The organism is Brevundimonas sp. DW-iso22 (assembly GCF_058725425.1).
This window is the reverse complement of record NZ_JBZXEB010000002.1, coordinates 336,532-392,914: the sequence shown is the minus strand read 5'-3', so window position 1 is coordinate 392,914 and position 56,383 is coordinate 336,532. Positions and strand designations below refer to the sequence as shown.

The window sequence follows — 56,383 nt, the reverse complement described above, 5'->3', positions numbered from 1 at the left end:
ATTGCCTGGAGGCCGGCGGCGACCGGCTGATGGCCGAATATGTCGCCCGCATCGAGGCCCTGCCGTTCGGCAGCGACGAACGTACCGCCATGGAAGAGGCCTTCTATGCCGCCCAGCGCCCGCTGTCCTACGACAGTGGTGGCCGGATCACCCTGCCCGAAGGTCTGTGCCAGGAGGCCGGACTGGGCGAGGACGTCGTCATCGCCGGCATGGGTCCGCGTTTTCAGATCTGGGATCGCAAGGCGTGGAACGCCCGCCGCGCCGCCAGCCGCGCCCTGGCCCGCAAGGTCATGAACGGCGAAACGACCCGCGCCGCAGGGGAGGGGGCATGACGTCCGCGCCCCACGCTCCGGTCCTGCTGGACGAAGTGATCCAGGCCCTGGCTCCGCAGGCCGGCGATGTGATCATCGATGCGACCTTCGGGGCGGGTGGCTATACCCGCGCCATTCTGGCGACCGGTGCGACCGTGATCGCCCTGGACCGCGACCCCACGGTGCAGCCGCATGCCGATGCTGTGGCCAACGACTATCCCGGCAAGTTCCAGCTGGTCCGCACGCCGTTTTCCGGCCTGGCGGAGGCCTTCGCCGGGACTGGCGAGGCGCGGCTGGACGGGGTGGTGTTCGATATCGGCGTCTCGTCTATGCAGCTGGATCAGGCCGAGCGCGGCTTTTCCTTCATGCGCGACGGGCCGCTGGACATGCGGATGTCCGATGAAGGTGAGACGGCCGCCGACATCGTCAACACCTGGGACCATGGGCCGATGGCCCATATCTTCAAACTGTATGGCGACGAGCGCCAGTCGGGCCGGGTCGCCACCGCCATCCTGCGTCGCCGGGTCGAGAAGCCGTTCGAGCGCACGCTCGATCTGGCCGCCGTGGTCGAAAAAGCCCTGGGCGGTCGTCGCGGGGCCGCCATCCATCCTGCCACTCGCGTGTTTCAAGCCTTGCGGATCGCGGTCAATGACGAGCTGGGGGAGCTGCGCGCCGGGCTGGAGGCGGCGGAGGCGACGCTGGCCCCCGGTGGCCGTCTGGCCGTCGTGACCTTCCATTCGCTGGAGGACCGCATCGTAAAGGCCTTCCTGACCGAGCGGACCGGTAATGCGCCGGGTGGATCGCGTCATGCGCCGGTGGCCATCGACACCCGCAAGCCCAGCTTCACCCTGGCGTTCAAAGGCGCGCGCGAGGCGGGCGAGGCCGAGCTGGCGATCAATCCGCGGGCCCGGTCGGCCAAGCTGCGGGCCGCGGTGCGGACCGACGCCCAGCCGTGGGGCCCCATCGGCGGAAGGGTTGCTGCATGACCGTTCCCGCCGTCGTCCAACGCGTCTTTGCCTGGAAGGTCCGCGGCATCCGCTGGGTCGAGATCATCGGCGTCATGCTGGTCGCCCTGATGGTCCTGTCCGTCTATGTCGCCAAGGCGGCGGCGGCGCGCCAGAGCAGCGACATCGCCGACATGGAGCGCCAGATCGCCTCGAACGGCGAGCGGGTTCGCCTGCTGAGCGCCGAGGTCGCGCGTCTGGAACAGCCGGCCCGTCTGGAGGCCCTGTCCCGCGAGGCGGGCCTGGGGCCCGTCGATGTGCATCGTCAGGCCACCGAGCAGGGCCTGCCCCTGATCGCGCCGGAGCCTGATCCTCGCCCCGTGGTCATCGCGCCCCCACCCGCCGGTCCCGCGCCTGTCGTGGAAGAGCAGGCGGCGGTGCCGGAAGCGCCTGCGGAGGCTGCGCAATGAGCGTGCACGATCCGCATCATCAGGCCTGGAGCCGTCCAGCCCCCGGTGTAGCGAACCTGAGCGCCCTGTCGCGCAAGCTGCCGTCCTGGCGCTGGCTGGGCGAGGCCATGTGGTGGGTCGAGCATGCCTTTGGCCGTGCCCGGACCGACGCGCGGCCCGAAGAGGATACGCGGGTCCGCATCCTGCTGATCCGCTGGTTGTTCGCGGGTGTCTTCGTCTGTCTGGCTTTGGGCGCGGCCAAGGCGGCGCTATGGGGGCCGCAGGTCGGGGTCGGTAGCGCGTCGCATCCGAATGCCACGATGCGGGCCGATATCGTGGATCGCAACGGGGCCCTGCTGGCCGCCAACATCACGCACTATGGCCTGTATATCGATCCGTCCGAGGTCTGGGATCGGCCTGCTGCCATCGCCGCCATCAAGAAGGCTGTGCCGCGCATCCGCATGAGCCGCCTGACCCGGGCCGTGAACGGCGATCGTCGGGTACTGGCCCTGGCCCGTCTGACGCCGGCCGAGCGCGCCCGCGTGCACGATCTGGCGCTGGGCGGTCTGACGTTCGAGCCGGAGGATGTCCGCGTCTATCCGCTGGGCCAGTCCGCCCGCCACGTCGTCGGCAGCGTCGAGGAGGGCGGCGAGGTCGGCCTGTCGGGCGTCGAGAAGGCGTTCGATGCCGAGGTTCGCGCGGCGGGCGCACGCGGCGAAACCTTCCAGACCTCCATCGACCTGCGCGTCCAGGGCGTGCTGGAAAACGAACTGGCCGCCATGGCCCTGGAAACCCAGGCCAAGGGCGCGGTCGGTATCATCACCGACGTCCAGACAGGCGAGGTTCTGGGCATGGCCAGCTGGCCGGGCACCAACTCGCGCAACCTGGCCGCCAGTGCCACCTATGAGATGGGGTCGGTCTTCAAGACCTTCACCGTCGCCGCCGCCATCGACACTGGCCGGGCCGACATGCACACCATGCTGGACGCCTCCGAGGCGCTTCACATCGGCAACCGCCGCATCAAGGACTTCCACGCCCAGAACAAGGTGATGTCGCTGGAGGAGGTCTATCTTCACTCGTCCAACATCGGCACTTCGCGGCTGGCGACCGAGATGGGGCCTGCGGTCATGCAGGACTATTTCCGGCGCTTCGGCCTGATGGACCAGGCTCCCTTCGAAATCGCGTCCGAAGCCCCGATCACCCCGCGCGGTTGGACGGATTCGACCCTGGCGTCGCTGTCGTTCGGCTACAACATCTCCATCACACCCTTGCAGATGGCTGCGGCCATGCAGGCGATGACTAACGGTGGGCGCTATATCCCGTTGACCCTGCGCAAGGGTGGTCGGCCCGATGCGCCGGTGCGTCAGATCATTTCGCCCGAGACGTCGCTGACCATGCTGGACCTGATGCGGCGCAACGTCGTCAACGGCTCGGGCACCCGCGCCGATGCGCCCGGCCTGCGGGTCGGGGGCAAGACGGGCTCGGCCAACAAGTCGGTTAATGGCCGCTATTCGACCGCCCACGCCCTGGGCACCTTCGCCGCCGTCTTCCCGGCCGACGGCCCGGTCAATGCGCGCCGGTATCAGATCCTGATCCTGATGGATGAGCCCCAGACCTATCCGCGCACGGGTGGCTTCGTCGCCGCGCCGGCCGTGGGCCGGATCGCGGACCGGATCGCGCCGTTCCTGGGCGTGCAGCGCCGGGCCGATGTCTGGCGCACCGCTACCGGCGAGCGCGTGCCGACCTATGAGGACGTCGAGGGGGACGGGCGATGAGCGTCCAGCCGCCGGTCCGCCTGTCCGACCTGCTGCGCCGCGATGTGGCCAGCGACCCGATGATCACCGGCGTCACCTCCGACAGCCGCAAGGTCGCGCCCGGCACCCTGTTCGTGGCCCTGCCCGGCAGCGCCGCCGACGGGCGCGCCTTCATCCCCCAGGCCCTGTCGCAGGGGGCCGCCGCCATCCTGGCTCCGTCCGATACCGACGCCGGAATGGCTCCTGTTCTGGTCACCTCGGGCGATGTGCGCCGGGCCTATGCCATTGCGGCGCGCAGCTTCTATGGAGCCCAGCCCGCCACCTGCGTCGCCGTGACCGGCACCAACGGCAAGACGTCCGTCGCCGCCTTCTGCCGCCAAATCTGGGCGGCGCTGGGCCTGACCTCGGCGAGCATGGGCACTCTTGGGGTTTTGAAACAGTCCGGTAACGTTAATCAGGCGTTGACGGGGCCCGGCCTGACCAGCCCCGACGCCGCCGATGCGGCCCGCCTGCTGGCCGATCTGGCCGAGGGCGGCGTGACCCATCTGGCGCTGGAGGCGTCGTCGCACGGTATCGACCAGCGGCGTCTGGACGGGGTGACGCTGAAGGCGGCGGGCTTCACCAACCTGACCCAGGATCATCTGGACTATCACGGCGACATGGCCGCCTATCGCGACGCCAAGCTGCGGCTGTTCGAGACCCTGTTGCCGCGCGGGCGTACGGCGGTCCTGAACGCCGATTCCGACGCCTATTCCCAGTTTGCCTCGGCCAGCATCATGTCGGGACTGGGCGTGATGGCGGTGGGCGAGCGCGGGCGCGACCTGACCCTGCTGGGCCGCAAGGCCGTGCCGGAGGGCCAGCGGCTTTCACTGGATGTGCGCGGCAGCCTGCATGAGGTGCTGCTGCCGCTGGCGGGGGCGTTCCAGGCGTCGAACGCGCTGGTCGCGGCGGGGCTATGTATCGCGGGCGGCGAGGACCCCGAGCGGGTTCTGGCGGCGATGGAGAAGATCGAGGGTGCCCAGGGGCGTCTGGAGCGCATCCCGGGCGGTAGCGGCAAGGGCGAGGTCTATGTCGACTATGCCCATACGCCCGACGGGCTGGAGACGGTGCTGTCGGCCCTGCGACCGCATGCGACGGGACGGCTGATCGTCGTGTTCGGTGCGGGCGGCGACCGCGATCGCGCCAAACGCCCTCTGATGGGCGAGATTGCCGGACGTCTGGCCGATGTCGCCATCGTCACTGACGACAATCCGCGCGGTGAGGATCCGGCTGCCATCCGGCGCGCCGTGCGCGAAGGCTGTCCGGACGCACAGGAGATTGGCGACCGCCGCGCCGCCATCCACCACGCCATCCACATGATGCGCGACGGGGATGTGGTGGTCATCGCCGGAAAAGGGCATGAGCAGGGTCAGATCGTCGGCGGGGTGACACACCCCTTCGACGACGCGACCGTCGCCGCCGAAGCCCTGAACGCCCATGCCTGATACTCCTGTCCTCTGGACCTCCGAACAGATCGAAGCGGCCACGGGTGGACGCCTGTCGGGCGCGCCTTTCGAGGTCACGGGCCTGACCTACAACAGCCGCGAGATCGTCGCCGGCGACCTGTTCCTGGCGCTGAAGGGCGCGCGGGACGGGCACGAGTTCGCCGCTTCGGCCTTTGCGGCGGGGGCCGCCGGGGCTTTGACGGAACATGGCGTCGAGGGCGGACCGTCCATCGTCACGAACGATACGCTGAAGGCGCTGGAAGCCCTGGGTGTCGCTGCCCGCGACCGGGCCGTACGACGCGGGGCCGTAACCGGCAGCGTCGGCAAGACCAGCGTGACCCAGGCGATCAAGGCCGGGCTGGATCTGGCGGGGTCGTCGCACGGGTCGATCAAGAGCTACAACAACCATATCGGCGTGCCTTTGACGCTGGCGCGGATGCCGCAGGGCACGGCCCGGGCGGTGTTCGAGATCGGCATGAATGCGCCGGGCGAGATCGCGCCCCTGTCGCGCATGGTCGCGCCGCATGCGGCCTGTGTGACGACGGTCGGCCCGGTCCATATCGAGGCCTTTGCCGATGGCGAGGCGGGCGTGGCGGCGGAGAAGGCGTCGATCTTCGAGGGCCTGCTGCCCGGCGGCGCGGCGGTTCTGAACGGCGATGTGGCCCAGGCGGCTGTGCTGGAGACGGCGGCGCGGGCGCAAGGGGCGCAGGTCCTGCGCTTCGGCACCGGGGCCGCCCACGAAGCACGGCTGATCGGGTTCGAGCCGGACACCGAGGGGGCAACCGTACGGGCCGAGTTGCACGGCAAGGCGCTGGAGTATCGCCTGGCTCAGTCTGGCCATCACTGGGGCCTGAACAGCCTGTGCGTCATCCTGATGCTGGAGGCGCTGGATGTACCGCTGGAAACGGCGCTGCCTGCACTGGCCGGGTTCGCGCCTTTGGCCGGGCGGGGGCAGACCATGCAGGTGGCCGCTCCCGGCGGGGCCTTCACCCTGATCGACGAAAGCTACAATGCCAATCCGCTGTCGATGACGGCGGGGTTCCGCAGCCTGGGCGTCAGGCCGGTGGGGCAGGGCGGACGGCGTGTCGTCGTCCTGACCGACATGCTGGAATTGGGCGACCAGTCGCGGGCGCTGCACCAAGGGCTGGCGACCGCGATCGAGGCAGCCGGGCTGGACATGGTCCATGCGGCGGGGCCGGAGATGAAGGCGCTGTACGACAGTCTGGCCAGTTCGCGTCGAGGCCTGTGGCGCGAGACGGCGGCCGAGCTGGCGGCCGAGGCCATGGTGCTGGCCGGGCCCGGAGACGTGGTCATGGTCAAGGGGTCCAACGGATCGAAGGCGTCGCTGGTGGCGAGGGCTCTGGCGGCCCTGGCAGAAGGCCCGGGAGGGGCGATCTAGATGTTCTACCTGCTGTATCTGCAGTTCGCCGACGTCGCGCAGGACTATCCCCTGCTGAACCTGATCCAGTATCAGACGGTACGCGTCGCATTGGCCATGGCAACGGCCATGATCGTGGCGGTGGCCATGGGCAGCCGGTTCATCAACTGGATGCGGGCGCGTCAGGGCAAGGGCCAGCCGATCCGCGACGACGGCCCGGTCTCGCACCTTTCAAAGGTAGGCACCCCCACCATGGGCGGGCTGATGATCCTGGCGGGTATCGCTGTGGCGGTCTTCCTGTGGGGCGACCTTACCAACCCCTATATCTGGATCGTCAGCTTCGTGACGGCGGCGTTCGGGGTGCTGGGCTTCATCGACGACTACGCCAAGGTGACGAAACAGACCTCTGCGGGCCTGACGTCCAAGCAGAAGCTGGCGGCCCAAGTGGTGGTGTCAGTGATCGCGGGCGTGCTGACCGTGCTCTGGATGGAGCTGTCGCCGACGTCGCCCGGGCTGGAGACGTCGATCGCCTTTCCCTTCTTCAAGGCCGTGTTGCTGAATGTCGGCTGGTTCTATGTGGCGTTCGCGGCCTTCACCATCGTGGGCTTTTCCAATGCGGTGAACCTGACCGACGGTCTGGACGGCCTGGCCATCGTGCCAGTCATGATGGCGGCGGCGGCGTTCGGCATCATCAGCTATCTGGTCGGCAACTTCATCTTTTCGGGCTATCTGGGCGTCCACCATGTGCCGGGCTCGGGCGAGCTGGCCATCTTCTGCGCGGCCATGATCGGCGGGGGTGTGGGCTTCCTCTGGTACAATGCGCCGCCGGCCAAGATCTTCATGGGCGACACCGGCTCGCTGGCCCTGGGTGGCGCGCTGGGCGCCATCGCCGTTGCGACCAAGCACGAGCTGGTGCTGGGCATCGTCGGCGGCCTGTTCGTCATCGAGGCGGCCTCGGTCATGATTCAGGTGGCCTATTTCAAGATGACCGGCCGCCGCATCTTCCTGATGGCCCCGATCCACCACCATTTCGAAAAGATGGGCTGGCCGGAATCGACGGTCGTCATCCGTTTCTGGATCGTCGCCGCCATGCTGGCCCTGGCCGGTCTGGCGACGTTGAAGCTGCGCTAGATGATCGTCCTCTCATGATTTTGGCCCCAGGCTTCGAGGGGCGTCGCATCGCGGTCTTCGGCCTAGGACGGTCGGGGCTGACGGCGGCGCGTGCGCTGAAGGCCGGCGGGGCCTTGCCGGTGCTGTGGGACGACAGTGTCTCCAGCCGCATGCAGGCGGAGGCTGAAGGGTTTGCGGTCGAGGATCTGACCGTCGCCGACTGGTCGGGTTTTGCGGCCCTGGTCCTGTCGCCGGGCGCGCCGCTGACCCACCCGACCCCGCACTGGACGGTGGACAAGGCGCATGAGGCCGCCATCGAGATCATCGGCGATATCGAGCTGTTCGCGCGGGCGATGGCGGCCTTGCCGGAGGGACAGCGCCCCCGCGTCGTCGCCATCACCGGCACTAACGGCAAGTCCACGACGACGGCCCTGATCGGCTGGGTGCTTAAACAGGCCGGGCTGACGGTTCATGTCGGCGGCAACATCGGCATCGGCGTGCTGGCCCTGCCGGAGCCGACGCCCGAGGCCGTCTATGTGATCGAGGTGTCTAGCTATCAGCTGGACCTGACGACCACCTTTGCGCCGGACGTGGCGATCCTGACGAACATCAGCCCGGATCATCTGGATCGGCATGGCGGGATGGAGGGGTATGTCGCGGCAAAGGCGCGGCTGTTTGCGGCGCAACGTGCGGATGGCGTGGCGCTGGTCGGGGTGGATGAGACCTGGGGGTGTGGTGTTGCTGGACATCTCGCGAGCCTGGGTCGTCTCGGCACCGTGATCTCCACCTCCGCTCATCCCGGCGAAAGCCGGGACCCAGCGCTGTCCAGCTTGACGCCGGCGCGCCAGGACAAGCGATCCGAGCCGAATTCATCGACCGATCACCCAAAGAACTGGGTCCCGGCTTTCGCCGGGATGAGCGGAAGAATTGAAGCACACGGGGGCTGGCTCAGCGTCGATGGTGAGCGTTTGGCCGACCTGAGCCCCGCCCGCTCGCTCCCCGGCCGCCACAACGCCCAGAACGCTGCCTTTGCCTACGCCTGCGCCCGCGCCCTTGGCGTCAGCCATGACACCAACGTCGAGGGCCTCCTGTCCTTCCCCGGCCTGGCCCACCGCATGGAAACCGTCGGCACGCTCGGCCGCGTCCGCTTCGTCAACGACTCAAAGGCCACCAACGCCGACGCCGCCCGTCAGGCCCTGACCAGCTATGACCGCAGTTTCTGGATCGCGGGCGGGCGGGCCAAACAGGGCGGTATCGACGATCTGGAGGAGCTGTTCCCGCGCGTGGTCGAGGCGTTTCTGATCGGCGAGGCGGCGGGGCCGTTCGCGGCCCGGCTGGGCGACACCCCGCACCGGATCAGCGGCGACATGGCCACGGCGGTGCAGCAGGCCTATGCCGCCGCCGCCGCCACAGGACGCGACGAGGTCGTGCTGCTCAGCCCCGCGGCGGCCAGTTTCGACCAGTATCCCGACTTCGAGGTGCGGGGCGAGGCGTTTCGCGCCGCCGTCCTGGCCCTCGGTGCAACCCCCATGGCCCCGTCATGACCGAAGCCTACAGCCCCGCGTTTTCGCGCAATGACAAGGGACCGGTGGCCAACTGGTTCTGGACCGTGGATCGGGGCCTGCTGGCCGCGGCCCTGACGCTGATGGGGATGGGCGTGGCGCTGAGTTTCGCCTCCAGCCCCGCCGCTATCCTGGCCGACCAGTCGATCACGGACCCCTTCCACTACAGCTGGCGGATGATGGTGTTCAGCTGTGCCGGTCTGGTCATGCTGCTGGGTACTTCGTTCTTCTCTCCCAAGGGTGTGCGCCGCATCGCCCTGGCGGCGCTGCTGTGCGCCATCGTGACCATGATGCTGCTGCCCTTCATCGGGGATGAGGTGAAGGGCGCGGCCCGCTGGATCAACCTGGGCCCGTTCAGCCTGCAGCCGTCGGAGTTCGCCAAGCCGGGCCTGATCGTCTTTTCCGCCTGGATGTTCGCGGAGGGCCAGAAGGGCGAGGGCGTGCCCGGGGTCAGCATCGCCTTCGGTGTCTGGGGCTTAACGGTCGCCCTGCTGCTGATCCAGCCTGACATCGGCCAGACGCTGCTGATCACCACCACCTTCATGGCCGTCTTTTTCATGGCGGGCGTGCCGCTGAAGTGGGTGGCGGCGCTGGCGGCGGCGGGCGCGGCGGGGGTCGTCGGCCTGTATTTCAGCTTCAGCCACATGCGCGACCGTCTCAGCCGGTTCGGCTCGGACGACGCCGGCGCGACCTATCAGATCGACCGCGCGTCCGAGGCCATCCGGGCCGGGGGTCTGGTCGGACGCGGTGTGGGCGAGGGGGTGATGAAGCGCTCGGTGCCCGACCTGCACACCGACTTCATCTACTCCGTCGGGGCCGAGGAGTTCGGCCTGGTGCTGAGCCTGATCATGATCGGCCTGTTCGGCTTCATCGTCCTGCGCGGCATGCAGAAGGCGATGCGACTGCGCGACCCGTTCGAGCAGACGGCGGCGGCGGGGCTGTTCATCCTGATCGGGCTGCAGGCCAGTATCAACATCGCGGTCAATCTGAGCCTCGTTCCGACCAAGGGGATGACTTTGCCGTTCATCAGCTATGGCGGCTCGTCCATGGTGGCCATGGGCCTGACCATGGGGCTGGCCCTGGCCCTGACCCGCAAGCGACCGGGGGCCTATGAGCCGGGGGCCAGTCTGCCGCGTCGGCGGATGTTGGGTTAGAAGGCCGCCATGAACTCCAGACTCTGCGTCGTCGCCGCCGGTGGGACCGGTGGGCATATGTTTCCGGCCGAGGCCCTGTCGCGCGAACTGGCCGGGCGCGGCTGGCGTATCGTGCTGGCCACCGACAGGCGGGGCGAGGCCTATGCCCAGAACTTCCCGGCCGAGGAGCGGATAGCGCTGGATGCCGCCACCGGGCGCGGGCCGATCGGCATGGCCAAGGCCGGGCTGGCCATCACGCGCGGTGTGGTCCAGGCGCGGTCGGCGCTGAAGCGGTTGGATGCGGCGGTGGTCGTGGGCTTCGGCGGCTATCCGTCCGCCCCGGCCCTTCTGGCCGCGCTCAGTCAGGGTCGGCCGACGCTGCTGCACGAACAGAATGCCGTGCTGGGCCGCACCAACCGCTGGCTCAGCCCATATGTCGGTGCTGTCGCTTCATCCTTTCCGAACCTGCAGAAGGTGCCGCAGGGCGTCGGCGCGCGGGTCACCCTGATCGGCAATCCGGTGCGGGCCGACATCCGGGCGCTGGGCCAGCGGGCCTTCGTGGCCCCGACCGGCGACGGACCCATCCAACTGCTGGTCACCGGCGGCAGCCAAGGGTCGCGCATCCTGTCCGAGACGGTGCCCCAGGCGCTGGCGGCCTTGCCGGAACCCCTGCGCACACGCCTGCGGGTGCAGCAGCAGTCGCGGCCCGAGACGCTGGAGGCCGCCCGCGCCGTCTATGCCCAGGCGGGGATCGCGGCCGAGATCGCGCCCTTCTTTTCCGACATGGCCCGGCGTCTGTCGCAGGCGCATCTGGTCATCGGCCGGGCCGGGGCCTCGACCTGCTCGGAGCTGGCGGTGGCGGGCCTGCCGTCGCTGCTGATCCCGCTCAAGATCGCTATGGACGACCACCAGCGGTTCAATGCTCTCAGCCTGGTCCGGGCGGGCGGAGCCGAGATGGTGCTGGAGGACGAGGTGACGGTCGACCGACTGGCGGCGTCGCTAGCGGCGATGCTGTCGGACTCCGCCCGCCTGTCAGCCATGAGCGAAGGCGCACGCTCGGCGGCCCTGCCGGACGCGACCTCGGCCTTGGCCGACATGGTCGAGGCGGCGGCGATCTGAGCGTCGTAGCCGCAGGCGGCCTTCGCCTCGCCACCGTGACGCGCTAAACGTCAGCCATGCCGATCTTCATTCAGGACATGACCCGCGAGGTCTTCCGCCTCTGGCGCGAATTCTACTGGCTGCCCGAATGGGTGGTCATCTCCGTCATCGTCGGCGTCTTCGTCTTCGTCGGCTGGGCCGCCAATCAGGTGGTGTTCAGCCTGCTGAAATGGGTGGTGCGCAATAAGGACGTCTTCTGGCGCGGAGTCGTCGGTCGCGCGCGGCTGAAGGTGCGGATCGCGGTGATGATCGTCGCGGTGGCCTTGGGCGTCACCATCTCGCCCATGGACCCGGAGCCGTCGCTGCTGATCCGGCAGGCCCTGCTGTTCGGCTTCATCCTGGTGTGCGGTTGGATGCTGGCCGGGGCCGTGGACATGGGGGCCGTCGTCCATCTGCGGAAGTTCAACATGGACGCCGAGGACAACCTCAGTGCCCGCAAGCACGTGACCCAGACACGCATCCTGCAAAGGGTCTCGGCCCTGCTGATCGCCCTGATTACCCTGGGACTGGCGCTGCTGACCATCCCGGGCGTGCGGCAATGGGGGCTGTCGCTGCTGGCCTCGGCAGGGGTCGTCGGCATTGTGGCCGGTCTGGCGCTGCAGCCCTTCCTGACCAATCTGATCGCGGGCATCCAGATCGCCACGGCCCAACCGATCCGCCTGGACGACGCCGTCATCGTCGAGGGCGAATGGGGCCGGGTGGAGGAGATCACCTCGACCTATGTGGTGGTCAAGCTGTGGGACTGGCGGCGGATGATCCTGCCGCTGACCTATTTCATCCAGAAGCCGTTCCAGAACTGGACCCGCGACAACGCCAGCCTGATTGGCACGGCGTTTCTGTATGTTGATTACGAAGCTCCCATCGACCGGCTGCGCATGAAGCTGGAGGAGATTGCCCATGCCTCGCCGCTGTGGGACGGCGATGTGGTCTCGCTGCAGGTCACGGAGGTGACGGAGCGCACAGTTCAGGTCCGCTGCCTGACCAGCGCCCGCAACGCCTCCATCGCCTTCGACCTGCGCTGCGAGGTGCGCGAGAAGATGCTGGCCTTCATGCGCGACGAACTGCCCGAGGCGCTGCCGAGGGATCGGCTGGGGTGGGATCGCAACGCGGCGGCTGCCTCGCCGCAGGGCTAGCCACCCGCGTCCAGATTGGCCCGGCCCTGTCGGACAGCCTCGTCCAGAGTGGTGGCATCGGTGTCGTGGTCCTCCGGATTGCAGGCTGCGACCAGCAGTTCGAAGGCGTCGCCGCCCTGAACCGCTTCGTACGACGGGGCGTCGTCAGGCGTGGATGGCCCTTCTTCACCGCCTTCGCGCACGCCGGCGAAGTCCAGCCGGTCGACATGGCCCCGGGGCCCGCAGTCGAACCGCCACCACGACCAGCCGCCCCAGTAGGGCGTGCCGGCGGCGCGGAAATCCGGCTCCACCACCTGAAACACGCGGATGCGCCCACCGTCGCCTTCGGGCTCCAGACTGGCCAGGTCGGCATACTGCGCGAACCGCCCGGCCCCCAGAAAGACGAAGCGATGCGGCCCTTCAGGCTCGGAAAAGGTCAGCAGCGACAGCAGGCTCAGGATCATGCGTGATCGTAACCGCCCATTGACCCCGGCGCGATAGGGTCCGTCCATGACGCGCTTCATGACGCTGGATTTCGCCGACGGCGACCGTGCCGCCCTGCTGGAGCGGGTGGTCGAGATGGCGCGTGGCCCCTATGCCTATGTCGTCACGCCGAATGTGGATCACGTCATCAAGCTGATGGACGGCCGGGTCGGGGCCGACGTCTATCAGGGCGCGGACCTGAAGATCTGCGACAGTCGCATCCTCAGCCATCTGGCCCGGCTGAAGGGCAGGCGGCTGTCGGTCTATCCGGGCTCGGACATGACGGCGGACCTGCTTGGGTCAGCGGCCACGCGGGAGTTGACGATTGCGGTCTTCGGCCCGGATCGGGCGGCGTTTGACGATCTGGTCGCGCGTTATCCGCAGGCCCGGATGCAGTTTTTGGACGCGCCCATGCTGGTGCCCGACGCGCCCGCTTGGGACGCCGCCGTTCGCGCCGCCGCCGAGGCCGAATGGGACGTGCTGCTGGCCTGTGTCTCCTTCCCCAAACAGGAACGGTTCGCCCATGCCCTGCGTCTGGCGGGGCGAGTGCAGGGCATCACCCTGTGCGTCGGGGCGTCGGTGGACTTCCTGACCGGTCGTCAGCAGCGGGCTCCGGAGGTGTTCCAGCGTCTGTCGCTGGAATGGCTGCACCGGTTGGTGAGCCAGCCGCGGCGGATGTTCAGGCGCTACGTCATCGAAGGTCCGGCGATCCTGGGGTGGTTTGTGAAAACGGAGCTGATGGGACAATATTCATCCGCCGGAGCGTCGAGATAACTAAGCTGAGAAGAGCCTGAGTAATCCATTCACGACGCCGAGGATCGCAAGAATCGCCAAAGGCGTAAGGACCACGAGGCTGAGAACCTTCTGCGTGATGATCCACCAGAAGCGGCCGGGTTCGGAGCGGCGGTCAGCGGCTCGTCCAACCCACATTTGAACGTGGCCAGTCGCAATACCTCTGAACAAGGTTCGTACAGTCTGAGCAATCAACAGGCTGATGACGACGGCCATCATCGCCACACAAATCCAGATGATCGTATTGGTCACGCCACCATCCCCTCCGCCTGCTTCAGATCCACACTGACCAGTTGGCTCACCCCCCGTTCCGGCATGGTCACGCCATACAGCCGGTCCATCCGGCTCATGGTCACCGGGTTGTGGGTGATGACGATGAAGCGGGTGTCGGTGCGGTTGCGCATCTCGTTCAGCATGCGGCAGAAGCGGTCGACGTTGGCGTCGTCCAGCGGCGCATCGACCTCGTCCAGCACGCAGACCGGCGCTGGGTTCGCCAGGAAGACGGCGAAGATCAAGGCCGCCGCCGTCAGGGCCTGCTCGCCGCCGCTCATCAGGCTCATGACCGACAGACGCTTGCCGGGCGGGCAGGCGTAGATTTCCAGACCGGCCTCCAGCGGGTCGTCGCTCTCGACCAGTTTCAGCTCGGCCTGACCGCCGTCGAACAGGGCCTCGAACAGGGCCTTGAAGTTGTCGTTGATGACGTCGAAGGCGGCGACCAGACGCTCGCGTCCCTCGGCGTTCAGCTCGTCGATACCGTCGCGCAAACGGGCGATGGCTTGGGTCAGGTCGGAGCGTTCGACCTTCATGGTCTGGAGCCGGTCGCCATATTCGGTGACTTCGTCCTCGGCGCGCAGGTTGACGGCCCCGAGCGCCTCGCGCTCGCGCTCCAGACCGTAGAGCAGGCTCTCGGCCCCGGCGGCGTCGGGCGGGCGGGCGATGGCGTCGTCGGTCAGCTTCTGGCCCAGCTCCTCAGGCGACATCTGGGCGGTTTCACGCAGGTTCGCTTCCGTCTCGGCCAGCTTGTCGGCGGCTGCCTCGGCGCGGGCGGACAGGCCGGCGCGCGCTTCCCGGGCAGAGGAGGCAGCGGCATCGGCGGCGCGGCTGGCGCGGTCGGCCTCGCCGGCTTCGGCCTCTCCTACGGCCAAGGCGTCGGCGGCGGCACGGCGGCGGGTCTCGGCCGTGGTCAGGGCGTCCAGCAGGGCGGACCGCTGGGCGGCCAAATGTTCGGGGGCATCGGCCGCGGCCTTCAGTCGGGCCGCGACCTTTTCGGCGTCCTTCTCCAGCGCAGCGACGCGGGCCTTTGAATCCGCCGCGCGGCTGGTCCAGCCGTCGCGCTCGCGGGTCAAACCGTCGCGACGAGCTGCGCGACCGGCGATCTCGCGGGCTTCGCTGTCGCGTTCGACGCGGGCATTGGCGGCGGTGGTGCGGGCGGCGTCGGCGGCGCTGCGGGCGTTGGCCAATTCGGCGCGCAGCCCCTCCAGCGTCTCGGAGGGCGCATCCCCGCCCTGCGCCTCGGCCAAGGCTGCGACGGCGGCCTCGTGTTCGATGGTCAACCGCACCAAGGTGTCGTCCAGAGCTTGGGCTCGCGCCTCCTTGCGGGCCTGCTCCCGGCCGAGGGCCTCGACGCGGTCGCGGGCGGCGGTGACGGCCTTGTCCAGGGCGAAGGGCGCGGCGCGGGCGGCCTTCACCGCCTCCTCGGCGGCGCGGAAGGCTTCGGTCGCGGCCTTCATGGCAGTTTGCGCAGCGTCCAGCGCAGGCTTGCCGGTATCGATCTCGGCTTCCAGTTCGGCCAGGCGCGTGCGCTGGGCCAGGCGGACGGCGGCGGGACGCGGGGCCTCGGCCCGCTGGACGAAGCCGTCCCAGCGATAGAGGTCGCCCTCGCGCGTCACCAGCCGGGCTCCGGGCGGAAGGTCGCGGGCCAGGGCGGGGGCAGCGGCGCGCTCCGCGACGCCGCAGAAGGCCAGCCGGGCGGCCAGGGCGGGCGGCGCGTTCACATGATCGGCCAGAGGCACCACGCCCGACGGCCATGTCACAGACGAGACCTCAGCCCCGGCCCAGTGGGTCGCCGCGCGGGCATCCAGTGCGGCATCCAGATCGTCGCCCAGAGCTGCGGCCAGCGCCGCCTCATAGCCCTTGTCGGCGCGGACCTGATCCAGGGCGGGCGGGTGGTCGCGGCGCCCTTGCGTCAGCAGTTGGGCCAGTCCCCGGGCCTCGGTCTGCAGCCGTCCCAACCGGTCCTCGGCGGCGCGGACGGCGGTGCGGGCCTCGGCTTCGGCGCGCGCGCGGTCGCCACGCTCGGCTTCTGCGGTTTCGACGGCGGCCCGGGCGGATGCCAAATCGGCCTGGGCCTTGGCCAGTTCGGCCGAGGCAGCTTCGATCTCCGGCGTCTTAAGCGGGCCCAAGGCCTCGCGGTCGGCCCTGGCCGAGGTCAGCTGGGCCTCGGCGCGCGCGACGCGGGCCTCGGCATCGCGCTTGCGGGCGTTTTCGGCGTTCAGGCGGGCCTCGACGGAGGCGACTGCTCCGGCGACACGCTCGACCTCGGCATCGGCGGCGCGGCGGGCGTCCTCGGCGGCGGCCAGGGTGACCTCCAGTTCGGGGCCACGTGCCGGGGCGGCGGCGATCTCGGCCTCGACGGCCGCGAGGGCTTCGGCAATGCGGCTCAGTTCGGCGGCGGCGTCGTCGGCCATGCTGCCTTCGCGTTCGATATCGGCGGCGATGCGCATGTTCTCGGCCTGAAGGCGTTCGACCTCGGCCCGCGCCGCCTGTTCGGCCATGTCCAGCCGGTCGCGTTCCAGGCTGGCGCGGTGCAGCAGCGCGGCGGCCACGGCGTCCTCCTCCCGCGCTGGCTTCAGCGCTTCCTGGGCTTTCAGGGCGGCGGTCTGGGCGGCGGCGGCGGCGCTGGTGGCCGAGGCGACGGCGCGGTCCGCCTCGGCCAGTTCGGCGGCGGCTCCTTCGGCAGCGACCCGGGCGTCGTTCCAGCGCACGAACAGCAGGGCCGCCTGCAGGGCGCGGATTTCGGCGCTGATCTTCTTGTAGCGTTCGGCCTGCCGCGCCTCGCGCTTCAGCCGGTTCAGGGCGGTTTCCAGCTCGCGTCCGATGTCGTCCAGCCGCTCCAGATTGGCCTCGGCGGCCTTGAGCCTGAGCTCGGCCTCGTGGCGGCGGGTATGCAGGCCGGCGACGCCCCCGGCCTCCTCCAGGATGCGGCGTCGGTTCTGGGGCTTGGCGGCGATCAGTTCGCTGATCTGGCCCTGACGGACCAGGGCCGGGCTGTTGGCCCCGGTCGAGGCATCGGCGAACAGCAGTTGCACGTCACGCGCCCGCACCTCCTTGCCGTTGATGCGATAGGTCGAGCCCTGGCCCCGGTCGATGCGGCGCGAGACCTCCAGCATGGGGGCATCGGTAAAGGGCTGGGGGGCCCGACGCTGGGCGTTGTCGATGGTCAGCTGGACTTCGGCATGGTTGCGCGGCGGGCGGTCGGCGGCCCCGGCGAAGATGACATCGTCCATCCCCTGGCCGCGCATGGCCTTGGCCGAGTTGGCACCCATGACCCAGCGCATGGACTCAAGGACGTTGGACTTGCCACAGCCATTGGGCCCGACGATGCCGGTCAGGCCGGGTTCGATATGCACTTCCGCAGGGTCCACGAAGGACTTGAAGCCCACCAGGCGGAGACGCTGGAACTGCATCGGCTAGGGCGTCAGCCCCCCGCCCGGGCGGCGCGGATGGCGGCCTCGAGGCCCGTCAGGCTGCGGTCGGTCACGGGCTTGCCGTTGACGAAGAAGCTGGGGGTCGAATTCACGCCTGCCGCGACAGCGCTTTCGATGTCGGCGTTGATGGCGGCTTGGGTTTCAGTGCTGCCCACACAGGCTTCTATCTGGGCCTGTGTCCGCCCACTGGCTGCTATTGCCGGGCGATACCAGTCCTGCAGTGGACCTCCATCAAGCGCGGCCTCCTGATTGCGCATCAGCAGGCTGGCGACGTCAAAGAACTTCTCCGTCACTGCACAGCGGGCCAGGGCGGCACCGGACAGGGACATCTGCTGCGGCTGGGTGGGTAGGTTGCGAAAGACGTATCGAACCTGGCCGGTATCTACGAAGCGGGACTTGAAGGCCGCATAGACGTCGTTGTGCCAAGCCGCACAGTGGTTGCAGGAGAAGGAGGCGTATTCGATCACCGTCACCGGCGCATCCGCCCGGCCAAGGACGCGATCCTGGGCCGTGACGGCGGCCACCTGGGCCCGGGCCGGGGTCGCAGCCATTGCTGACAATGCCAGCGTAGCGGCGAAGGCGGCCATCAATGTGCGCCGAATAAGGCTCATAACCTATTTGGCCAATTCGGCTTCGATGGCTTTCGACAGGTCGGCCATGGTAGCGCCGCTCTGAGACCCGGGCGTGATTACAGTATTGCCGTTGACGAGGAAGGTCGGCGTGCCGTTCACGCCTGCCCGAACAGCGGCCTGGGCGCGCTCATCCACCGCCGTTTGTGCCTCCGGGTCCTTGATGCAGGTATCGATCTCGGCGTTGCTGAGGCCAGCGCCATTGCCGATACGGAACAGGACAGCACGTGCACCGCTCAGGTCGCCAGACGCGAACATCTCTTCCTGGCTGTTCAGTATCTCGTGCACGACGTCAAAATACTTGTCGGGGCCGGCGCAGCGCGCGATCATGAATCCTGCCGCAGCAACGTTGGTTGGGGCCGTGGGCATTTCGCGGAACACAAACCGCACCTTGTTGGTATCGACATAGGTGGACTTGAACTCCGGCCAGGTTTCCTTGTGCCATGCGGCGCAGTGGCTGCACGTGACCGAGGCGTACTCGACGACCGTGACCTTGGCCCCTTCGGGCGCACCCATGGCCATGTCGCCCTCGGCCGCGCCGGTCGCACCGCCGCCGCCACAACCGGCCAGGGCGGCCATACCGGCCAGGGCCGCAGCGGTCATAGCCGCGCGGCGGCTCATCTGGGCATACTTCGATTTGAAGGTCATGGCGTCGTCCTCACAGGTAGGGATCGGTCTGCATCGCGCGATTCTGTTCGGCCACGCGCGTTGTGCACCTTCGAGAACAGAAGCGGCGAAGTTTTGTCAACCGCTGGCACCGTCACGGTCGCTCAGTACCGCACGGCCCAGGCGTTCAAGCGAGCCCTTCAGACCGTCGGGAGCGGTGGCAAGAGAGGCCTTAAGCTCGGCCTCCTGTTGCGCGGGCAGAGGCGGCGGGGCGGTCCGGCGCTTCGGCTGGCTCGGGGTGTCGTCCAATGGCTTTACCGGCCCTTGGGCGATGCGCAGCTTGTCCACCGACCCCGCCCCCAGGAACAGGTTTACCCGTTGCAGGATGTCCTCGGACTGGTGCTGGACCAGAAGGGCGGCGGCCCCGACGACGCGTAGTTCCAGCGTGCCCGCCGCGCCGCCGCGCCCCTTGGTCAGTTTCTGTGGACGACTGACGCGGGCCAGACGCTCGCCGACGATCTCGCGCCAGCGGGCCTCCAGGGCACCGGGGCCGCGCCCGAATTTGTCGTCCAGGTCCCTGATCAGCTTTTGCAGGGCACGCCCGGCCCGGGGCGCAGGCCGGGGCAGGGGCCGCGTGCGACGGCGCGACAGGATTTCGCGGACCTCTTCATCGGTGGGCAGCGTGCGGCGCATTTCCGGTCTATAGCGCAGGGAATGGTCGCCGTCCCTATCGCAGACATCTCCCAGCAGACGGTGGCTCGCATCCGCTCCGCCCTGCTGGACTGGTATGGGCAGAATGCCAGGACACTGGTCTGGCGAACGCCGCCCGGGTCGAAGGCACGGCCCGATCCCTATCGTGTGTGGCTGTCCGAAGTGATGCTGCAACAGACGACCACGCCCCACGCCACGCCCTATTTCCAAGCCTTCACGACACGATGGCCGACCGTGAACGACCTGGCGGCGGCGCCGGACAGTGACGTCATGGCGGCCTGGGCGGGGCTGGGTTACTACGCCCGCGCCCGCAACCTGCTGGCCTGCGCCCGGGCGGTAGCCCGCGACCATGGCGGTGCCTTTCCGGGCACCGAGGCCGACCTGCTGAAACTGCCCGGCGTGGGGGCCTATACCGCCGCCGCCGTCGCCGCCATTGCCTTTGGCCGCCCCGCCAATGTCGTGGACGGCAATGTCGAGCGGGTCATGGCGCGTCTGTTTGCTGTCGAGACTCCGCTGCCCGCCGCCCGGCCACGGCTGAAGGCGCTGGCCACCCGCTTTGTCATCGGCGATCAGCCGGGGGCCGAGCATGCCGACTGGCCACAGGCCCTGATGGACCTCGGCGCGACGGTCTGCCGCCCGAAATCGCCGCTCTGTGATCGCTGCCCCGTTGCCTTCGGCTGTGCCGCCCTGACCACCGGTGATCCGGGCCGCTATCCGTTGAAGGTGAAAAAGGGCGAACGTCCGCACCGTCACGGCATCGCCTGGGTGCTGCGCGACGGTGAAGGGCGGGTCGGCCTTGTACGTCGCCCTGACAAGGGCTTGCTGGGGGGAATGCTGGGTCTACCTACCTCGAACTGGGGCGAGAGCTCTGATGCGACCCCACCTGTCGATGCCCACTGGCGCGAGGCCGGGGCGGTGGAGCATGTCTTTACCCATTTCAGCCTGACACTGGCCGTGCGGGTGGCGGCGGGCGCAGGCGATTTCGTCTGGACACCGGAGACCGAAGCTCTGGCCGGACTGCCGACTGTCTTCAAGAAGGCGCTGCAACTCGGTCTGGCAGGCTAGATCAGCTCTTATCGAACGAAGGCAGGCAAGGCATTGTATTGGCTGAACAGCGAGGCCGCATGACCACAACCACTACCGACGTCGTCATCCTGGGCGCGGGCCACAACGGTCTCGTCTGCGCCTTCTATCTGGCGAAGGCCGGGCTGAAGGTGACGGTTCTGGAGCGGCGGCATGTCGTCGGCGGGGCGGCGGTAACGGAGGAATTCCATCCGGGGTTCCGCAACTCGACTGCCAGCTACACGGTCAGCCTGCTCAATCCGAAGGTTATTGTAGACATGGATCTGGCCCGCCACGGTTTGCGGGTGGTGGAGCGTAAGGTGTCGAACTTCCTGCCGTTCGACGACGGGCGCTATTTCCTCGCGGGCGAAGGCCGGACACAGGGCGAGCTGGCCAAATTCTCGACGAGGGACGCTGAACGCCTGCCGGAGTACGAGCGGCGGCTGGAAGTCGTGGCAGGGGTGCTGCGCGACTGGGTCCTGAGGGCACCGCCCAATGTTGTCGCGGGCGGCTGGATGGCGATGCTCCCGGAACTGCTGAAAGGGGCGTCGCTGGGCCGGCAGGCGATGGGACTGGATATCCAGGGGCGGCGCGACCTGCTGGACCTTTTCGCCAAGTCGGCGGGAGACTGGCTGAATGGCTGGTTCGAGAGCGATCCGATCAAGGCGTTGTTCGGGTTCGACAGTGTGGTGGGTAACTACGCCAGCCCATACACTCCTGGCTCGGCCTATGTGTTGCTGCACCATGTCTTCGGCGAGGTGAATGGCAAGAAGGGCGTCTGGGGCCACGCCATCGGAGGCATGGGCGCGATCACCCAGGCCATGGCGGCGGCCTGCGCCGAGGCCGGGGTCGAGGTGAGGCTGGAGGCACCGGTCGCTGAAGTTCTGACCGAGAAGGGCCGTGCAGGCGGGGCAGTGACCGAAGCCGGGGACGTGGTGCGGGCGCGTGCCGTGGTGTCGAACCTGCATCCACGACTGCTGTTCGAGCGGTTGGTGGACGACGCGGTCGTGCCTGATGACTTCCGCGAGCGGATCGGCAACTACAGTTCAGGCTCTGGCACGTTCCGGATGAATGTGGCGCTGTCGGAACTGCCGAACTTCACCGCCCTGCCGGGGCAGGGGGATCACCTGACGGCGGGGATCATCATTGCGCCGTCGCTCGACTACATGGACCGGGCGCATGCGAGCGCGCGGCTGAACGGCTGGTCGTCGAAGCCGATTGTCGAGATGCTGATCCCGTCGACGCTGGACGACGGCCTCGCTCCACCCGGCCAGCATGTGGCCAGCCTGTTCTGTCAGCACGTCTCGCCCGATCTGGCGGATGAGCACCGGGAAACGGTGGCCGACCTGATGATCGAGACGGTCGATCAGCATGCGCCAGGTTTCAAGGCGTCGGTGCTGGGGAGGCTGGCGCTGGGTCCGCGCGATCTGGAGCGGCGGTTCGGCTTGGTCGGCGGCGACATCTTCCATGGACGGCTGACGCTAGACCAGCTGTTCAGCGCGCGTCCCGTGCTGGGCCACGCTGATCACCGGATGCCGGTGCCCGGGCTTTATCTATGTGGGTCGGGCGCGCACCCCGGCGGTGGCGTCACCGGAGCACCAGGGCACAATGCGGCGCGGACAGTGATGAAAGACTTGAAGCGGTAGATCAGACGCTTGCGATGCCGAGCGCCGTCATAAGAGCGTCCTGCACGGCGGCCTCGCTGAACGGTTTCTGGAGCGTGGGGCGACCCTTCCATTCGTCTGGCAGACCGCCTTCGCCATATCCGGTGGAAAAGACGAAGGGGATGTCGCGCGCAGCCAGCGCTTCGGCGATCGGGAAGATCTTCACCCCGGCGACGTTGACGTCCAGCAGAGCACCATCAAGGGTCATGCCGCTTTCGATCAGGGCCAGACCTTCATCCACGCTGGAGGCTGGGCCAACCGGAGTGCAGCCCATGTCTTCCAGAATGGTCTCCAGCAGCATGGCGACCAGGGATTCATCCTCGACGATCAGGATGTTTCGTCCGGACAGGGGCTGGTTCATGCAGTGTCTTCCCGGTCAAGCGGAATGGTGAAGGCGGCGATAAGGCCACCGGGCGCATAGTTCAGTGTGACCGTCCCGCCAAGGTCGTGTCGCACATTGCGTTCGATCAGTCTGCTGCCGAAACCCCGATGGGTAGGTTGGACGGCCCCGCAGCCCCCTTCCTCGCGCCATGTCAGGTGCAGGGTGCGAGCGGTCTGGTTGCTAACAGACCAGTCGACCAGCACGCGGCCTTCGCCGGAAGTCAGGGCTCCATATTTGGCGGCATTGGTCGCCAGTTCGTGGAACACCATGCCCAGTGACAGGGCGGACGCAGAATCCAGGGCCAGTGACGGCCCATTCAGCAGGATGCGGTGCTGGTCGTGTGCCTGGGTTTCGTGTTCCAGTATGGAGCGCAGGTCGGCACCCTCCCAGTGACTGCGCGTCAGCAGGTCATGGGTGTGGGACAGGGCAAGAAGTCGCGCCTGGAAATTTTCGGCAAACCGTTTGGGGTCGGAGTTGGAACGCGCCGTCTGCATGGCAATGGACTGGACCGTGGCCAAGGTGTTTTTCACCCGATGGTTCAGTTCGTCGATCATGAGCTTCTGGCGCTCGGCGGCGACGACGGCGTCGGTCACATCGTGACCCTGTACCAGAACGCCGACGATACGACCGTCTGCCTCGCGGATGGGGTGGTAGCTGAAATCGACATAGGTATCGACGGGCGGTGCCCCGGACCGGCGCGGGAAGCTGAACAGGCTCGCATTGCCGTGGACGGGTTCGCCGGTCTGAAAGACGCTGTCCAGCATGTCGACGTAACCCTGAGCGATCACTTCGGGCATGGCCTGAGCGATGGGCAGTCCCTGAATGTCGCGCTCTCCGATCAGGCGGCGGTAGGCCTCGTTATGAAACTGAAAGACGTGTTCCGGGCCGGAGAGGACGGCGACAAAGCCGGGGGCCTGCATGAACATGTCGACGAGACGATTGCGCTCGACTGAAAGTCGCCGGTTGTCCTCCTGCACCTGTTTCGCGCGTTCCAGGATATTGCCGCCGACGATGGCATCCAGCGCCTTGAGTGGAGCCATGCCTGCTGCGGCCTGGGTTTGTTGGCGAAGCAATTCCAGTTCTGTGATGTCCGTGGTGTGCTGAAGGATCATCACCACCTCGCCCGCTTCGTTCAGAAGGGGGGTGTGGGTAGCGCTCCAGTACCGGTCCTCGAAGACATCGCCCTCGTCTGTCGGGCGGGCCATGGAGTAGCGGACGACGGCCAGGTGATCACGCTGGCGCGTGTCACGGGCCTTCTCGAGTGAAGCCCTGACCTGGCGCACATTTTCTGGCGCTTCGTCGCCCGGTCCCGAGTTGAAGGCGGCGAAAAGCGACCGACCCACGATGGCGTCGCGCACGCTGTTTGTGACGTCCAGATAGGCCTGGTTGGCCCCCATGATCACGAACTCTGGTGTCATCAGAACATATGGATTGGGCGAGGCGTCGAAGGCCTGGCCCAGGTCGACGTTCGGATCTCCTGATCTGGAAAGTATTTTCAAGCCGGTCCCCGCTGCTGGCCCCGTCAACGTCCTCCGGGATGGTTGGTTTCATCCCGAAACCGCTGTTGTTGCAAATCTCGATTTGAGGCCAGTGCGTCATCCCGTTTAAGGAAGAGTGATGAGCCTTGTGTCCTTTCTGTCTGCGGTGGCCCTGATGCTGTCTCCGGTTTCATCGAGCGATCCCGTGGTGGAGGTGTTGACGACTGACGGCGCGCTGGTCGGGCGGGCGAATGATCAGGTCGAAGCCTTCAAGGGAATCCCGTATGCGGCCCCCCCGGTGGGGGCATTCCGCTGGCGGCCGCCTCAGCCGGTAGAGGCATGGGATGGGCCACGCGACGCCGGAAACGTCGGGGCCTTGTGTCCGCAACCCCCGGCCAATGGCGACCCGGGCGTCGGGCCGATGCCGATGAGCGAAGACTGCCTGACTCTGAACGTCTGGTCGCCAAAGGATCGGGCAGGTCCCGCGCCGGTGATGGTGTGGATCCATGGCGGCGGATTCAACAACGGTTCAGGCACGGCGGCGTTGTATGACGGTACGGCCCTGGCGCGGCGGGGCGTGGTGGTCGTCACGATCAACTATCGGCTGGGCCGACTGGGCTTCTTCGATCACCCGGCGCTGGCGGCCGAGCGCGAGCATGACGAGCCCGGCGGCAACTATGCCCTGATGGACATGATTGCGGCCCTGAAATGGGTGCAGGCCAATGCCGAGGCTTTCGGCGGCGATCCCGGTCGGGTGACGATCTTCGGCGAATCCGCCGGGGGGGCTGCTGTCACCCGCCTCATGATTTCGCCGGAGGCGCGTCCGCTGTTCCACCGCGCTGTCATCCAGTCCGGGCTGGGGCGTGACACCGGCACACCTCTGGACAGGGTTTCCGCGCTAGGTAAGCCGTCGTTGCAGGCCCGCGGGCAGGCCTACGCCCAGCGGCTCGGGCTTGCGGCGGCAACCTCTGCGGATCTGCGCGCCATTCCCGCCGAGGCGCTCCTGACCCCCGCCCCGAACTTCTATGGCGGCGACAATCTGGTGATCGACGGATCGGTGGTTCAGGAGGATGTCGAGGCGGCGTTCGCGGCCGGCAAACAGGCCCCGGTGCCCCTGATCATCGGCACCAACAGCGCCGAGTTCTGGTGGATGAAGCCATCCGACCTCAGCCCCTATGGCGAGATCGACGACGCCATGACCCCGAACGAGCGCGCGGCCATCGTCGCGGCCTATGGCGGGGAGGACGGCTACAACGCCCATGTCGTCAGCGACCTGGCCTTCAATGAACCGGCGCGGCATCTGGCGCGGCTCCATGCAAGGGCGGGCAACCCGACCTTCCTGTATCGCTTCGACGTGGTGCCTGATCCCAACCCCGAGCCACACGAGGGCGCGACCCATGCGTCGGAGCGGCCATATGTCTTCGACAATCTGGCGACGACCAACTGGCCGATGGGCGAGCGGGACTATCGGGCGGCTACAGCCATGGCGGATTACTGGAGCCGATTCGCAGCGACGGGTGATCCCAACGAAACAGGCCGTCCTGCCTGGCCGCAGTTTGGGGTGGAGCCGGATCGATTGCTGGAGTTCACCAACGACGGGCCGGCGGCCAAGCCGATACCGTTCAAGGACAGGCTGGACCTGATCGAAGCCTACTACAGCCGTCCACGCTGAGCCTTCTCGCCTACCCGGCCGTGATGCCCGCGCCACAGGCCGCGGGTGCCTTGCGTATGGCTTAAATGCGGCCTTGCGTGACGCAATCTTCATGTGCCATGTAATCGGTTACACGGATTGATGGACGGACCCGCGAAAAGCGGGCCGGTGCCGCGCCGGTCAGGGAAGGGCGTTTGTTGATCTCAAGGATCATCCAGCAAAGCTGCGCGGTGGTGACGGCATGAAGCCGGCCAATATCCGTGACGTGGCGCGCCGGGCGGAGGTCTCCGTGGCTTCCGTTTCGCGTGTGCTGAACGGGGCTGGCCCCGTGACGGCGGCCACCCGTGAAAAGGTGCTTCAGGCGGTCGAGGCCTTGCAGTACGTACCCCATTCCGGCGCACGCAGCCTTTCGACCAGCAAGACCCAGACGATCGGCGTCGTCCTTCCCGACCTGTACGGCGAGTTCTTTTCCGAGTTGATCCGCGGCATGGACGTGGCGGCGCGGGCGCTGGGCTATCACCTGATCGTCTCCAGCTCGCATGACGATGCAGAAGAGGCCTCGGCGGCCATCCGCTCGATGCGTGGGCGGGTCGACGGGCTGATCGTGCTGTCGCCGCACCTGGATGCCGCGAATCTGGCGTCCAGCCTTGCCGGTCGCTTGCCTGTCCTGCTGATGAACGGTGGGGCGACCGATGCCGGACGACCCTCGATCGTCGTCGACAACCACGGCGGCGCGGTCCGGGCGGTCGAGCATCTGCTGGAAACCGGTTGTCGGCGGATCGTTCATATCTCGGGTCCTGCGGGAAACCTGGAGTCCGAAGCGCGTCTGGCGGGCTATCTGCAAGCCATGGCCAGGGCGGGCCTTCCCACCATGGTGCTCGATGGTGCGTTTACCCAGGCCTCGGGCCAGGCGGCGGGCGTCCGGATCAGCGAGATGGCTCTGAAGCCCGACGCCATCTTTGCGGCCAATGACATCATGGCCGTCGGCGCGATGCTGGCGCTTCAGGACGCAGGTCTGCGGGTGCCCGAGGATGTGGCTCTTGTCGGCTTCGACGACGTGCCGATCGCCGACATGGTCCGCCCCGGACTGACCACCCTGGGCATCAATATTGCCGAGACGGGCCGGCGCGCTCTGGAGCGTCTGGTCCGGATCATCAACACCGCAGACGACGGCCTGACCGACACGTCCTGCGAAACCGTGCGACCCGAACTGGTCGTGCGGGCGTCCACCGGGCCTGCCTTGCAGCCCCGCCCCAATCACCAACCCGGCGCGCGCGCCATCCATCCTGTTTCAGCCCTGGAGGGGGAGAACCCACAATGACACGCAACAAGGTTTATTTTGGCGCCGCATCGGCGCTGGCTGTCGCAATGTCGCTGGCGGCTGCCGACAGTGCTTTCGCTCAAGCGGCAAGTGCGACGCTGCGAGGAACAGTCTACGAGGGCGCTGCAGTGGAAACTGGCGGCAACGTACTGGCAACCGAAATAGCCACCGGCTACGTCACGCGCGGGCGGGTCTCCAGCAACGGTAGCTATGTGCTTCTCGGCCTTCGCCCTGGCACCTACCGCATTGAAGTGACTTCCGCTGACGGTCAGACCGCGCAGGACACAGTTACCCTTTCGCTGGGGCAGGTGGCGACACTCGACCTTGACGTAGCATCACAGGTCTCCTCTGTAACCGGTTCCACCGACGGGGCCACGGAGTTGGGTGACATTGTCGTCACCGGGCGCCGGATTTTCGAGGTTCGCACTTCTGAAGTCGCAACCAACGTCAACCAGCAGCAGATTAATGATCTGCCGCAGATCAGCCGCAACTTCCTGAACTTCGCCGCTCTGGCACCCGGTGTGGTGGTTCAGGAGGGCGACTCTGAAAGGACGATTTCAGCCGGTGGTCAGCCGTCGGTTGCGATCAACGTCTTCATCGATGGTCAGAATCAGAAGGCAACTGTCATTGATGGCGGTGTCGCCGGCCAGGATGACAGTCGCGGCAATCCCTTCCCGCAGGCTGCTATCCAGGAATTCCGCGTTCTGACGCAAAACTTTAAGGCTGAGTACGAGCAGGCCTCGTCGGCGATCATCACCTCGGTAAGCCGCTCGGGAACCAACGACTTTTCGGGTGACATGTTCGTGCAGTGGCAGGATGGCGACTGGATTGCACAGAATGTGTTTTCCGAGCGTCGTGGAGAGCCCAAGCCGCGTCTAGACCGCCTGCAATATGGTGGCTCGGTCGGTGGGCCGATCATCGAGGACCGACTGCACTACTTCCTTGCCTACGAGAAAAAGGAAGAGACGCGTGATCGCACGGTGTTCCTGAACCGCACGGAATACACCCCGCTGTTTGATCAATATCTGGGAACCTTCACCGCGCCATTCGAGCAGGACCTGCTGTTCGGCAAGCTCTCCTGGCAGATCGATGATCGTCAGCGGTTGGAACTGTCCGGTACCTACCGAACCGAGCAGGACATTCGAGATTTTGGTGGAGGCCCGACGTCTGCTGAGCGCGCCAATGCCATTAATGGTGATACGCGATCAGTGGTTCTACGCCATCAGTATCAGGGCGACAGCTTCCTGAACGAGGCTTCGATCGATTACTTCAGTTCAGTCTACAACCCGCGCGCGGTGAATTTTGACCAGCCTGGTCAAAGGTTCGTGGTTTTCCGCGACAACTGTGTAGCATCGACGCCGCCGCCTAATCCTGCCGTCTGTCCTGTTATCCCTGGATTCCAGTTTAGCTATACCAATATTGAAGCGACGGTATTCAACCTTGGTGGAGGCACCAACAATCAGGATATCGAGCAAGAAAGTCTTACGTTCAAAAACGACCTGACGTTCAACGAAGTTGAATGGATGGGCCGGCACACCATCAAAATGGGTTTGAAGTACTCTCAGCAGTATTATTACGTTGCTAAGGACTTCAACAGGAATCCATTTTTCACCTTCGATATCGATGCCCGACCTGAGGTCTTGGGCAGTTCCTCTATCCCCACCCAAGTTAGCCTTAACCTGCCAGTCGAACCGACTTCCGTTGATAACAATGTCTTTGGCATCTATCTGCAAGACGACTGGCAAGTGACGGATAAGTTGGAACTCAACCTCGGCATCCGCTGGGATTATGAGGATAATGCCGTCAACAACGACTACGAGACACCGGCCGAAATTCGTCGGTTCCTGACGGCTCTACAGGCGGCCCCCGCTTATGCGTCGACGGTTGACCTATCCAACTATATTTCCACGGGTGGACGCGACGCCTTCACGGGTGCCATTCAGCCGCGTATTGGCTTCTCGTACGATATCTTCGGCGACGAGCAGACCGTGCTATTCGGTGGTGCGGGCCGGTACTATGATCGTATCGGCTTCAACTTTGCCTTTTCGGAACGGTTCGGGCCTCTCAATCGCACCAAGAACATCTACTTCTCGCCAGCTGGAGGAGCCTACGGAGGGCGGACCGACACGGTTGCTTGGAATCCAATCTACGCGACGAGGGAGGGGCTCGACACTCTGTTGGCTGGCACAGTGGGAACGGGCGAGGTCTTCCTGATCAAGAACGACGCGGAGATGCCGCACACCGATCAGTTCAATCTCGGCGTTCGCCAGAAGTTTGGAGAAATCCAGACGGCGCTGACCTTCTCCTACGCGAAGACCGAGAACGAGTTCGGTTGGTATCGTCTGAACGTGAACAATGCCAACTCCGTTGTTGTGCCACTGCCAAGCGTCATCGATCCCGATACGGGGCAACCTTTCCAGTATCGCAGTGCGTTTTACTCCGATCACGACCGCGAGCGTGAATACAAGGCGATCTATTTGACGATCGACAAGCCGTATAACGTCGAAGATCGTTATGGCTTCAACGTCGCCTACACCTATGCGGAAGCCACGCAGAACGGCAGCCGAGATCAAGGTCTTTCCAACTTCGACTTCGACTATGCGTCGATCAGCGCGACGCCCACTTTCAACTCACCCGGCACGGATCGTCACCGGGTCGTCCTTTCCGGCACGGTTGGGCTGCCGTGGGATTTCCGCCTGTCCAGCCTGATTACCCTGGCCTCGGGCAAGCCGTTCACGGCCTTTAATCCGGGTAATGGTGGCAAGCCGCTGTGGAACGAGTTCTATCCCGAAAAGCACAGCTTCATCATACCGAATGCCTTTGCCTATCGTCAGGTCGATCTGCGTCTGACCAAGGAGTTTCAGGTGTGGGGCGGTGACATCGTGGAGTTCACCTTCGATGCCATCAACGTCTTCAACTACAAGAACTACAGCGGGTTCAACCAGACCTTGCGTGTCAACAACAATACCCCGCCGGCCGCCTTCAACCCAACCTTTGGCGATCCCACCGCCCAGTTCTTGCCGACCCGCAGCTTCCAGGTCGGACTTCGTTATCGCTGGTAATCTCTCCTGACCCTGACGGCCGCCCCTCGCATTCCGAGGGGCGGCCGATTTTTGACTGTTTCCTGTTTGCGTAAGAAGGTGTGGCCCATGGATCGTCGCGGATTTCTGATGGGCACGGCCGTGGCGTCAGCCGCGATGCTGGGGCTGGGCGTCAACCAAGCCAAGGCGCAGGTGCAAAGGTCACCGTTGGTGAGCAATCCCGTCGATCCGGCAATGGACGAGCTTCAGCGGCGGACCTTCGACTGGTTCACCCATGTCACCAATCGCACGAACGGCCTGACGCCGGATCGCTGGCCGACACCGTCCTTTTCATCCGTGGCGGCGGTCGGTTTTGCCCTGACCTGCTGGCCCATCGGGGTCGAGCGCGGCTGGATGAGCCGGGAGGAGGCGCGCGAACGGACTCTGACCACCATCCGCTTCTTCCACGACCTGCCACAGGGACCGGAGGCGACGGGCGTCGGCGGCTACAAGGGCTTCTTCTACCATTTCCTGGACATGAACACCGGCCACCGCTTCGGTCGGACCGAGTTGTCGACGGTGGACACGACATTGCTGATCGCCGGCATGCTGTTCGCCGCGCGCTGGTTCGACGGCGCGCACCGGGACGAGCGCGAGATCCGGCGTCTGGCCCAGCGCGTCTATGAGCGGGTGGAGTGGGACTGGGTCGTCGTCCGGCCCGACCGGATCAGCATGGGCTGGCACCCCGAGAGCGGCTTCATCGAGGCCGACTGGAACGTCTATAACGAGGGCATGCTGGTCCTGCTGCTGGCCATCGGCAGCCCCACCCATCCCGTGCCGGCCAGTGTCTGGGACGAATGGTGCAGCGTCTATGATCGCAGCTGGTCGGACCGCTGGGGTCGCCCCCACCTGCATTTCCCGCCCCTGTTCGGGCATCAGTTCAGCCATCTGTTCGTCGATTTCCGCGGCATCCAGGACGCCTGGCTGCGCGACAAGGCTGCGGAAATTCCAGGCTTCGACTATTTCGAGAACAGCCGCCGCGCGGTCGAGGGCCAGCGTGCCTATGCCGTTGAGAACAGCCTGCGCTGGAAGGGTTATTCCGCAGACGTCTGGGGCCTGACGGCCTGCGACGGGCCGGGCGATTTCAGACAGGTGGTCTTTGACGGCACGGAGCGGGAGTTCTTCAGCTATTCCGCCCGGGGCCCCGGCGACCGCGACGACGGCACCCTGGCCCCCACCGCCGCCATGTCGTCCCTGCCGTTCGCGCCCGCCGAGGTCACGGCCTGCCTGAAGGCGATGAAGGCGCAGTATCCGGACGTCTATACGCAGCACGGTTTCCTCGATGCCTTCAACCCGACCCTGACGGAGGCAGCCGCACCCTTGCGGCATGGCAAGATCACGCCGGGCGGCTGGATCGCCGACGACTATCTGGGCATCGACCAGGGCCCGATCGTCATCCAGATCGAGAACCATCGCAGCGATATCGTCTGGAGCCGCATGCGCGGCGAACCGAACCTGACACGAGGCCTCAAGCGCGCGGGCTTCACCGGGGCCTGGCTGGGTCGCGGATGAGCCTGTTCCGCCCGGATCGCAGGACGGCGCTGGGCCTGCTGGCCGGTGCGGGCGCGGCCGGGCTGACGGGGTGTGGGCCGCGCGACGACGGCACCACCCGCCTGCGCTTCTGGGCCATGGGGTCGGAGGCGACCAATGTCGGTCAGTTGCTGCCGGAGTTCGAGCGGCTGAACCCCGGCATCACGGTGGAGGTGCAGGCCCTGCCGTGGACGGCGGCGCACTCCAAGCTGCTGACGTCCTATGCCGGGTCGTCGCTGCCAGACCTCAGTCAGGTCGGCAACACCTGGGTGTCGGAGATGACGGCCATCGGCGCGATCAGCCCTTTGCCGGCCTTTGCCGACGACCTGCTGACCGATCAGTTTCCGGCGGTGCTGGAGACCAACCAGATCAACGACCGCCCGATGGCGACACCCTGGTATGTCGACACCCGGCTGATCTTCTATCGCAGCGACCTGTTGGAGCGCGCCGGTTATGACGCCGTGCCCCAGACCTGGGAGGGGTGGAAACAGGCCATGCATGCGGTCAAGCGCGTGGCGGGGGCCGGGAACTATGCGGTGCTGCTGCCGGTCAATGAGTTCGAACAACTGCTAACATTCGGGCTGCAGGGCACCGAGCCGCTGCTGCGCGACCGCGACACGCGCGGCAACTTCTCCAGCCCGTCGTTCGTGGCGGCCCTGGCCTTCTACAAGAGCCTGTTCGACGAGGGCTTGGCCCCGCTGGCGTCGTCGACCCAGATTTCCAATACCTGGACCGAGTTCGAGCGCGGGTTTTTCAGCTTCTACTTCTCCGGGCCTTGGAGCATCGGTGACTTCAAGACGCGCTTGGCCCCGACCACGCGGTGGATGACGTCCGGCGTGCCGGGGCCGACAGGGCCGGGGGCCTCGGCTCCGGGTGGGTCGTCGCTGGTGGTCTATCGGTCGTCGCCGTATCAGGAGGCGGCCTGGAAGCTTGTGCGCTATCTATCCGATCCGGCGGTGCAGGCGCGGTTCAACGGCATCACGGGCAATCTGCCCGCGCGCGAGAGCGCCTGGGCTACCCCGACGGTGGCGGGCGACCCCTATATCGCCGCCTTCAAGGGGCAGCTGTCGCGCGCCAGGGCCGTGCCCAAGGTGCCGGAGTGGGAGCGGATCGTCACCGAGATGCAGATCGTCGCCGAACGCATGGTCCGCGGCGAATACACGCCCGCCACCGCCGGGGCCGAGATCGACCGCCGGGCCGATCGCCTGCTGGAGAAGCGCCGCTGGATGATCGAGCAGGGGAGGGCCGAGTGACCGCACAGTCGATCCCGCCGCTGAACGCCAAGGCGGCCCGCAGGCCGGGCACGCCCCGCTCGCGCGAACGCGCCGCCTGGGGCTTCGTGGCTCCGGCCCTGATCGCCATTGCCGTCTTCTTCGCCGTCCCGGTCTTCGCGGCCCTGCTGCTCAGCCTGACAGACTTCGACATCTATGCCCTGGCCGACATCGGCAATATGCGCTTCGTGGGCCTTCAGAACTATGAGCGGCTGTTCACCAATCCGCTGTTCTGGACGGCGATGAAGAACACCGGCGTCTTCACGGTCATCGGTGTGCCCTTGTCGATCATCACGTCGCTGGCGGCGGCGGTGATCCTGAACGCCCGCGTGATCAAGTGGCGGCCGATCTGGCGGGTGGCCTTCTTCGCGCCCTTCGTGACCACGCTCGTCGCCACGGCCGTTCTCTGGAACTACCTGCTGCACACCAAATACGGCGTGATCAACTGGGCCATCGGGGCGGTCGGCATCCCGCCGGTGGATTGGCTGGGCCAGCCTTCGACCTCCATCCCGGCCATCCTGATGTTCGTGGTGTGGAAGATCTTCGGCTACAACATGCTGATCTTCCTGGCCGTGCTGCAGACCGTGCCGGACGACCTGTACGAGGCCGCACGCATCGACGGGGCCGGGCCGTGGAAACAGTTCCGCCACGTGACACTTCCGGCCATCGCACCGACGCTGCTTCTGGTGTCGATCATCTCGGTCGCGGGCTTCTTCCAGCTGTTCGCCGAGCCCTATGTGATGACGCAAGGGGGCCCCGCGCAATCGACCGTGACGGTGCTCTACTTCATGTATGAAGAGGGCTTCAAATGGTGGAATCTGGGCTCCGCCAGCGCCGTCGCCTTCGTGCTGTTCCTCTGCATCCTGGCCGTCACCCTCGTCCAGTTGGCCGTGGCAAAGCGTCTGGGGGCCTACGAATGAGCGCCCGTCGCCTGAGGGCCGTCATCCTGAATATCGGCGTGGCGCTGATCGCGTTGCTGGTGCTGTTCCCGCTGGTCTGGATGCTGTCGGTCAGCTTCATGTCGACGGGAGAGGCCGCGACCTTCCCGCCGCCGCTGCTGCCCAAGGTCTGGACGCTGGAGCACTACCGCGACCTGTTCGTGACCCAGGGCATGGGGCGGTATCTGTGGAACAGCTTTGCCCTGGCGTCGCTGGCCACGGCCCTGGCTTTGGCCTTCACCGTTCCCGCCGGCTACGCCTTCGCCAAGCTGGCCTTCAAGGGACGGGATCGGGTGTTCCAGATCCTGGTCGGAGCCCTGGTCGTGCCGGCCCAGATCGGCACCCTGCCGCTGTTCCTGATGCTGAAGTCGGTGGGGCTGGTGAACACCTATGCCGGGGCGCTGGTGCCGTGGCTGGCGTCGATCTTCGGCCTGTTCCTGGTGCGCCAGTATGCGCTGAGCATCCCCGACGAGATGCTGGAGGCGGCCCGCATCGACGGCGCGTCCGAGGGGCAGATTTTCCGCCGCGTGGTCCTGCCGACCCTTCAGCCCATCATCGTGACCCTGGCCCTGTTCGTCTTCCTGGGCAGCTGGAACGACTTCCTGTGGCCGCTGATCATCCTGACGGACCAGTCCAACTATACCCTGCCTGTGGCGCTGGCCGCCCTGTCGCGCGAGCATGTGCAGGATATCGAGCTGATGATGGCGGGCGCGGTGATCACGGTCGCGCCGGTGCTGATCCTCTTCCTGGCGCTGCAACGCTACTACATCCGCGGCATGCTGGCGGGGAGTGTGAAGGGGTGATCGGTTTTGTTGCATTCCTCCCCCATCGGGGGAGGGGGACCATGCGCAGCATGGAGGAGGGGGTTCGCCGCATGCGCCTGAGTTTGAAGTTTGCCCCCTCCAAGGCTTCGCGGTCCCCCTCCCCCAGGGGGGGAGGAATAGTGGGGGCGCTTTTGGCGCTAGCCATAGCTCTGCCCGCCCACGCCCAGTCCGCCCGCACCCTCGACGCCTTCGAGACCCTGACGCCGTGGAGCGCAGACGCCTCCACCGACGTGTCCTCGCGGATCAGTGCCGTGCCCGGTCATGACGGCCAGGCCATGCGGCTGGACTATGATTTCAATGGCCGGTCCGGCTATGCCTTCGCGGCCCGGTCCATCGATCTGGCGGTGCCCGAGAACTATGAGATCAGCTTCTGGCTGCGCGGCGAGATGAGGCCCAATACGCTGGAAATCAAGTTCACCGATGCCTCGGGCGAAAACGTCCACTGGCGTCAGGTGCGGGCATTCCAGGCGACCGGCGACTGGACCCGCTATGTCATCAAGAAGCGGCAGGTCATCTGGGCCTGGGGCCCGAACCCGGACCGGACCTTCCGAGGTGCCGAGCGGATCGAGTTCGTCATCACCGCAGGTGAGGGTGGCCAGGGCTGGATCGAGGTCGATCAACTGGAGCTGCGCGAGCTTCCGCCCGAGCCGTCGGTGCCGCCACGCCCACTGGCCGAGGCGTCGAGCGAAGCGGGGCGCAGCCTGGCCGGTCTGGCCGTCGACGGCGACCCGACCACCGCCTGGCGGACCGAGGCTGCGGGCGCACAGAGCCTGACGCTGGACCTGGGGTATGAGCGTGAGTTCGGCGGGCTGACCCTGCGCTGGGCCGAACGCGGCGCGGCGTCGGACTATACCGTCATGGCCTCGTCCGATGGGCGTGACTGGCGTCCGCTGGCGCAAGTGACCGGCGGCGACGGCGGCACCGACTGGCTGCGGACGCCGGAAGCCTCGGCCCGCTGGTTGCGGCTGAACCTCAAGGCTCCGCAATCGACCTCCAGCGTGGTGGGGCAGGCCGGTGCGGGCCAGCGGCTCGGCGTCAGCGAAATCGCCGTCTACGGCCTGTCAGAGATCGAGATCGAACCCCTGTCTTTCGGCGAGACGGCGACCACCTTCATCACCGCCGTGGCCGGCGAGAGCCGCCGTGGCCTCTACCCGCGCGGCTTTCATGGCGAACAACCCTACTGGACCCTGGTCGGGGTCGACGGTGGTGGCGAGAGCGGGCTGATCGGCGAGGACGGGGCCATCGAACTGCGTCGCGGCGGTCCGTCCATCGAGCCGTTCGTGCTGGACAACGGGCGGCTGGTCACTTGGGCGGATGTGAACGTCACCCAGAGCCTTCGCGATGACGACCTGCCGATCCCGTCCGTCACCTGGACCTCCGACGGATGGACTTTGACCACGACCGCCTTTGCCGACGGCACGCCCGAGGCGGCACAGCTGTATGGCCGCTATGCCCTGACCAACACGTCCAGCCGGGCACAGACCCTGACGCTGGCACTGATGGCACGGCCCTATCAGGTCAATGGGCCGCGCCAGTTCCTGACGACGCCGGGCGGTGTTGGGCCGATCAACAAGATTGAAATGACCGGGTCCCGAATGACCCTCAACGACCACATCGCCGTCCAATCGCTTGTCGCCCCTGACCTCTTTCTCGCATCCAGATTCGATGCTGGCTCCGACCCGCAGAGCCTGCTGGCCGATGCGACCCATCATGAGTTTATGGGTGAAGGCGGGGCGGAATACGACGATGGCCTGATGGCCGGAGCCCAACTCTACAGGGTCACTCTCCAGCCCGGCGAGACCCGCACCTTCGGCTGGATGTCGGCGCTGTCAGGCGACCTTCCGGCGCTGCCGGTGACAGGTTCGGTCGAGGCCACGTTCGCCACCGTCGAGGACCGTGTCGCCCGCTCTTGGCGCGAGAAGATGGACCGCTTTGACCTCACCCTCCCGCCCGAGGCCCAGCGCATAGAGGACGTCATGCGCTCTTCCCTGGCCCAGATGCTGATGTCGCGGCAGGGGCCGATACTGCAGCCGGGTACACGCAGCTATAACCGTAGCTGGATCCGCGACGGTGCCATGATGGCCGAGGGTCTGAACCGGCTGGGGCATGCCGAGCTGTCGGCGGATTATCTGCGCTGGTACGCCCCCTATGTCTTCGACAACGGCAAGGTGCCGTGCTGCGTCGACGCCCGCGGGGCCGATCCGGTGCCCGAGAACGACAGCCATGGCGAGTTCGTCTTCCTGGCCGCCGAAACCTATCGCCACACCCGCGACGAAGCCCTGCTGCGTCAGGTCTGGCCCCAGGTTCAGGCCGCCATCGGCTATATGGACACCCTGCGGGCCTCGACCCGCACCGCCGAGTTCCAGGCGGCGGACAAGCGGCACCTGTTCGGCCTGCTGCCCCCGACCATCAGTCACGAAGGCTATTCGGACCGTCCGGCCTATTCCTACTGGGACGACTTCTGGGGCCTGCTGGGCTACCGTGACGCCGTCTTCATCGCCGAAACCCTGGGCGACGCCGAGGCGGCGACGCGCATCCGGGCCTCGGAGGCCCAGTTCAAGGCCGACATCATGGCCTCGATCCGCGCAACGGCCCAGGTCCACGGCATCGACTGGATCGCGGGCGCGGCGGACCGGGGTGACTTTGACGCCACCTCCACCACCATCGGCCTGTCGCCCGGTGGGCTGATCGCCGACCTGCCGCCCGAACTTCTGGCAGGGACCTTCGACAAGTGGTGGGACAACTTCACGGCCCGCCAGGAAAACCGTCAGGCGTGGAAGGATTACACCCCCTATGAGCTTCGCAACGTCGGGGCCATGGTCCGGCTGGGACGGCGCGAGGAGGCTCTGCGCGCGCTCGACTTCTACTTCGCCGACATGCGCCCCGCCGCCTGGAACGGCTGGGCCGAGGTGGTTGGGCGCGATGAACGTGAGCCGCGCTTCATCGGCGACATGCCTCATGCCTGGATCAGCTCGGACTACATCCGCTCGACCCTGGACCTGCTGGTCTATGAGCGGGACCGCGACCACGCCCTTGTCCTGGCGGCGGGCATCCTGACCGCTTGGCTGGCGGGAGACGGGGTGGGCGTCGAAGGCGTCCGCACCGCCTATGGCCCACTGACCTATCGCCTGAAGCAGGAGGGGGCTGGCTATGTGCTGACCCTGGGCCCCGAGGTCAGTCCGCCTGGAGGCTTCGTTATCCAGTGGCCGACCGGCGAGACGCCGCCGGCGCGGGTGCGGATAGACGGACGTGCTGCGAGCTGGGCAGGTCAGGAACTGATGATCCCGGCGGGCACGCGTCGGGTTGAGATGCGCTGATCAGGCCGCCGGTTCGGCCGCGCTCTCCGCAACGGCGGCTGGCGTTTCGCAATAGACGTAGCCTTCGACGATGTAGTGGCCAGGCCGGGCACCATAGCTATCGTAGTGCGCGGTAGGGCGCAGGGCCGTATGCATCGATTTGCGGGCCACCTTGCCGTCGCAGAGTTCCGACGCGCGGCGATTCCAGTATTCCATGGCCAGGCCGCCATCCAGGAGCTCAACGCGGACTGTGTGGCCGCCGTCCGCGTTCGGCCGGTCGCTGTAGCCGAAGTACGACTTTTCGCTGATCGGCACGTAGTCGACGCCGCTGACGCAGCCGCCCATCGCCAGCAGGGCGAGGGCGGCGACGGCGCGTGAGGGCTTGCGGAGCGTCATTACCGGGTCAGCGCGCGCGGGCGGCGGCTCTGGCGGCGGTGCGGATCTGCTCGATCCGTTCGGAGTGGACCTTGGCGATGCTCATGGTGTTGCCGAAGGTGGTGAAGCTGGTCACGCCCGCGGGCGACGAAATGTAGGATCCGGCCGGAACGCCTGCGCCGACGCGGCGGATGGTCCGGCCATCGGCCATGGTCTCCACCAGTTCATCCTGGCCCTCCAGGCTGGGAACGGTGGTGCGGTTCATGTCGATCAGGGCGTAGCGGGCCAGCAGGGCATGGGCGTTGTCGACTTCGGCCCGCAGCAGGGCACCGTTGTCCTTGATCCACTCGCGGGCGAGGAAGATCGAGATTTCGCCCTTGGTCAGGTTGTCGTCGGTGGCCTGCTCCATCTCCTTGGTCATGGCCTTGTAGGCGTCGGTGCCCTCGACGGGCAGGGCGCCATTCTCGTCGCGGGAGTTCTCCTGCACCGAGGCGATCAGGCGTTCGCGCAGTTCGGGCGTCAGTTCCGGCACAGGCAGCTGACGAGAGAAATAGGTGAAGGTGTTGCGGTAGGTCGGACCCGTCAGCTCGCTGCTGGGAGGCGATTTTTCGAAGCTGTAGGGCGTGACGTAAGGGACCTCGGTATTGGCGTAGGTCAGGGTGAAGACGATCTGCAGCGTGGAGGCGTCTTCGGACAGTGTGTAGGCCGAGGTGACCTCGACCGCGTCATTGGCCGGGGTCGGCACTTCCAGCCGCTGGACCGCCGTCACGTCCGAGACGACGACGGCATTGGCCGGTGGCGTGGGGTCGATCTGGCGACGAAGGTGACCGGCCAGCGAGGCGTTCAGCGAATCGACCGGCATGACTTCAGCGATTTCATTGGCGGTCTTGGTCGCACGGCGCGCCGGGAAGGAGTTGATGATGGCGTCCATAGTGGCCGAAACCAACGCGCCAATCAGGCCGAACTGGGCTCCGGCAGCGGAGCTGTCCTGCGCGAACCAGGTCTTGGCGACACCGTTGTTGTCCTCGACGACGGTGAAGGTGGTGGGACCGATCGCGGCGATCTGACTGTCATTCAACGGCCGTGCATTCGGCACGGGAGCCGTGGCGCAGGCGGCCAGAGACAGCGCGGCGAGCGCGCAGACGACGATACGCATGGAAACTTCCCCCTCAGGACCGCTCCCTCCCCGGAGCGGTTAATAGGTCAGCCTATTCCGAAACCACCGCAGGGTGTCAAGGCCGTCGTTCTCAGTCGCCGTAGCTGTCGTACTGCTGGCCCTGGGCCAGGTTGCCGAACTTGGTGGTGTCGGCGTCGAATGACAGTTTGACGATGCCGATGGGGCCGTGGCGTTGCTTGCCGATGACGACCTCGGCCTGGTGTTCCAGCCTGTCCATGTCTTCCTGCCACTGCAGGTGTTCGGGCGAGCCTTCGCGGGGTTCGGCGCGGCCCAGGTAGTAGCTTTCGCGATACACGAACATGACGCAGTCGGCGTCCTGCTCGATCGAGCCGGATTCGCGCAGGTCGGACAGTTGCGGCCGCTTGTCCTCGCGCTGTTCGACCTGACGCGACAGCTGCGACAGGGCGATGATGGGGACGGACAACTCCTTGGCCAGGGCCTTGAGGCCGCCGGTGATTTCGGAGACTTCCTGCACGCGGTTCTTCTGGTTGTTGCCTTCGCCGACGGTGACCAGTTGCAGGTAGTCGACGATGATCAGGTCCAGGCCGTGTTCCTGACGCTTCAGGCGGCGCGCGCGGGCGGCAAGCTTGGACATCGACAGGCCGCCGGTGGCGTCGATGTAGAGAGGGCTTTCGCCGATCTCGACGGCGGCGTCCCTGATCTTGCCGAAGTCCGAAGCGTTGATCTCGCCCTTGCGCAGCTTGTCGGACGACACGCCCGAGGCATCGGCCAGGATCCGCATGGCCAGCTGTTCGGCGCTCATTTCCAGCGAATAGAAGGCGACGACGCCGCCCGAGACCGTCTTGCGTCCCTCTGGCGTCGGCTCCCAGCGGTAGTTGCGGGCCACGTTGAAGGCGATGTTGGTGGCCAGGGCCGTCTTGCCCATCGACGGACGGCCCGCGAGAATCAGCAGGTCGGAGGGGTGCAGGCCGCCCAGCTTGGCATCCAGGTCGTCCAGATTGGTGGCCAGGCCCGCCAGCTTGCCGTCGCGCTGATAGGCCTCGGCGGCCATCTGAACCGCGCCGGACAGGGCGTTGGAAAAGCTGACGAAGCCGGACGAGGGCTTGCCAGTCTCCGCCAGGGAATAGAGCTGTGCCTCGGCCCCCTCGATCTGGTCGATGGCGGCGGTTTCGGGCTGGGGCGCCTGATGGATGATTTCGCCGCCGATGCGGATTAGGTCGCGGCGCAGGGCCAGGTCATAGACGACGCGCGCATAGTCCGGGGCATTGGCCGCGGGCGGGGCCCGGTCGACGAGGTCGGCGAGGTAGCGCAGGCCGCCGAACTCCTGAAACGCCGGGTCCTGCTTGAACCGCTCCATCAGGATGGTCGGCTCGGCCAGCATGCCCTGGCGGATGTGATCCTCGATGGCGTCGTACAGTCGCTGGTGGAAGGGCTCGAAGAAGTGGGTGCCGCGCAGGCGGTCCGACAGCCGCTCGAACACGGCATTGTCGAACATCAGCGAGCCCAGCAGCGCCTGCTCGGCCTCCAGATTGTGGGGCATGGCCGTGACCGACGGATTGTCGAGCGGCGAGGGGAAGCTGACGGGAGCGAAGGCGTTCATCCGCAAACCCTTAGCGCCCCGATGCGTCAGACGGGGACGTATTCCGGCTCGTTGACGATATGACAGGGGATAGGCTGTGGATGGCGGGCGATGGGTCGAGTGTCTCCCTCGCTTTCCAGAAATTGAAGTGGAGACATTATCCAGACAGAGTCCAACTCGGACAGGCTGAAATAAAGCCTGGTCTCGCTGCCGACTTGAGCGAGCCGATTTGTCGAGATGCAGTTTCCAAAGACCCAAGCCAGCGATGACACACCCTGCCACGCGGGTACGTCAGTTGCGGACGTAGGGTTGGTAGAGCCGCACTTTCGGCGCTTGCCGAAGGAGCGAGTGTCTCCACCCAAGGGTCGAGAAGGACCACAGTATCAGGGTCGGGATTATACAGCGTGCGGGGTCAGCCGAGAGGAGAAGAAGGGGCGACAATACTGGGCCCAATACACGACGCGGACAAACGCGCCGCCCCTTCCATCACGGCCGTGGGCCGTGATCCTGGCCTCTGGTCGATACGCCGACCAGAGGAATGGCGTCCTAGCTCAGCACGACGATGGCGACCCGGCGGTTCTGGGCGCGGCCTTCGCGGGTCGAGTTGTCGGCGACGGGCTGCTCCTCGCCATAGGAGATGGTCGCCATGCGGTTCAGGGCGACGCCGTTCTGGCTGAGGTAGCGGCGGACGGTCTCGGCGCGGGCAGTGCCGAGTTCACGGTTACGGCCGGCATCGCCGGTGGCGTCCGTATAGCCCTGGATTTCCAGGTAGACGTTGCGGTTTTCGGTGCGCAGACGCTGGACCAGTTCGGCCAGACGGGCCTCGCCTTCGGGCGACAGGGTGTCGGCGTTGACGGGGAACTTGACCGAGTCGTCGGAGAGAACGACTTCGTAGAGGAACTTGCCCTCGGCCAGTTTCTGGGCGTCGGTGGCGCGGCGCAGGGCCTCGCCGGCTGTGCCGGCGACCTCGGTCACGCGGCCGTCGACGGCGGTGACGCGCTGGTCAACGACGGCAGTCTGGTCACGAACGAAGCGGTGGCTGGCGCAGCCGCTGGCGGCGACGCCAAAGGCGAGTACGACGCCGGTGATCGCTGCGGTCCTGAGAGTGGATCGGGTCAAGTTCGAACTCCTGAATAGGGGGCGCGGTATCCCTGGTCATCACGCGCTTGTTACGGTGAAGTGAAGCTCGGGGCGTGGTCATGACCGCTAAAGGGCCAGAACATGTCAGCTTGACCATAAGGTGAGCCGCGCCGTGCATGAATAATGCCGTTCGCCACGATCCTGACGCGAGGCGATGTTCTGTCGGAGATCACAAGGTCGGATCGCGGTGATTGCGCGTGATCTCGGCAGATCATCGATCTTCGATGTCGTGGAGTGCCATTGGCCCCGGTTTCCTCAAACACAACTCAACGGCGAAGCAGGCGGCGATCCTGGACGTCATGGGCGGTGGCCGCCAGTGTCGCGGCGCACGCCGTGCCTCTGGCCCTGATGCTGCTGCTGCCGCCCAAGGTGCCCGAGAGGATCGAGCCCCCGGTGGTGATGGTCACGCTGGAGCCGCCCCCTGTGCCCGTGCCGGTCCCGCCGCCACCACCTCCGCCAGACACGGCGACCGAGGAGGCGTCGTCCGCCGCCTCTGCCCCGGCCCCCGCGCCGCCCGCCCCGGTCACCCGCGTTCGCGCCACCGCCCCGCGCCGTCCGCCGCCCATTCCGCCGCCACCGGAGGTCCGGCCCCTGCCGGCACCACGCGAGCCCGCGCCCGCGCCGATGGTGACGCTGGGCGAGGCGGAATTGGCCGGAGCGACGCGGGCAGGCTCAGGCCTGTCAGGGGGGCAGGGCGGCAGTGGCTCGGGCACCGGGGAGGGCAATGGCAATGGCGGCTGCGACATGGTCCAGCGGCTGCAGGACGCCCTGCGCACCGATCCCGAAGTGCGCCAGGCGGTGACCCAGGCGCAGGGGATCGCGGGCGCAGGCCGCACACCCCTGGTCTGGAATGGCCGCTGGGTGCAGACCCAGGGCGAGGAGGGCGAAGGTCTGGCCGGCGTGCGTCAGGCCATCGCTCTGGAAGTCGCCTTCGCGCCCGCCGCCTGCAAGACCCAACGCATGCGCGGCATGGTCCTGATCGCCTTCACCGACGCGCGGGGCGGGCCGCGCGTGGCGCTGGGGACGGGGTCGTGGCGGTGGTCGGACCTGCTGAACGCGCGGTAGGGGCTACTCGAAGACCTCGGCGGTGGCCTGCGCCGTGTCGCCGCCGATGCCCTTGGGCGAGCGCCCGAACCGATTGGGCCCCGGCGTGCCATCCATGAAACCAAGCACAACAAGCGAATACAGTGAGCCGATCAAGGCAGCGACGTGAAAGGCCAGGATGAGGATCTGCCAGATCTGACCGTCTTGCAGGGCAGCGAGCCCTTCTTCGAACCCAGGAATAAAGTTCGTGAGGGTGTTGGCGATCACAATCGCCACAAAAGGCCAAGCGAGCATGTTTCGATCATGGGCCCGCTTGGCGCTAAGTGCGCAGATGACAAATGTCAGAGGGATCGTCACGATCGACTCTATCAGCAGACTTTCGTTCGTGCGCTGAGCGAAGGTGTCGAACGCGGCTTTGCTGGAGCCAAGGAAAATTGTTGTTCCCAGCCAGTAGATGACAAAGATGATTACCGTCGCAGCGATGTACCACAGCCACCAGTCACGTCTGCGGATTCGGCCTTTGAAGCTGAGCAACATGTCTTTGATGGGCATGGCGCTAACGCTGGCCATCTGTCTTACTCGAACTCGACCAGTACATCGTCGGCCGCGACGGGATCGCCCGCAGCCGCGCTGACGGCCTTCACCACGCCGTCGCGTTCGGCCTTGAGGATGTTCTGCATCTTCATGGCCTCGATGATGGCGACAGTCTCGCCGGTCTTGACCTCCTGGCCAGGCGAGACGGCGATGGCGACGACCAGGCCGGGCATGGGGGACAGCACCAGTTTGGAGGTGTCGGCGGCGACCTTTTCCGGCAGGCGGGCGAACAGTTCGGCCAGGCGCGGGGTCAGGACGCGGACGCGGGCCTTGGTGGCGCGGCTGCGAATCTCGAAGCCGTCGGCGACGCGGCGGACCTCGGCGGTGAAGGGGGCGTCATCAAGAACCGCACGGAACTGGGCCTGGCCGGGACGCCAGTCGATGTCGGACAGGCTCAAGGCGCGGTCTTCGCCGGCCAGTTCCAGCATCAGGGCCTCGTCGTCGTCATACGACAGGCTGACGCCGATGGGGTCGCGGTCGATCATGACCACCCAGTCGGTGCGGTCGGACGGATCGCCCGCCTGTTCTGACAGGATTTCGTGCATGGCGACGGCGCTGGCGACCATGACGTCGCGCTGAAGCGGTCCGGCGGGCACACCGTGGAAGCCGTCGGGAAACTCGTCGACGATATAGCTGGTCGACAGATTGCCGGAGCGGAACCGCTCCTGATCCATCACGGCCGCCAGGAAGGGGACGTTGTGGCCGACGCCGTTCAGGTGGGTGTCCTCCAGCGCGCGGGCCATGCCCTCGACCGCCCCGGCGCGGGTCGGGGCCCAGGCACAGAGTTTGGAGATCATGGGGTCGTAGAACATGCTGATCTCGTCGCCCTCGCGCACGCCGGAATCGTTACGCACGACATAGGGGCCGACGGGCGAATGATGCTCGCCTTCCTCGGCCGTCTCATAGCGGACCAGGCGGCCGATGGAGGGCAGGAAGCCGCGATACGGGTCCTCGGCATAGATGCGGCTCTCGATGGCCCAGCCGTTGATCGACAGGTCTTCCTGTTTGAAGCCCATGGTCTCGCCCGCGGCCGAGCGGATCATCTGTTCGACCAGATCGACGCCGGTGATCAGTTCGGTAACCGGGTGTTCGACCTGAAGCCGGGTGTTCATCTCCAGGAAGAAGAAGCTGCGGTCCTGGCCGGCGACGAATTCGACGGTGCCGGCGCTGTCGTAGTTCACGGCGCGCGCCAGGGCGATGGCCTGATCGCCCATGGCCTTGCGGGTGGCATCGTCCAGCAGGGGGGAGGGGGCCTCTTCGATGACCTTCTGATTGCGGCGCTGGATGCTGCATTCGCGGTCGAACAGGCTGACGATATTGCCGTGCTTGTCACCCAGCACCTGAATTTCGATGTGGCGCGGGTTGACGATGAACTTTTCCAGGAAAACGCGGTCGTCGCCGAAGGCGGTCAGCGCCTCGGCCTTCACGGCGGCAAAGCCCTCGGCCATGTCGTCGTCGGAATGGGCCACGCGGATACCCTTGCCGCCGCCGCCCGCCGAGGCCTTGATCATGACGGGGTAGCCGATCTGGCGCGCGATCTCGACGGCATGGTCGGTCGTCTCGATCAGGCCCATGTGGCCGGGCACGGTGGAGACGCCGGCTTCGGCGGCGAACTTCTTGGAGGTGATCTTGTCGCCCATGGCCTCGATGGCATGGGGATTGGGGCCGATGAAGGTGATTCCCTCGGCCTCGAGACGCCGGGCGAAGACGGGGTTTTCACTGAGGAAGCCGAAGCCGGGGTGGACGGCCTCTGCGCCCGAACGCCGCACGGCATCCACGATCCTGTCCTGGATCAGATAGGACTGTGCGGCGGGCGACGGGCCGATGTGGATCGTCTCGTCCGCCATCTCATACGCCAGCGATCCGGTGTCCGCGTCGGAATGCACCAGGGCGGTCTGTATGCCCATCTTGCGGGCGGTCTTGATGATGCGGACGGCGATCTCGCCACGGTTGGCGATCAGGATTTTCGAGAACATCAAGCTTTCCGGGTTCAGGCCGCCATGCGGCTGGCCGAGGGGGAACCTGCCCCGATTAGGACGCGTTTGGCGCGGAGTAAACCAAGGGGGTCACGGTCGGCGTTCAGGAATCCAGGGTTGGCAAGCCCGGTCCCGATACGCTTTAACCCTGCCAACCCCCGTCCATCGGCCCGGAGACCAGACCTGATGACCCGTATGCTCACCCTTACCGCCACAGCCGCCCTGATCCTTGCCGCCGGGGTCGCGCCCGCGGTGGCCCAGGACTTCAGAGCGCTGGCTCGCCAGGATCTGCAGGCTGCGCATGACGAGCTGGCCGCCAACCACCCCGCCGCCGCCCTGCCGGGCGCGCAGAGCGAGACCTTCCGCGCCTGGATCGATGCCGGCCTCGCCGACGCCCTGGGTCAGGCAGACCGGGTCAACAGCGGCGACAGCCACGCCTATCTGCTGCGGTACTATGGGGCCGGTTTCCGCGACTCCAACATTTCGATCCGCCCGACCTATGAAGGTCTGGGGCCGTATTTCGGGACCAGCTGGCCCGGCTTCACGACCGGCTGGCGGGGCGGAAAATATGTCGTGACCTATATCCAGGAGGGCGTGCGCGGAACTCCGCCGCTGGGTGCTACGCTTGTCGACTGCAATGGCACATCGGCCGAGGAACTGGCCCGCGCCAAGCTGGATCGCTGGGAAGGCAATCTGGAAACAGAGGCCGGTCGCGTGACCTCGGCCCCGTATCTGCTCTGGAACCGCAACAACCCCTTCACATCGGGCGTGCCCAGCCAGTGCAATTTCCAGATCGGCAACAGCCGCCGGTCCCGCGAGTTCCAGCTGCGACCCACGCCTGTGACCCCCGCAGCCCTCGAAGCGGCTTACCGCGCCACAGTCTACATGCCGCCCGCAACCCCCCTGTCGATCGAGACGGTCAACGGTCGCCCGTGGCTGAACGTTCACTCGTTCGATGACGGTGCCGGCTGGGAAGCGTTCAACGCTGCCGTCGAGGCCCAGGTCGAAACCCTGCGCGGGCCACAAGGTCTGGTCATCGACCTGCGCGCCGCCGCAGGCAACTCGATCACCAACTCCACGCGCCGTGGCTACGGCCTGGCGAACCGGATCTGGACACCGGAGTTCACCATCAGCCGCCAGCCAGCCGCTGGTGCCATCACCTATCGGGCTACCCAGGGCAACCGGGACTGGTATGCCGCCGCTGTCGGGCGGATGCAGGCCGATCCCAGTTTTGTGGCCGAGGCACCCCAGGTGATCGCCCAGACCCAAGAGATCGTTGCTGCATTCGACGCCGCCATCGCAGCGGGTCAGACCACCTTCACCCTGACCGGGCCGGCGTTGGCGGCCGACACCGGAGCGGCAAACCCGGTGCAGGGGCCAGTCATCGTTCTGGTGGATGCAGGTTGCTCGGGCGGCTGCCTGGATACGCTGGACCTGCTCAGCAAGCTGCCGAACGTGCGGATCGCCGGTTCGACGACGGCAACGGATTCGATCTTCATCGACCCGACGGTGGAGCGTCTGCCTTCGAACTATGCGCAGCTGAGCTATGGCCACAAGGCCTGGACCGGTCGTACGCGGGCCAACAACCAGCCGTACACCCCGGCCGAGGGGCTGGCCTATACGGGCAACCCGGCGGACGAGAATGCCGTGCGGGCATGGGTCGGGACGCTATTCGGCGCCTGATGTAGGTCGGGTCGCCAAGGCCGACGACGCGGTCGTCGGCGGCTTGAGCGCAGGTCAGGCCGGGCAGGGGTGGAACCTCGGCCCGGCCTTTCCTATTTGAGGGTCATGACCAACCTCGCTCCCGACCCATCCAGCCTGTCCCCGTCAGGGTTTGACCTGACCCCGCCTGACGATGCCGAGCGCGCCCGTCTGGAAGCGGACCTGAACGAGGAGGAGCGCCGCGTGCTGCTGGCGCACGGGACGGAAGCACCATTCTGTGGGACTCTGCTGGGCGAAAAGCGGGTCGGCGTCTTCTGCTGCCGCGAATGCGGACTGCCGCTGTTCAGACAGGGCACGAAGTTCGAAAGTGGCACGGGCTGGCCCAGCTTCAGCGAGCCGGTCGACGAGGCCCACGTTAAGGCGATCACTGATCGGTCCTACGGCATGACGCGTACCGAAACTCGCTGCGCCCGCTGCGACAGCCATCAGGGCCATGTGTTTCCTGACGGGCCACCGCCCAGCGGCCTACGCTACTGCATCAACTCGGTCGCCCTGACGTTTGTCGCCGAGGGAGACCCCCTGCCGGATCCCCTGGGTCGCGGCGATGGGAGGGCCTGACCTTGGCCGCATTTGAGGCTAAGGTGGTGTTTGTACAGGAGTTGGCCGGATGTTGATTACCACCCTGATGATGGCGGCGACCCTGGTGGTCAGCCCTGCCGTTGGCGACGAGCCGGACGGCGTGATCTCGACGGCACCGGAAACCTCGGTTTCGCTCGATGCTGCGGCGACAGCGCCGACAGCCCCCAGCGTTCAGGGCGCGGCCCAGCAGGCGTCGGAGGCGCACGGCCTGACCACGGACGAACAGATCGACCAGTGGATCGCGGCCCGCTCGCCGGACGAAAAGCCCTATTCCAGCGATTCCATGCGCCTGATGGACGACCGCAAGATGCACAGCGAGGTCGACGTCGGCATCGGCACCGGCGGATATCGCAGCTATGGGGCCGCAGTCTCACTGCCGATCGGGGAGAACGGACGGCTGAACCTGAGCTATCGCCAGGTCGAGAACGGCTATGGCTACGGGTATCCTTATGGGAGCTATGGCCGCGGCTACGGCGACTACGGACTTGGCGGCTATTACAATGATTCAGGCTACGCATTCCCCGGACGTCAGAGTGCCGAGGATGCGATCCGGTTCGAAAATCGGGTGGCACGTCCGGGTGGGCCTCCGGGCCTGCGTCCGCTTATCCAGCCCCAATTGGCAAGGCCCGAATGATAGTAGGCCCGATCTTTGGATCGGGCCTTTTTTATTGATCCGGGTACGGTCATGGCGACCGCCAATGTCCATGTTTGGACATAGGAACGGACTGGGCCCGAGCAGGTTCTGAGTGTCCCCCACACGGAGAGACACCATGGCCGACAAGACCCTGAACGACCTGTTCCACGACACGCTCAAGGACATCTATTACGCTGAGCGCAAAATCCTGAAGTCCTTGCCCAAGATGGCCCGCGCGGCTCAATCGCCCGAGTTGAAGGCGGCTTTCGAGAAGCACAAGGATCAGACTGAAGGCCAGATCGAACGCCTGCAAAAGGTGTTCGAGATCATCGACAAGGCCCCGCGCGGCAAGACCTGCGATGCCATCGAAGGCATCCTGGCCGAGGGCGACGAGATCATGGAAGAGTACAAGGGCTCGCCCGCGCTGGACGCTGGCCTGCTGGCGGCGGCCCAGGCCGTCGAACACTATGAGATCACGCGCTATGGCACTCTGAAGCGCTGGGCCAACGAGCTGGGCCTGAAGGATGCGGCCAAGCTGCTGGACGAAACCCTGCAAGAGGAATCGCAGACCGACCTGGACCTCACGACGATTGCGGACGCGTCCGTGAATGACAACGCTAAGGCCTGAACCCAGATATAGGCCGGAACGTCAGCGGGGCCCGGCTTTCACAAGCCGGGCCCCGTCAATGTCTGCAGATGGTGCCGCCGGGGGGAATCGAACCCACGACCTCAGCCTTACCAAGGATGCGCTCTACCACTGAGCTACGGCGGCGAAATCTGAAGAAGCGGCCCTATAGCCAACGGGGGAGGCGGGGGGAAGCCCCGAATTCAGTCGCTTGCGAAAAAGGTGCGGTGCGGGTCTGATCGACACATGGCCGATCGTGATTCCCCAGCGTCCGCAGCCGCCGCCTCTTCGGTCCCGCCCGAGCGCGCGGACGGACGACCCAAGGGTAGCAAGGCGACAGCCACACCGCGGGCCCAGCGATTGGCCACGGCGCTGCGGGACAATCTGAAGCGGCGAAAGGCAGCAGTTACCGCGCGTCCGGAAAAGCCGCGCAACTGAATGTCATCGAAGCCGGACCGACGCCGGACTTTCGCAACCCGTGGCGAACGCGCTAGATAGCCGGTCCGCCTTGGCCGTTGCCCTGGCTTTCAGGGCAGACACAGAGATTTCATGGACAGTATTGTCATTCAGGGCGGCAACCGCCTGAACGGAACGATCCCCGTCAGCGGGGCCAAGAACTCTGCCCTGAAGCTGATGGCGGCTTCGATCCTGACCGATCAGCCCCTGTTGCTGACGAACATGCCGCGTCTGGCTGATACGAAGTTTCTGGGCCGGTTGCTGAACGCCCTGGGCGTCGAGGTCACCGAGCGTGATGGTTCAGACGGTCAGGAGACGCTTTTTCACGGCGCTACGATCAGCTCGACGTTCGCACCCTATGATCTGGTGCGGCAGATGCGGGCCAGTTTCAACGTGCTGGGACCGCTGCTGGCGCGGACGGGCGAGGCCAAGGTGTCGCTGCCGGGCGGCTGCACCATCGGGGCGCGGCCAGTCGATCTGCACCTTCAGGCGCTGACGGCGCTGGGGGCCGAGATCGAGCTGGACGAGGGCTATGTTACCGCGCGGGCCCCCCGGGGGCTGCAAGGCGCGGAGATCGAGTTCCCGATCGTGTCGGTTGGCGCGACGGAACATGCCCTCCTGGCTGCCGTCATGGCCAACGGCACGACGGTGCTGAGGAATGCGGCGCGGGAACCGGAGATCGGCGACCTGGCCCGATGCCTGACGGCGATGGGGGCAAAGGTTGACGGCATCGACAGCGACGTCCTGACCATCACCGGTGTGACGTCCCTGGGTGGCGCGACCTGGTCGGTGATCCCGGACCGGATCGAGATGGGCTCCTATGCCGTGGCCGCGGCCATGGCGGGGGGAGAGGTGCGGCTGACCAGGGCGCGGGCCGATCTGATGCAGGCGCTGACGACCAAGATGGTCGAGGCGGGTGTCGAAATCACGCCGACCGAGGACGGGGTGATCGTCAAGCGCGACCCGTCTCAGCGGCTGAAAGCCGTCGACCTGACCACCGAGGTCTATCCCGGCTTTGCCACCGATCTGCAGGCGCAGTTCATGGCCTTGATGACCACCGCGGACGGGCAGAGCACCATCCAGGAAAACATCTTCGAGAACCGCTTCATGCATGCGCCCGAATTGGCGCGGCTCGGAGCCGACATCTCCGTTCATGCGGGCAGTGCGGTGGTGACGGGGGTGCCGACCCTTCGCGGGGCCCCGGTCATGGCGACCGATCTGCGCGCCTCGGTCAGTCTTGTGATCGCGGGCCTTGTCGCCGAAGGTGAGACGACGGTGGGCCGTGTCTATCACCTGGATCGCGGGTTCGAGAAACTGGAAGATAAGCTGACCGCGTGCGGTGCCGACATCCGCCGCGTCAAGGGCGACGAGCATGACCATTGAGGCCCAGGCCATAGAGGTAGAGGTTGAGCCGGAGGCCAAGGCCCCGATCGAGCCTTTGCGCCTTCTGGCCGAGGATGCCGACGACCTTCAGATCATCTCGGCCGCCCTGCAGGACGCGATCATGCGGCCTGTGGATATCGTCTGGGAGACGGGCGCGCGGACGCTGACCCTGGCGCTCAGCCGGTTCTGCTGGGAATGTGGCGGCACGCGGGTGATGGCGGCCATGCAGTTCGGAGATGTGGTCGCGGTCAAGAGCCGTCGTCTGCACCGGTCACCGGATGCGGCGCTGGAACTTCTGGCCATGGACTTCATCCCGGACGAAGATCCCGAGGCCGCCCCGGGCGGGCGGGTCATCCTGATGTTTGCGGGCGGCGGCGATCTCAGGGTCGATGTGGAGTGCCTGGACGCGGTGCTGACTGATCTGTCGGAGCGGTGGCCCGCCAGACTGGCCCCGACCCATGCGGCGTATGAACCCGACACCCAAGAGAGGCTGGCAGAATGAGCGACCACCGGCTGATCTCGGTCGATCTGGATGCCGTGTCGCTGCCGGCGGCGACGGCCGAGATTGAGCACGAGCGGCGGGTGGCCATCTTCGACCTCGTTGAAAAGAACAATTTCGAGCCTGTGGGGGCGGAAGGCGGACCTTATCGCCTCAAGCTGTCTCTTCTGGACACCAAGCTGGTGTTCGATATCGAGGGGCCGGAGTTCGCGCGGGCTCATGGCCTCTCGCTGACGCCGCTGAAAGGCGTGATCCGCGACTATATCCTGATCTGCGACAGCTATTACGAGGCGCTGCGCGGGACGTCGCCCGCCCAGATCGAGGCGGTCGACATGGGGCGGCGCGGTCTGCACAACGAAGGGGCAGAGCTGCTGAAGGCCCGGCTGGACGGCAAGATCGCCATCGATCATGAGACGGCACGGCGACTGTTCACGCTGGTGACCGCGCTGTACCGGCGGGGGTAGCCTCGACTACCGCCGGATTTTCAGGCATTAGGCCCGCTCCTTACGATCCGCGCTTTCGTCCGGCGCGGGTTTTGATTCGTATTCAAGGGCGCGAGAGGCCGCATGGCTAAGGAAGAACTGCTCGAGTTTCCCGGCGTCGTCAGCGAACTGCTGCCGAATGCTACGTTCCGTGTGCTGCTCGAAGGCAATGATCACGAGATCATCGCCCACACCGCCGGCAAGATGCGCAAGAACCGCATTCGCGTGCTGGCCGGAGACAAGGTGCTGGTCGAAATGACCCCCTATGACCTGACCAAGGGTCGCATCACCTATCGCTTCAAGTAAGGGCGGGCTCGGAATGAGCCGTCCTGAACTGGTGCTGGCCTCGTCCAGCCCGCGGCGCGTGGAACTGCTGGCTCTGGTCGGCTTCACGCCGGACAAGATCGACCCTGCCGATATCGATGAGATGCCGCTGAGGGACGAGACGCCGCCGCGTCTGGCCCTGCGCCTGGCGACGACCAAGGCCCAGGTGGTGGCGCAGCGGCATCCCGACGCGGTGGTCCTCGCCGCCGATACGGTTGTGGCCGTTGGGCGCCGGTTTCTGGAGAAGGCGGCGGACGAGGCGGAGGCGACGCGGTTCCTGAAGCTGCTGTCCGGCCGCAATCACCGGGTCTTTACCGGCGTGGCGGTGGTGCGAAACGGCAAGCTGACGCATCGGGTCAACGAGACGCGCGTGACCTTCAAGATCTTATCGGACGCCGAGATCGCGGCTTATGTTGCCAGCGGTGACTGGCGGGGCAAGGCCGGAGCCTATGGCATCCAGGGCGCGGCCAGTGCCTTCGTGCGCAAGATCGTGGGCAGCCATCACGGGGTGATGGGTTTGCCGCTTTACGAGACCGTCAACCTGCTGGCCGGGGTCGGCCTGCGGACGCCGTGAGCGGCACCGAGGTCTTTCTGGACGACACGCCCGGCGAGACGCGGGGCATTGTGATGCGCAACGGACGGTTTGAGCATCTGATCATCCAGGGCGAGCGCGACGTGGCCCAGCACAGACTGGGTGCGCGCTGTGTCGGCCGAATCGTCGATGTGCAGCCTGGTCTGAAGGGGGCGTTCGTCGATCTGGGAGCCACGCCCCCGCTGGGGTTTCTGCCGTTTGGACCGGGTGCCCCGCTTGCCGTCGGGCAGAAGGTCGAGGTCGAGGTGTCGGCCGAACCTCGGGAGAGCAAGGGACCGAGTCTGCGACTTACGGGAACTGGGGAGGGGGAGCCCCGGCTTCTGGCTGACGGGCCGTCGGTGGAGCAGATGCTGGCGGCGCTGGTGCCAGAGCAGGAACCGGTAAAAGGCTTGGCGGCGCTTCAGGCCGGGTCGGACGCCGAGGAAGAGGCGCTGCGCGATGGGGGACTGTTTGGTGATGTCGGGCTGGACCTGTGTGTGCAGCGGACGCGGGCGCTGATCGCCGTGGACCTGGATCTTGCCCCCGGTGCCGGTCGTGGCAAGGGGGGGCGGGCGAGGGATATCGCCAACAGGCTGGGCCTGACCGAGGCGGCGCGGTTGATTCGCCTGAAGAGTTGGGGCGGGCTGGTAGCGGTCGATCTGATCGGCGTGGGCCACGACGGTGCAGCGATCCTGGCCGATGCGCGGTCAGCGTTCGGTGCGGACAGGGACATCGTGTTCGGGCCGGTGAACCGCTTCGGTGTGCTGCAACTGGCTCTGCCGTGGCGAAGGACGCCGGTGGAAGAGCGGCTGGCGAGGGATGGGGCTGTCTGGCGCGGGGCGCTCGATATGACGCGCGCGCTGCGTCAGGCCGTGTTGTCCGACACGATGTCGGCCCGTATTGTCGCAACCTGCGATGCGGAGACGGCGCGGGTGGCCGAACCGCTGGTGGCCGCACTGGGTCCGAGAGCCGCATTGGTTGTCGATCCCTCATCCGCTCGCGGACAGTTCAGGATCGACCCCACATGACGACCGCCGCCCTCTGTCCGATTTGCCGCAAGAAGCCTGTGACGCCGGAATACCGGCCCTTCTGTTCCAAGCGGTGCGCGGATGTGGACCTGCAACGCTGGTTCACCGGCGGCTATGCGATTCCGGCCGAGCCCGATGACGGTGTGCGTGACGATGACGAAGACTGATCTGACGGCTGGACAGCCATATCGGCCTCGCCTATAGACCGCCCTCCCGCGAGCGGACGTCTCGCCTGGATAGCTCAGCTGGTAGAGCAGCGGATTGAAAATCCGCGTGTCGGTGGTTCGAATCCGCCTCCAGGCACCACCGCCCTTTTCAGGGCGATCGCCCCATTCCAGAATGATGACTTTCAGGACATGTTTGTGTCCAAGCCTGTGGACAATTGTCATTCGCAAACCGCCATTGCGCCCTTGACGCTATGGCAGGCCTTGTTCAAAGAAACTGGCCGCTTTCGTTAAGATCGCGGTGATGGGCCAGAGATTGTCATAATCTTGAACCCATCGACGTCGTAACGGTCGCCGAACGGCAACCGTTAACGTCGGGAGGCGTTCCGGGCTCTGGTGCTGCAAAGCTCCAAGAGGCGGATAGAGAATTTCATTGGGGGGCGGTCGTTTCGGCGGACGTATCCTGGTTCATCAGTCAGACCAAAAAACAGCAGGAACTGGCGCACTATGCTCGACATCAAGAAATCCAACATTCTTCTGGCCATGGCCGGCGCTGCCGTCCTGATGGCCAGCTCGCCTGTTCTCGCGCAGGATACCGCCACTCCGGCTCCGGCTACGACGGAAGCCACTGCCCCCGCAGCGACCACCCCTGCCGCTCCGGTCGCTGAAGCGCCTGCCGCTGATGCCGCCGAAGAAGCCGGTGGACATTCGGGCGACATCACCCCGATCTCCATGTTCATGGAAGCAACCATCGTCGTGCAGGTCGTGATGATCGGTCTGCTGCTGGCCTCGATCTTCTCGTGGACCCTGCTGATCATCAAACTGATCGAGTTCTCCAAGCTGAACCGCAAGACGGACCAGTTCCTGGAAGAGTTCCGCACCACTCGCACCATCGCCGACATGCGCCGCGTGTCGTCTTCGGAAGAGTTTGATGGCAACCCGCTGGCCGACATGGCCGCTGCCGCTACCGAAGAAGTCGAACTGTCGCGTCAGGCCGGTCTGTCGGTTAACGGCGACCACCGCGACTCGGCTATCGGCCGTGCCCAGAACGCCGTTGCCGCCGTTCAGTCCGGCGTTGCCGGTCGTCTGTCGGGCGGTCAGCAGTTCCTGGCTTCGACCGGTTCGACCGGCCCGTTCGTGGGTCTGTTCGGCACCGTGTACGGCATCATGAACTCCTTCATCGGTATCGTGCAGTCGAACACCACCAACCTGGCCGCCGTTGCCCCCGGCATCGCCGAGGCCCTGCTGGCTACCGGTATCGGCCTGTTCGCCGCTATCCCGGCCGTGGTGTTCTACAACTACTTCAACACCCGCATCGCCGCGTATGGCACCCGTTCGGACGGCTTCAACGCTGAACTGATGAACGCCATCTCGCGTCAACTCGACAAGGGAGCGTAAGGCGCATGGGTGCCAAACTCGGAGGAACGGGCGGCGGCACGAATATCGTCGAGGCGAATGCCGAGATCAACGTCACGCCTTTCGTTGATATCATGCTGGTGCTTCTGATCATCTTCATGGTGGCGTCTGCGGTCGCCACCCCTGGGGTTGAAGTGAAGTTGCCGATCGCCGTCGCCGCTCAAACCGAAAGCCCACCCAAGCCCGTCTACATCTCGATTCAGGATGATGGCCGGGTCTACATTGGGGATGGTGAGAGCAGCTATGAATCACTGGGCGCAGACCTGACGGCCGCAGTTGGTCGTCGGGATCCCACCCGCGAACGTATCTACATCCGCGGCGACGAAGCGACCCGTTACGGCGACTTCATGCAGGCCATGAACGCCCTGCAGGACAGTGGCTTCTACAGCGTCGCCCTCGTCGGCGAAGACAAGGCGAGGTAACGATGACAGATACACCCGTCGAATATCATCGCAGTCGCTATGATGCCCCTCGCAAGAAGGGCTTCATGGGGGTGTCGCCACTCGTCTGGCTGATCACCCTGGGCACGGTTCTGGCCATGTTCGTGGCGCTGATCATCTTCCTTCAGCGTACGAAGTTCGAGATGAAGGTGGTGGACTATTCGGATGACGCCGTGGACGTGGAGCTGATCCCGCCCCCGCCGCCTCCGCCGCCACCGCCGCCGCCTCCGCCGCCTCCGCCTGACACGCCGCCGCCGCCGAAGTTGCAGATCCGTCCGCCGGTCATCGTTCCGAATGCGCCACCGCCGCCCCCGGCTGTGAACATCGAGACGGTCAAGAAGGTCGACCGGATCGAGGTTGCCGGTCCTCCGGTCATCACCCGGACACCGCCGGA

Annotated in this window: 51 protein-coding genes and 2 tRNA genes (2 of these 53 running past the window's edge); 38 read left to right on the top strand and 15 right to left on the bottom strand. The window is 66.2% G+C overall.

The genetic code is table 11. The features are described from left to right. The 11 genes in view from AC4PRM_RS01880 to AC4PRM_RS01830 are tightly spaced (at most 56 nt apart) and all read left to right on the top strand, a layout consistent with a single transcriptional unit that may run on beyond the window. A protein-coding gene (locus AC4PRM_RS01880) for a division/cell wall cluster transcriptional repressor MraZ (protein WP_292172912.1) crosses the window boundary here: on the top strand, positions 1-332 show its 3' portion. It extends 124 nt beyond the left edge of the window; the window shows 332 of its 456 coding nt (coding positions 125-456); the start codon falls outside the window, past its left edge; its stop codon occupies positions 330-332. Next, positions 329-1,297 carry a 16S rRNA (cytosine(1402)-N(4))-methyltransferase RsmH gene (gene rsmH / locus AC4PRM_RS01875; RefSeq protein WP_492038577.1) on the top strand — a complete coding sequence of 323 codons (969 nt, stop codon included), beginning with the start codon at positions 329-331 and terminating at the stop codon, positions 1,295-1,297. The genes AC4PRM_RS01880 and rsmH overlap by 4 nt, the downstream gene beginning before the upstream one ends. Further along, complete coding sequence (ftsL, locus tag AC4PRM_RS01870; RefSeq protein WP_492038576.1) at positions 1,294-1,725, top strand: cell division protein FtsL; 432 nt, start codon at positions 1,294-1,296, stop codon at positions 1,723-1,725. Before rsmH ends, ftsL begins: the two co-directional genes overlap by 4 nt. Next, positions 1,722-3,479, top strand: coding sequence for a peptidoglycan D,D-transpeptidase FtsI family protein (locus AC4PRM_RS01865; protein WP_492038575.1), 1,758 nt, complete (start codon positions 1,722-1,724; stop codon positions 3,477-3,479). The genes ftsL and AC4PRM_RS01865 overlap by 4 nt, the downstream gene beginning before the upstream one ends. Then, positions 3,476-4,942, top strand: coding sequence for a UDP-N-acetylmuramoyl-L-alanyl-D-glutamate--2,6-diaminopimelate ligase (locus AC4PRM_RS01860; RefSeq protein ID WP_492038574.1), 1,467 nt, complete (start codon positions 3,476-3,478; stop codon positions 4,940-4,942). The genes AC4PRM_RS01865 and AC4PRM_RS01860 overlap by 4 nt, the downstream gene beginning before the upstream one ends. Beyond that, a complete protein-coding gene (locus AC4PRM_RS01855; protein ID WP_492038573.1) occupies positions 4,935-6,341 on the top strand; it encodes a UDP-N-acetylmuramoyl-tripeptide--D-alanyl-D-alanine ligase in 1,407 nt (468 codons plus the stop codon). The genes AC4PRM_RS01860 and AC4PRM_RS01855 overlap by 8 nt, the downstream gene beginning before the upstream one ends. After that, the gene (gene mraY / locus AC4PRM_RS01850) at positions 6,342-7,451 is read left to right on the top strand and encodes a phospho-N-acetylmuramoyl-pentapeptide-transferase (RefSeq protein ID WP_487922961.1); all 1,110 of its coding nucleotides are present in this window, start codon (positions 6,342-6,344) and stop codon (positions 7,449-7,451) included. Between the two features lie 14 nt (positions 7,452-7,465). Further along, complete coding sequence (locus AC4PRM_RS01845; protein WP_492038572.1) at positions 7,466-8,974, top strand: Mur ligase family protein; 1,509 nt, start codon at positions 7,466-7,468, stop codon at positions 8,972-8,974. After that, on the top strand, positions 8,971-10,146 hold the full coding sequence (locus AC4PRM_RS01840; RefSeq protein WP_492038571.1) for an FtsW/RodA/SpoVE family cell cycle protein: 1,176 nt from the start codon (positions 8,971-8,973) through the stop codon (positions 10,144-10,146). Before AC4PRM_RS01845 ends, AC4PRM_RS01840 begins: the two co-directional genes overlap by 4 nt. Positions 10,147-10,155: 9 nt before the next feature. After that, positions 10,156-11,244, top strand: coding sequence for an undecaprenyldiphospho-muramoylpentapeptide beta-N-acetylglucosaminyltransferase (gene murG, locus AC4PRM_RS01835; RefSeq protein ID WP_492038570.1), 1,089 nt, complete (start codon positions 10,156-10,158; stop codon positions 11,242-11,244). Positions 11,245-11,300: 56 nt separating this feature from the next. Beyond that, complete coding sequence (locus tag AC4PRM_RS01830) at positions 11,301-12,416, top strand: mechanosensitive ion channel family protein (protein WP_492038569.1); 1,116 nt, start codon at positions 11,301-11,303, stop codon at positions 12,414-12,416. On the opposite strand, the gene AC4PRM_RS01825 is transcribed toward AC4PRM_RS01830, so the two are convergent. Continuing rightward, a complete protein-coding gene (locus tag AC4PRM_RS01825) occupies positions 12,413-12,907 on the bottom strand; it encodes a hypothetical protein (RefSeq protein ID WP_492038568.1) in 495 nt (164 codons plus the stop codon). The genes AC4PRM_RS01830 and AC4PRM_RS01825 overlap by 4 nt on opposite strands. Here AC4PRM_RS01825 and AC4PRM_RS01820 point away from each other — a divergent pair. After that, positions 12,906-13,652, top strand: coding sequence for a WecB/TagA/CpsF family glycosyltransferase (locus AC4PRM_RS01820; RefSeq protein WP_492038567.1), 747 nt, complete (start codon positions 12,906-12,908; stop codon positions 13,650-13,652). The two genes, AC4PRM_RS01825 and AC4PRM_RS01820, sit on opposite strands and share 2 nt — an antisense overlap. Here the strand turns inward: AC4PRM_RS01820 and AC4PRM_RS01815 are convergent, their stop codons facing one another. The 5 genes from AC4PRM_RS01815 to AC4PRM_RS01795 form a co-directional block, all read right to left on the bottom strand. Further along, positions 13,653-13,922, bottom strand: a complete 270-nt coding sequence (locus AC4PRM_RS01815) for a hypothetical protein (RefSeq protein ID WP_492038566.1) — start codon at positions 13,920-13,922, stop codon at positions 13,653-13,655. Then, a complete protein-coding gene (gene smc / locus AC4PRM_RS01810; RefSeq protein WP_492038565.1) occupies positions 13,919-17,356 on the bottom strand; it encodes a chromosome segregation protein SMC in 3,438 nt (1,145 codons plus the stop codon). Before smc ends, AC4PRM_RS01815 begins: the two co-directional genes overlap by 4 nt. An 11-nt stretch (positions 17,357-17,367) precedes the next feature. Further along, positions 17,368-17,964 (bottom strand): thioredoxin domain-containing protein, encoded by a 597-nt coding sequence (locus AC4PRM_RS01805; protein WP_492038564.1) that lies wholly within the window; start codon positions 17,962-17,964, stop codon positions 17,368-17,370. 27 nt (positions 17,965-17,991) lie between these two features. Further along, positions 17,992-18,654: a thioredoxin domain-containing protein gene (locus tag AC4PRM_RS01800; RefSeq protein WP_492038563.1), complete on the bottom strand. Its 663-nt coding sequence runs from the start codon at positions 18,652-18,654 to the stop codon at positions 17,992-17,994. A gap of 96 nt (positions 18,655-18,750) precedes the next feature. Further along, positions 18,751-19,305: a DUF721 domain-containing protein gene (locus AC4PRM_RS01795; RefSeq protein ID WP_492038562.1), complete on the bottom strand. Its 555-nt coding sequence runs from the start codon at positions 19,303-19,305 to the stop codon at positions 18,751-18,753. A gap of 21 nt (positions 19,306-19,326) precedes the next feature. Between AC4PRM_RS01795 and AC4PRM_RS01790 the strand changes: the two genes are divergently transcribed. Together AC4PRM_RS01790 and AC4PRM_RS01785 are read left to right on the top strand one after the other, a co-directional pair. After that, on the top strand, positions 19,327-20,388 hold the full coding sequence (locus AC4PRM_RS01790) for an A/G-specific adenine glycosylase (protein ID WP_492038561.1): 1,062 nt from the start codon (positions 19,327-19,329) through the stop codon (positions 20,386-20,388). A gap of 59 nt (positions 20,389-20,447) precedes the next feature. Then, entirely contained in the window at positions 20,448-22,031 is a 1,584-nt protein-coding gene (locus AC4PRM_RS01785) for a phytoene desaturase family protein (protein WP_492038560.1), read from the top strand. A 1-nt stretch (position 22,032) separates the two neighbouring features. Here the strand turns inward: AC4PRM_RS01785 and AC4PRM_RS01780 are convergent, their stop codons facing one another. Both AC4PRM_RS01780 and AC4PRM_RS01775 read right to left on the bottom strand, forming a co-directional pair. Continuing rightward, positions 22,033-22,410 (bottom strand): response regulator, encoded by a 378-nt coding sequence (locus AC4PRM_RS01780; protein WP_492038559.1) that lies wholly within the window; start codon positions 22,408-22,410, stop codon positions 22,033-22,035. Beyond that, positions 22,407-23,930 (bottom strand): sensor histidine kinase, encoded by a 1,524-nt coding sequence (locus tag AC4PRM_RS01775; RefSeq protein WP_373255802.1) that lies wholly within the window; start codon positions 23,928-23,930, stop codon positions 22,407-22,409. The genes AC4PRM_RS01780 and AC4PRM_RS01775 overlap by 4 nt, the downstream gene beginning before the upstream one ends. A gap of 118 nt (positions 23,931-24,048) precedes the next feature. Between AC4PRM_RS01775 and AC4PRM_RS01770 the strand changes: the two genes are divergently transcribed. The 8 genes from AC4PRM_RS01770 to AC4PRM_RS01735 all read left to right on the top strand — a co-directional run bounded on the left by AC4PRM_RS01770 (position 24,049) and on the right by AC4PRM_RS01735 (position 37,841). Continuing rightward, positions 24,049-25,581, top strand: a complete 1,533-nt coding sequence (locus AC4PRM_RS01770) for a carboxylesterase/lipase family protein (RefSeq protein ID WP_492038558.1) — start codon at positions 24,049-24,051, stop codon at positions 25,579-25,581. Between the two features lie 220 nt (positions 25,582-25,801). Continuing rightward, positions 25,802-26,881 (top strand): LacI family DNA-binding transcriptional regulator, encoded by a 1,080-nt coding sequence (locus AC4PRM_RS01765; RefSeq protein WP_492038557.1) that lies wholly within the window; start codon positions 25,802-25,804, stop codon positions 26,879-26,881. After that, positions 26,878-29,943, top strand: coding sequence for a TonB-dependent receptor (locus tag AC4PRM_RS01760; protein ID WP_492038556.1), 3,066 nt, complete (start codon positions 26,878-26,880; stop codon positions 29,941-29,943). The genes AC4PRM_RS01765 and AC4PRM_RS01760 overlap by 4 nt, the downstream gene beginning before the upstream one ends. A gap of 87 nt (positions 29,944-30,030) precedes the next feature. Further along, positions 30,031-31,473, top strand: a complete 1,443-nt coding sequence (locus tag AC4PRM_RS01755) for a glucoamylase family protein (RefSeq protein WP_492038555.1) — start codon at positions 30,031-30,033, stop codon at positions 31,471-31,473. Further along, positions 31,470-32,744, top strand: coding sequence for an extracellular solute-binding protein (locus tag AC4PRM_RS01750; protein ID WP_487922980.1), 1,275 nt, complete (start codon positions 31,470-31,472; stop codon positions 32,742-32,744). The genes AC4PRM_RS01755 and AC4PRM_RS01750 overlap by 4 nt, the downstream gene beginning before the upstream one ends. Next, complete coding sequence (locus AC4PRM_RS01745; RefSeq protein ID WP_492038554.1) at positions 32,741-33,682, top strand: carbohydrate ABC transporter permease; 942 nt, start codon at positions 32,741-32,743, stop codon at positions 33,680-33,682. Before AC4PRM_RS01750 ends, AC4PRM_RS01745 begins: the two co-directional genes overlap by 4 nt. Then, the gene (locus tag AC4PRM_RS01740; protein WP_373255795.1) at positions 33,679-34,503 is read left to right on the top strand and encodes a carbohydrate ABC transporter permease; all 825 of its coding nucleotides are present in this window, start codon (positions 33,679-33,681) and stop codon (positions 34,501-34,503) included. Before AC4PRM_RS01745 ends, AC4PRM_RS01740 begins: the two co-directional genes overlap by 4 nt. A 152-nt stretch (positions 34,504-34,655) precedes the next feature. Continuing rightward, positions 34,656-37,841, top strand: coding sequence for a discoidin domain-containing protein (locus AC4PRM_RS01735; protein WP_492038553.1), 3,186 nt, complete (start codon positions 34,656-34,658; stop codon positions 37,839-37,841). Here AC4PRM_RS01735 and AC4PRM_RS01730 read toward each other — a convergent pair whose 3' ends face one another. The 4 genes from AC4PRM_RS01730 to AC4PRM_RS01715 form a co-directional block, all read right to left on the bottom strand. After that, positions 37,842-38,216: a hypothetical protein gene (locus AC4PRM_RS01730; RefSeq protein WP_492038552.1), complete on the bottom strand. Its 375-nt coding sequence runs from the start codon at positions 38,214-38,216 to the stop codon at positions 37,842-37,844. A gap of 7 nt (positions 38,217-38,223) precedes the next feature. After that, complete coding sequence (locus AC4PRM_RS01725) at positions 38,224-39,351, bottom strand: hypothetical protein (RefSeq protein ID WP_492038551.1); 1,128 nt, start codon at positions 39,349-39,351, stop codon at positions 38,224-38,226. A gap of 91 nt (positions 39,352-39,442) precedes the next feature. Beyond that, positions 39,443-40,933, bottom strand: a complete 1,491-nt coding sequence (locus AC4PRM_RS01720; RefSeq protein ID WP_373255791.1) for a replicative DNA helicase — start codon at positions 40,931-40,933, stop codon at positions 39,443-39,445. Positions 40,934-41,458: 525 nt separating this feature from the next. Then, positions 41,459-42,031, bottom strand: a complete 573-nt coding sequence (locus AC4PRM_RS01715) for an OmpA family protein (RefSeq protein WP_373255790.1) — start codon at positions 42,029-42,031, stop codon at positions 41,459-41,461. A 327-nt stretch (positions 42,032-42,358) separates the two neighbouring features. On the opposite strand from AC4PRM_RS01715, the gene AC4PRM_RS01710 reads away from it, so the two are divergent. After that, entirely contained in the window at positions 42,359-43,117 is a 759-nt protein-coding gene (locus AC4PRM_RS01710; RefSeq protein ID WP_492038550.1) for a hypothetical protein, read from the top strand. Between the two features lie 3 nt (positions 43,118-43,120). Here the strand turns inward: AC4PRM_RS01710 and AC4PRM_RS01705 are convergent, their stop codons facing one another. Beyond that, complete coding sequence (locus AC4PRM_RS01705) at positions 43,121-43,648, bottom strand: DUF805 domain-containing protein (protein ID WP_492038549.1); 528 nt, start codon at positions 43,646-43,648, stop codon at positions 43,121-43,123. 23 nt (positions 43,649-43,671) lie between these two features. Then, positions 43,672-45,666 (bottom strand): ATP-binding protein, encoded by a 1,995-nt coding sequence (locus tag AC4PRM_RS01700; protein WP_492038548.1) that lies wholly within the window; start codon positions 45,664-45,666, stop codon positions 43,672-43,674. Between the two features lie 186 nt (positions 45,667-45,852). Here AC4PRM_RS01700 and AC4PRM_RS01695 point away from each other — a divergent pair, with 186 nt between their 5' ends. The 4 genes from AC4PRM_RS01695 to AC4PRM_RS01680 all read left to right on the top strand — a co-directional run bounded on the left by AC4PRM_RS01695 (position 45,853) and on the right by AC4PRM_RS01680 (position 49,229). Then, the gene (locus tag AC4PRM_RS01695) at positions 45,853-47,349 is read left to right on the top strand and encodes a hypothetical protein (RefSeq protein ID WP_492038547.1); all 1,497 of its coding nucleotides are present in this window, start codon (positions 45,853-45,855) and stop codon (positions 47,347-47,349) included. Between the two features lie 105 nt (positions 47,350-47,454). Continuing rightward, entirely contained in the window at positions 47,455-47,946 is a 492-nt protein-coding gene (gene msrB / locus AC4PRM_RS01690) for a peptide-methionine (R)-S-oxide reductase MsrB (RefSeq protein ID WP_492038546.1), read from the top strand. 49 nt (positions 47,947-47,995) lie between these two features. Further along, positions 47,996-48,601: a hypothetical protein gene (locus AC4PRM_RS01685; RefSeq protein ID WP_492038545.1), complete on the top strand. Its 606-nt coding sequence runs from the start codon at positions 47,996-47,998 to the stop codon at positions 48,599-48,601. Between the two features lie 136 nt (positions 48,602-48,737). After that, positions 48,738-49,229 (top strand): YciE/YciF ferroxidase family protein, encoded by a 492-nt coding sequence (locus AC4PRM_RS01680; RefSeq protein ID WP_487922990.1) that lies wholly within the window; start codon positions 48,738-48,740, stop codon positions 49,227-49,229. Positions 49,230-49,298: 69 nt separating this feature from the next. Here the strand turns inward: AC4PRM_RS01680 and AC4PRM_RS01675 are convergent. Then, positions 49,299-49,373: transfer RNA gene (locus AC4PRM_RS01675), tRNA-Thr, on the bottom strand. A gap of 402 nt (positions 49,374-49,775) precedes the next feature. On the opposite strand from AC4PRM_RS01675, the gene murA reads away from it, so the two are divergent. The 11 genes from murA to AC4PRM_RS01620 form a co-directional block, all read left to right on the top strand. Then, positions 49,776-51,065 carry a UDP-N-acetylglucosamine 1-carboxyvinyltransferase gene (gene murA / locus AC4PRM_RS01670; protein ID WP_492038544.1) on the top strand — a complete coding sequence of 430 codons (1,290 nt, stop codon included), beginning with the start codon at positions 49,776-49,778 and terminating at the stop codon, positions 51,063-51,065. Next, complete coding sequence (locus AC4PRM_RS01665) at positions 51,055-51,567, top strand: DUF2948 family protein (RefSeq protein ID WP_492038543.1); 513 nt, start codon at positions 51,055-51,057, stop codon at positions 51,565-51,567. Before murA ends, AC4PRM_RS01665 begins: the two co-directional genes overlap by 11 nt. Then, positions 51,564-52,028, top strand: coding sequence for a UPF0262 family protein (locus tag AC4PRM_RS01660; protein WP_492038542.1), 465 nt, complete (start codon positions 51,564-51,566; stop codon positions 52,026-52,028). The genes AC4PRM_RS01665 and AC4PRM_RS01660 overlap by 4 nt, the downstream gene beginning before the upstream one ends. A 102-nt stretch (positions 52,029-52,130) precedes the next feature. After that, positions 52,131-52,352 (top strand): translation initiation factor IF-1, encoded by a 222-nt coding sequence (gene infA / locus AC4PRM_RS01655; RefSeq protein WP_013269122.1) that lies wholly within the window; start codon positions 52,131-52,133, stop codon positions 52,350-52,352. Positions 52,353-52,365: 13 nt separating this feature from the next. Further along, complete coding sequence (locus AC4PRM_RS01650) at positions 52,366-52,944, top strand: Maf family protein (RefSeq protein WP_492038541.1); 579 nt, start codon at positions 52,366-52,368, stop codon at positions 52,942-52,944. Further along, positions 52,941-53,969 (top strand): S1 domain-containing protein, encoded by a 1,029-nt coding sequence (locus AC4PRM_RS01645; protein WP_492038540.1) that lies wholly within the window; start codon positions 52,941-52,943, stop codon positions 53,967-53,969. Before AC4PRM_RS01650 ends, AC4PRM_RS01645 begins: the two co-directional genes overlap by 4 nt. Further along, positions 53,966-54,136, top strand: a complete 171-nt coding sequence (locus tag AC4PRM_RS01640) for a DNA gyrase inhibitor YacG (protein ID WP_292175465.1) — start codon at positions 53,966-53,968, stop codon at positions 54,134-54,136. The genes AC4PRM_RS01645 and AC4PRM_RS01640 overlap by 4 nt, the downstream gene beginning before the upstream one ends. Before the next feature lie 63 nt (positions 54,137-54,199). Continuing rightward, positions 54,200-54,275: transfer RNA gene (locus tag AC4PRM_RS01635), tRNA-Phe, on the top strand. A gap of 365 nt (positions 54,276-54,640) precedes the next feature. After that, positions 54,641-55,531 carry a MotA/TolQ/ExbB proton channel family protein gene (locus AC4PRM_RS01630; RefSeq protein ID WP_373255779.1) on the top strand — a complete coding sequence of 297 codons (891 nt, stop codon included), beginning with the start codon at positions 54,641-54,643 and terminating at the stop codon, positions 55,529-55,531. Positions 55,532-55,536: 5 nt separating this feature from the next. Then, complete coding sequence (locus AC4PRM_RS01625; protein ID WP_373255778.1) at positions 55,537-55,971, top strand: ExbD/TolR family protein; 435 nt, start codon at positions 55,537-55,539, stop codon at positions 55,969-55,971. Between the two features lie 2 nt (positions 55,972-55,973). After that, positions 55,974-56,383, top strand: the 5' portion of a protein-coding gene (locus AC4PRM_RS01620) for an energy transducer TonB family protein (RefSeq protein ID WP_492038539.1). 316 nt of this gene lie beyond the right edge of the window; only the first 410 of its 726 coding nucleotides appear in the window; it begins with the start codon at positions 55,974-55,976; the stop codon falls past the right edge of the window.

Excerpts from the sequence above, each read along its gene's own strand:
- murA (WP_492038544.1), top strand. The coding sequence starts at position 49,776 with ATGGACAGTATTGTCATTCAGGGCGGCAACCGCCTGAACGGAACGATC.
- ftsL (WP_492038576.1), top strand. The coding sequence starts at position 1,294 with ATGACCGTTCCCGCCGTCGTCCAACGCGTCTTTGCCTGGAAGGTCCGC.
- AC4PRM_RS01760 (WP_492038556.1), top strand. The coding sequence starts at position 26,878 with ATGACACGCAACAAGGTTTATTTTGGCGCCGCATCGGCGCTGGCTGTC.
- AC4PRM_RS01740 (WP_373255795.1), top strand. The coding sequence starts at position 33,679 with ATGAGCGCCCGTCGCCTGAGGGCCGTCATCCTGAATATCGGCGTGGCG.
- AC4PRM_RS01785 (WP_492038560.1), top strand. The coding sequence starts at position 20,448 with ATGACCACAACCACTACCGACGTCGTCATCCTGGGCGCGGGCCACAAC.
- AC4PRM_RS01855 (WP_492038573.1), top strand. The coding sequence starts at position 4,935 with ATGCCTGATACTCCTGTCCTCTGGACCTCCGAACAGATCGAAGCGGCC.
- AC4PRM_RS01680 (WP_487922990.1), top strand. The coding sequence starts at position 48,738 with ATGGCCGACAAGACCCTGAACGACCTGTTCCACGACACGCTCAAGGAC.
- msrB (WP_492038546.1), top strand. The coding sequence starts at position 47,455 with ATGACCAACCTCGCTCCCGACCCATCCAGCCTGTCCCCGTCAGGGTTT.
- AC4PRM_RS01695 (WP_492038547.1), top strand. The coding sequence starts at position 45,853 with ATGACCCGTATGCTCACCCTTACCGCCACAGCCGCCCTGATCCTTGCC.
- murG (WP_492038570.1), top strand. The coding sequence starts at position 10,156 with ATGAACTCCAGACTCTGCGTCGTCGCCGCCGGTGGGACCGGTGGGCAT.
- AC4PRM_RS01725 (WP_492038551.1), bottom strand. The coding sequence starts at position 39,351 with ATGCGTATCGTCGTCTGCGCGCTCGCCGCGCTGTCTCTGGCCGCCTGC.
- AC4PRM_RS01700 (WP_492038548.1), bottom strand. The coding sequence starts at position 45,666 with ATGTTCTCGAAAATCCTGATCGCCAACCGTGGCGAGATCGCCGTCCGC.
- AC4PRM_RS01795 (WP_492038562.1), bottom strand. The coding sequence starts at position 19,305 with ATGCGCCGCACGCTGCCCACCGATGAAGAGGTCCGCGAAATCCTGTCG.
- AC4PRM_RS01830 (WP_492038569.1), top strand. The coding sequence starts at position 11,301 with ATGCCGATCTTCATTCAGGACATGACCCGCGAGGTCTTCCGCCTCTGG.
- rsmH (WP_492038577.1), top strand. The coding sequence starts at position 329 with ATGACGTCCGCGCCCCACGCTCCGGTCCTGCTGGACGAAGTGATCCAG.
- AC4PRM_RS01640 (WP_292175465.1), top strand. The coding sequence starts at position 53,966 with ATGACGACCGCCGCCCTCTGTCCGATTTGCCGCAAGAAGCCTGTGACG.
- infA (WP_013269122.1), top strand. The coding sequence starts at position 52,131 with ATGGCTAAGGAAGAACTGCTCGAGTTTCCCGGCGTCGTCAGCGAACTG.
- AC4PRM_RS01845 (WP_492038572.1), top strand. The coding sequence starts at position 7,466 with ATGATTTTGGCCCCAGGCTTCGAGGGGCGTCGCATCGCGGTCTTCGGC.
- mraY (WP_487922961.1), top strand. The coding sequence starts at position 6,342 with ATGTTCTACCTGCTGTATCTGCAGTTCGCCGACGTCGCGCAGGACTAT.
- AC4PRM_RS01665 (WP_492038543.1), top strand. The coding sequence starts at position 51,055 with ATGACCATTGAGGCCCAGGCCATAGAGGTAGAGGTTGAGCCGGAGGCC.
- AC4PRM_RS01825 (WP_492038568.1), bottom strand. The coding sequence starts at position 12,907 with ATGGACGGACCCTATCGCGCCGGGGTCAATGGGCGGTTACGATCACGC.
- AC4PRM_RS01630 (WP_373255779.1), top strand. The coding sequence starts at position 54,641 with ATGCTCGACATCAAGAAATCCAACATTCTTCTGGCCATGGCCGGCGCT.
- AC4PRM_RS01770 (WP_492038558.1), top strand. The coding sequence starts at position 24,049 with ATGAGCCTTGTGTCCTTTCTGTCTGCGGTGGCCCTGATGCTGTCTCCG.
- AC4PRM_RS01625 (WP_373255778.1), top strand. The coding sequence starts at position 55,537 with ATGGGTGCCAAACTCGGAGGAACGGGCGGCGGCACGAATATCGTCGAG.
- AC4PRM_RS01800 (WP_492038563.1), bottom strand. The coding sequence starts at position 18,654 with ATGACCTTCAAATCGAAGTATGCCCAGATGAGCCGCCGCGCGGCTATG.
- AC4PRM_RS01685 (WP_492038545.1), top strand. The coding sequence starts at position 47,996 with ATGTTGATTACCACCCTGATGATGGCGGCGACCCTGGTGGTCAGCCCT.
- AC4PRM_RS01805 (WP_492038564.1), bottom strand. The coding sequence starts at position 17,964 with ATGGCCGCCTTCGCCGCTACGCTGGCATTGTCAGCAATGGCTGCGACC.
- AC4PRM_RS01780 (WP_492038559.1), bottom strand. The coding sequence starts at position 22,410 with ATGAACCAGCCCCTGTCCGGACGAAACATCCTGATCGTCGAGGATGAA.
- AC4PRM_RS01755 (WP_492038555.1), top strand. The coding sequence starts at position 30,031 with ATGGATCGTCGCGGATTTCTGATGGGCACGGCCGTGGCGTCAGCCGCG.
- AC4PRM_RS01650 (WP_492038541.1), top strand. The coding sequence starts at position 52,366 with ATGAGCCGTCCTGAACTGGTGCTGGCCTCGTCCAGCCCGCGGCGCGTG.
- AC4PRM_RS01790 (WP_492038561.1), top strand. The coding sequence starts at position 19,327 with ATGGTCGCCGTCCCTATCGCAGACATCTCCCAGCAGACGGTGGCTCGC.
- AC4PRM_RS01765 (WP_492038557.1), top strand. The coding sequence starts at position 25,802 with ATGAAGCCGGCCAATATCCGTGACGTGGCGCGCCGGGCGGAGGTCTCC.
- smc (WP_492038565.1), bottom strand. The coding sequence starts at position 17,356 with ATGCAGTTCCAGCGTCTCCGCCTGGTGGGCTTCAAGTCCTTCGTGGAC.
- AC4PRM_RS01860 (WP_492038574.1), top strand. The coding sequence starts at position 3,476 with ATGAGCGTCCAGCCGCCGGTCCGCCTGTCCGACCTGCTGCGCCGCGAT.
- AC4PRM_RS01720 (WP_373255791.1), bottom strand. The coding sequence starts at position 40,933 with ATGAACGCCTTCGCTCCCGTCAGCTTCCCCTCGCCGCTCGACAATCCG.
- AC4PRM_RS01705 (WP_492038549.1), bottom strand. The coding sequence starts at position 43,648 with ATGCCCATCAAAGACATGTTGCTCAGCTTCAAAGGCCGAATCCGCAGA.
- AC4PRM_RS01865 (WP_492038575.1), top strand. The coding sequence starts at position 1,722 with ATGAGCGTGCACGATCCGCATCATCAGGCCTGGAGCCGTCCAGCCCCC.
- AC4PRM_RS01750 (WP_487922980.1), top strand. The coding sequence starts at position 31,470 with ATGAGCCTGTTCCGCCCGGATCGCAGGACGGCGCTGGGCCTGCTGGCC.
- AC4PRM_RS01820 (WP_492038567.1), top strand. The coding sequence starts at position 12,906 with ATGACGCGCTTCATGACGCTGGATTTCGCCGACGGCGACCGTGCCGCC.
- AC4PRM_RS01840 (WP_492038571.1), top strand. The coding sequence starts at position 8,971 with ATGACCGAAGCCTACAGCCCCGCGTTTTCGCGCAATGACAAGGGACCG.
- AC4PRM_RS01730 (WP_492038552.1), bottom strand. The coding sequence starts at position 38,216 with ATGACGCTCCGCAAGCCCTCACGCGCCGTCGCCGCCCTCGCCCTGCTG.
- AC4PRM_RS01660 (WP_492038542.1), top strand. The coding sequence starts at position 51,564 with ATGAGCGACCACCGGCTGATCTCGGTCGATCTGGATGCCGTGTCGCTG.